The sequence below is a fragment of the Cellulomonas sp. KH9 genome (genome assembly GCF_900114185.1).
Lineage (GTDB): Bacteria > Actinomycetota > Actinomycetes > Actinomycetales > Cellulomonadaceae > Cellulomonas.
Genome location: NZ_FOSE01000003.1, coordinates 574355 through 630996, shown reverse-complemented (window position 1 = coordinate 630996; position 56642 = coordinate 574355). Strand labels below are relative to the sequence as shown.

51 protein-coding genes, 1 tRNA gene and 1 pseudogene (2 of these 53 running past the window's edge) are annotated in these 56642 nt (G+C 74.6%); 20 read left to right on the top strand and 33 right to left on the bottom strand.

Annotated features, from left to right (window positions below):
* The 3 genes in view from BMZ16_RS12645 to mca are tightly spaced (each overlapping or abutting the next) and all read right to left on the bottom strand, a layout consistent with a single transcriptional unit that may run on beyond the window.
* Positions 1-186, bottom strand: the 5' end (the start) of a protein-coding gene (locus BMZ16_RS12645) for a nitrilase-related carbon-nitrogen hydrolase (RefSeq protein WP_089800915.1). The gene continues 660 nt to the left of window position 1, outside the view; only the first 186 of its 846 coding nucleotides appear in the window; the start codon lies at positions 184-186; the stop codon falls past the left edge of the window.
* A complete protein-coding gene (locus BMZ16_RS12640) occupies positions 183-554 on the bottom strand; it encodes a hypothetical protein (RefSeq protein ID WP_089800913.1) in 372 nt (123 codons plus the stop codon). The genes BMZ16_RS12645 and BMZ16_RS12640 overlap by 4 nt, the downstream gene beginning before the upstream one ends.
* The gene (mca, locus tag BMZ16_RS12635; RefSeq protein WP_089800911.1) at positions 551-1438 is read right to left on the bottom strand and encodes a mycothiol conjugate amidase Mca; all 888 of its coding nucleotides are present in this window, start codon (positions 1436-1438) and stop codon (positions 551-553) included. The genes BMZ16_RS12640 and mca overlap by 4 nt, the downstream gene beginning before the upstream one ends.
* A gap of 123 nt (positions 1439-1561) precedes the next feature.
* Between mca and BMZ16_RS12630 the strand changes: the two genes are divergently transcribed.
* Together BMZ16_RS12630 and greA are read left to right on the top strand one after the other, a co-directional pair.
* The gene (locus BMZ16_RS12630; protein ID WP_089800910.1) at positions 1562-1966 is read left to right on the top strand and encodes a DUF4307 domain-containing protein; all 405 of its coding nucleotides are present in this window, start codon (positions 1562-1564) and stop codon (positions 1964-1966) included.
* Positions 1967-2225: 259 nt separating this feature from the next.
* Entirely contained in the window at positions 2226-2711 is a 486-nt protein-coding gene (greA, locus tag BMZ16_RS12625) for a transcription elongation factor GreA (protein WP_089800908.1), read from the top strand.
* A 158-nt stretch (positions 2712-2869) separates the two neighbouring features.
* On the opposite strand, the gene ilvA is transcribed toward greA, so the two are convergent.
* Genes ilvA through BMZ16_RS12610 form a run of 3 tightly spaced genes read right to left on the bottom strand, consistent with a single transcriptional unit; the run spans position 2870 to position 6602 of the window.
* Entirely contained in the window at positions 2870-4081 is a 1212-nt protein-coding gene (ilvA, locus tag BMZ16_RS12620; protein WP_089800906.1) for a threonine ammonia-lyase, read from the bottom strand.
* Complete coding sequence (locus tag BMZ16_RS12615; RefSeq protein WP_369822567.1) at positions 4078-5370, bottom strand: AI-2E family transporter; 1293 nt, start codon at positions 5368-5370, stop codon at positions 4078-4080. Before BMZ16_RS12615 ends, ilvA begins: the two co-directional genes overlap by 4 nt.
* The gene (locus tag BMZ16_RS12610; RefSeq protein WP_089800904.1) at positions 5367-6602 is read right to left on the bottom strand and encodes a cystathionine gamma-synthase; all 1236 of its coding nucleotides are present in this window, start codon (positions 6600-6602) and stop codon (positions 5367-5369) included. Before BMZ16_RS12610 ends, BMZ16_RS12615 begins: the two co-directional genes overlap by 4 nt.
* Positions 6603-6741: 139 nt before the next feature.
* On the opposite strand from BMZ16_RS12610, the gene msrA reads away from it, so the two are divergent.
* From msrA to BMZ16_RS12580, 6 genes are all read left to right on the top strand, one after another.
* Complete coding sequence (gene msrA, locus BMZ16_RS12605; RefSeq protein WP_089800902.1) at positions 6742-7419, top strand: peptide-methionine (S)-S-oxide reductase MsrA; 678 nt, start codon at positions 6742-6744, stop codon at positions 7417-7419.
* A 148-nt stretch (positions 7420-7567) separates the two neighbouring features.
* The gene (locus tag BMZ16_RS12600) at positions 7568-9130 is read left to right on the top strand and encodes an ATP-dependent DNA ligase (protein ID WP_089800900.1); all 1563 of its coding nucleotides are present in this window, start codon (positions 7568-7570) and stop codon (positions 9128-9130) included.
* Positions 9131-9238: 108 nt separating this feature from the next.
* Positions 9239-10315, top strand: a complete 1077-nt coding sequence (locus tag BMZ16_RS12595) for a DUF2776 family protein (RefSeq protein ID WP_218143355.1) — start codon at positions 9239-9241, stop codon at positions 10313-10315.
* A gap of 188 nt (positions 10316-10503) precedes the next feature.
* On the top strand, positions 10504-11247 hold the full coding sequence (locus BMZ16_RS12590) for a CPBP family glutamic-type intramembrane protease (RefSeq protein ID WP_255366633.1): 744 nt from the start codon (positions 10504-10506) through the stop codon (positions 11245-11247).
* A gap of 29 nt (positions 11248-11276) precedes the next feature.
* Positions 11277-12545, top strand: coding sequence for an FAD-binding protein (locus BMZ16_RS12585; protein ID WP_089800897.1), 1269 nt, complete (start codon positions 11277-11279; stop codon positions 12543-12545).
* A gap of 119 nt (positions 12546-12664) precedes the next feature.
* Positions 12665-13378: an aspartate/glutamate racemase family protein gene (locus BMZ16_RS12580; protein ID WP_089800895.1), complete on the top strand. Its 714-nt coding sequence runs from the start codon at positions 12665-12667 to the stop codon at positions 13376-13378.
* Positions 13379-13392: 14 nt separating this feature from the next.
* On the opposite strand, the gene BMZ16_RS12575 is transcribed toward BMZ16_RS12580, so the two are convergent.
* The 5 genes from BMZ16_RS12575 to BMZ16_RS12555 form a co-directional block, all read right to left on the bottom strand.
* Entirely contained in the window at positions 13393-14325 is a 933-nt protein-coding gene (locus tag BMZ16_RS12575) for a transglutaminase-like domain-containing protein (RefSeq protein WP_089800893.1), read from the bottom strand.
* 100 nt (positions 14326-14425) lie between these two features.
* Positions 14426-14830: an FKBP-type peptidyl-prolyl cis-trans isomerase gene (locus tag BMZ16_RS12570; RefSeq protein WP_089800891.1), complete on the bottom strand. Its 405-nt coding sequence runs from the start codon at positions 14828-14830 to the stop codon at positions 14426-14428.
* Between the two features lie 94 nt (positions 14831-14924).
* Entirely contained in the window at positions 14925-15923 is a 999-nt protein-coding gene (locus BMZ16_RS12565; RefSeq protein ID WP_089800889.1) for an acetylxylan esterase, read from the bottom strand.
* 99 nt (positions 15924-16022) lie between these two features.
* Positions 16023-17432 carry a cystathionine beta-synthase gene (locus BMZ16_RS12560; RefSeq protein ID WP_089800887.1) on the bottom strand — a complete coding sequence of 470 codons (1410 nt, stop codon included), beginning with the start codon at positions 17430-17432 and terminating at the stop codon, positions 16023-16025.
* 90 nt (positions 17433-17522) lie between these two features.
* Entirely contained in the window at positions 17523-18356 is an 834-nt protein-coding gene (locus tag BMZ16_RS12555; RefSeq protein ID WP_089800885.1) for a Bax inhibitor-1/YccA family protein, read from the bottom strand.
* Positions 18357-18590: 234 nt separating this feature from the next.
* On the opposite strand from BMZ16_RS12555, the gene BMZ16_RS12550 reads away from it, so the two are divergent.
* Together BMZ16_RS12550 and BMZ16_RS12545 are read left to right on the top strand one after the other, a co-directional pair.
* Positions 18591-19562 carry an ABC transporter ATP-binding protein gene (locus tag BMZ16_RS12550; protein ID WP_089800883.1) on the top strand — a complete coding sequence of 324 codons (972 nt, stop codon included), beginning with the start codon at positions 18591-18593 and terminating at the stop codon, positions 19560-19562.
* A complete protein-coding gene (locus BMZ16_RS12545) occupies positions 19559-20422 on the top strand; it encodes an ABC-2 transporter permease (protein WP_255366614.1) in 864 nt (287 codons plus the stop codon). The genes BMZ16_RS12550 and BMZ16_RS12545 overlap by 4 nt, the downstream gene beginning before the upstream one ends.
* Positions 20423-20503: 81 nt before the next feature.
* On the opposite strand, the gene BMZ16_RS12540 is transcribed toward BMZ16_RS12545, so the two are convergent.
* Positions 20504-23650, bottom strand: a complete 3147-nt coding sequence (locus BMZ16_RS12540; RefSeq protein WP_089800881.1) for an efflux RND transporter permease subunit — start codon at positions 23648-23650, stop codon at positions 20504-20506.
* 206 nt (positions 23651-23856) lie between these two features.
* Here BMZ16_RS12540 and BMZ16_RS12535 point away from each other — a divergent pair, with 206 nt between their 5' ends.
* The 3 genes and pseudogenes from BMZ16_RS12535 to BMZ16_RS19810 form a co-directional block, all read left to right on the top strand.
* Positions 23857-24744, top strand: a complete 888-nt coding sequence (locus tag BMZ16_RS12535) for a siderophore-interacting protein (protein WP_089800878.1) — start codon at positions 23857-23859, stop codon at positions 24742-24744.
* 88 nt (positions 24745-24832) lie between these two features.
* Positions 24833-25273, top strand: coding sequence for a YciI family protein (locus BMZ16_RS12530; RefSeq protein WP_089800876.1), 441 nt, complete (start codon positions 24833-24835; stop codon positions 25271-25273).
* A 125-nt stretch (positions 25274-25398) separates the two neighbouring features.
* A pseudogene (locus BMZ16_RS19810) lies at positions 25399-25557 on the top strand (PLDc N-terminal domain-containing protein); the annotation flags it as partial.
* Positions 25558-25652: 95 nt separating this feature from the next.
* On the opposite strand, the gene BMZ16_RS12520 reads toward BMZ16_RS19810, so the two are convergent.
* The 10 genes from BMZ16_RS12520 to BMZ16_RS12475 all read right to left on the bottom strand — a co-directional run bounded on the left by BMZ16_RS12520 (position 25653) and on the right by BMZ16_RS12475 (position 34392).
* A complete protein-coding gene (locus BMZ16_RS12520) occupies positions 25653-26531 on the bottom strand; it encodes a M23 family metallopeptidase (RefSeq protein WP_089800874.1) in 879 nt (292 codons plus the stop codon).
* Positions 26528-27103, bottom strand: a complete 576-nt coding sequence (locus BMZ16_RS12515; RefSeq protein WP_089800872.1) for an ArsR/SmtB family transcription factor — start codon at positions 27101-27103, stop codon at positions 26528-26530. Before BMZ16_RS12515 ends, BMZ16_RS12520 begins: the two co-directional genes overlap by 4 nt.
* 82 nt (positions 27104-27185) lie before the next feature.
* Positions 27186-27259: transfer RNA gene (locus BMZ16_RS12510), tRNA-Leu, on the bottom strand.
* Between the two features lie 101 nt (positions 27260-27360).
* Positions 27361-28860, bottom strand: a complete 1500-nt coding sequence (locus tag BMZ16_RS12505) for an NAD(P)/FAD-dependent oxidoreductase (RefSeq protein WP_089800870.1) — start codon at positions 28858-28860, stop codon at positions 27361-27363.
* Between the two features lie 94 nt (positions 28861-28954).
* Positions 28955-30364, bottom strand: coding sequence for a hemolysin family protein (locus BMZ16_RS12500; protein ID WP_089800868.1), 1410 nt, complete (start codon positions 30362-30364; stop codon positions 28955-28957).
* Between the two features lie 124 nt (positions 30365-30488).
* The gene (locus BMZ16_RS12495; protein WP_089800866.1) at positions 30489-31697 is read right to left on the bottom strand and encodes a hypothetical protein; all 1209 of its coding nucleotides are present in this window, start codon (positions 31695-31697) and stop codon (positions 30489-30491) included.
* On the bottom strand, positions 31694-32023 hold the full coding sequence (locus BMZ16_RS12490; RefSeq protein ID WP_089800864.1) for a PadR family transcriptional regulator: 330 nt from the start codon (positions 32021-32023) through the stop codon (positions 31694-31696). The genes BMZ16_RS12495 and BMZ16_RS12490 overlap by 4 nt, the downstream gene beginning before the upstream one ends.
* A gap of 215 nt (positions 32024-32238) precedes the next feature.
* Positions 32239-33192 carry a Ppx/GppA phosphatase family protein gene (locus BMZ16_RS12485; protein ID WP_089801138.1) on the bottom strand — a complete coding sequence of 318 codons (954 nt, stop codon included), beginning with the start codon at positions 33190-33192 and terminating at the stop codon, positions 32239-32241.
* Positions 33193-33290: 98 nt separating this feature from the next.
* A complete protein-coding gene (locus BMZ16_RS12480) occupies positions 33291-33812 on the bottom strand; it encodes a DUF501 domain-containing protein (protein ID WP_255366632.1) in 522 nt (173 codons plus the stop codon).
* A 106-nt stretch (positions 33813-33918) separates the two neighbouring features.
* Complete coding sequence (locus tag BMZ16_RS12475; protein WP_177199689.1) at positions 33919-34392, bottom strand: FtsB family cell division protein; 474 nt, start codon at positions 34390-34392, stop codon at positions 33919-33921.
* 407 nt (positions 34393-34799) lie between these two features.
* On the opposite strand from BMZ16_RS12475, the gene BMZ16_RS12470 reads away from it, so the two are divergent.
* Positions 34800-35144, top strand: a complete 345-nt coding sequence (locus tag BMZ16_RS12470) for a PadR family transcriptional regulator (RefSeq protein ID WP_089800860.1) — start codon at positions 34800-34802, stop codon at positions 35142-35144.
* Positions 35141-35725 carry an HAAS signaling domain-containing protein gene (locus BMZ16_RS12465; protein ID WP_089800858.1) on the top strand — a complete coding sequence of 195 codons (585 nt, stop codon included), beginning with the start codon at positions 35141-35143 and terminating at the stop codon, positions 35723-35725. Before BMZ16_RS12470 ends, BMZ16_RS12465 begins: the two co-directional genes overlap by 4 nt.
* Before the next feature lie 67 nt (positions 35726-35792).
* Here BMZ16_RS12465 and eno read toward each other — a convergent pair whose 3' ends face one another.
* Positions 35793-37073 carry a phosphopyruvate hydratase gene (gene eno, locus BMZ16_RS12460; protein ID WP_089800856.1) on the bottom strand — a complete coding sequence of 427 codons (1281 nt, stop codon included), beginning with the start codon at positions 37071-37073 and terminating at the stop codon, positions 35793-35795.
* A 161-nt stretch (positions 37074-37234) separates the two neighbouring features.
* Here eno and BMZ16_RS12450 point away from each other — a divergent pair, with 161 nt between their 5' ends.
* Positions 37235-38164: a putative protein N(5)-glutamine methyltransferase gene (locus BMZ16_RS12450; RefSeq protein ID WP_369822560.1), complete on the top strand. Its 930-nt coding sequence runs from the start codon at positions 37235-37237 to the stop codon at positions 38162-38164.
* A 137-nt stretch (positions 38165-38301) separates the two neighbouring features.
* Here BMZ16_RS12450 and BMZ16_RS12445 read toward each other — a convergent pair whose 3' ends face one another.
* The 6 genes from BMZ16_RS12445 to mfd form a co-directional block, all read right to left on the bottom strand.
* A complete protein-coding gene (locus BMZ16_RS12445) occupies positions 38302-40422 on the bottom strand; it encodes an endo-1,4-beta-xylanase (RefSeq protein ID WP_089800849.1) in 2121 nt (706 codons plus the stop codon).
* 207 nt (positions 40423-40629) lie between these two features.
* The gene (gene pntB, locus BMZ16_RS12440; RefSeq protein ID WP_089801134.1) at positions 40630-42021 is read right to left on the bottom strand and encodes a Re/Si-specific NAD(P)(+) transhydrogenase subunit beta; all 1392 of its coding nucleotides are present in this window, start codon (positions 42019-42021) and stop codon (positions 40630-40632) included.
* A 5-nt stretch (positions 42022-42026) separates the two neighbouring features.
* Entirely contained in the window at positions 42027-43583 is a 1557-nt protein-coding gene (locus BMZ16_RS12435; RefSeq protein ID WP_089800847.1) for a Re/Si-specific NAD(P)(+) transhydrogenase subunit alpha, read from the bottom strand.
* A 276-nt stretch (positions 43584-43859) separates the two neighbouring features.
* Positions 43860-44651 carry a nucleoside triphosphate pyrophosphohydrolase gene (locus BMZ16_RS12430; RefSeq protein ID WP_255366613.1) on the bottom strand — a complete coding sequence of 264 codons (792 nt, stop codon included), beginning with the start codon at positions 44649-44651 and terminating at the stop codon, positions 43860-43862.
* 14 nt (positions 44652-44665) lie between these two features.
* Positions 44666-45232, bottom strand: a complete 567-nt coding sequence (locus tag BMZ16_RS12425) for a SurA N-terminal domain-containing protein (RefSeq protein WP_089800846.1) — start codon at positions 45230-45232, stop codon at positions 44666-44668.
* Positions 45233-45374: 142 nt separating this feature from the next.
* The gene (gene mfd / locus BMZ16_RS12420; protein WP_089800844.1) at positions 45375-49013 is read right to left on the bottom strand and encodes a transcription-repair coupling factor; all 3639 of its coding nucleotides are present in this window, start codon (positions 49011-49013) and stop codon (positions 45375-45377) included.
* 241 nt (positions 49014-49254) lie between these two features.
* Between mfd and BMZ16_RS19310 the strand changes: the two genes are divergently transcribed.
* Positions 49255-49506, top strand: a complete 252-nt coding sequence (locus tag BMZ16_RS19310) for an acyltransferase family protein (protein ID WP_177199687.1) — start codon at positions 49255-49257, stop codon at positions 49504-49506.
* Between the two features lie 320 nt (positions 49507-49826).
* Here BMZ16_RS19310 and BMZ16_RS12410 read toward each other — a convergent pair whose 3' ends face one another.
* The 3 genes from BMZ16_RS12410 to gmd are packed head-to-tail and all read right to left on the bottom strand — an operon-like array spanning position 49827 to position 52556.
* Positions 49827-50276, bottom strand: a complete 450-nt coding sequence (locus tag BMZ16_RS12410) for an FAD synthase family protein (RefSeq protein ID WP_089801128.1) — start codon at positions 50274-50276, stop codon at positions 49827-49829.
* A gap of 14 nt (positions 50277-50290) precedes the next feature.
* The gene (locus BMZ16_RS12405) at positions 50291-51571 is read right to left on the bottom strand and encodes a glycosyltransferase family 4 protein (protein WP_089800842.1); all 1281 of its coding nucleotides are present in this window, start codon (positions 51569-51571) and stop codon (positions 50291-50293) included.
* 1 nt (position 51572) lies between these two features.
* On the bottom strand, positions 51573-52556 hold the full coding sequence (gene gmd, locus BMZ16_RS12400) for a GDP-mannose 4,6-dehydratase (RefSeq protein ID WP_089800840.1): 984 nt from the start codon (positions 52554-52556) through the stop codon (positions 51573-51575).
* A gap of 147 nt (positions 52557-52703) precedes the next feature.
* Between gmd and BMZ16_RS12395 the strand changes: the two genes are divergently transcribed.
* From BMZ16_RS12395 to BMZ16_RS12385, 3 genes are read left to right on the top strand one after another with little or no spacing between them, the layout of a single operon-like run.
* Entirely contained in the window at positions 52704-53672 is a 969-nt protein-coding gene (locus tag BMZ16_RS12395; protein WP_089800839.1) for a GDP-L-fucose synthase family protein, read from the top strand.
* A complete protein-coding gene (locus BMZ16_RS12390) occupies positions 53669-54226 on the top strand; it encodes an LbetaH domain-containing protein (protein ID WP_089800837.1) in 558 nt (185 codons plus the stop codon). Before BMZ16_RS12395 ends, BMZ16_RS12390 begins: the two co-directional genes overlap by 4 nt.
* A 3-nt stretch (positions 54227-54229) precedes the next feature.
* Positions 54230-55366: a glycosyltransferase gene (locus BMZ16_RS12385; protein ID WP_089800835.1), complete on the top strand. Its 1137-nt coding sequence runs from the start codon at positions 54230-54232 to the stop codon at positions 55364-55366.
* Here the strand turns inward: BMZ16_RS12385 and BMZ16_RS12380 are convergent.
* Positions 55321-56642: the 3' portion of a hypothetical protein gene (locus tag BMZ16_RS12380; protein ID WP_089800833.1), read on the bottom strand. Its footprint extends 199 nt past the window's final position; only the last 1322 of its 1521 coding nucleotides appear in the window; its start codon lies off the right edge, out of view; the stop codon is at positions 55321-55323. The two genes, BMZ16_RS12385 and BMZ16_RS12380, sit on opposite strands and share 46 nt — an antisense overlap.

Sequence of the window (56642 nt, the reverse complement as noted above, 5' to 3'; positions counted from 1 at the left end):
CACCCCGCGCGGGTCGTAGGCGGAGGCGTACTCCGGCAGCACCACGACGTCGGCACGCGCTCGCGCCGCCGTGCGCAGCGCGTCCTGCGCGGCCAGCAGGTTCGCGACCCGGTCCGGGCCGACCTGCAGCTGCGCCACGGTCACCCGCACCGCCGGGCGCTGCGGCGGCGCCGGGCGGTCGCTCATCGTCCGGGCGTGGGCACGCCGGGCGCGGCCGGCGGGTCGCCGACGTCACCCGTGGTGCTGCGCCCGGGGGCCGCCGCGTCGGACGTCACCGCGCCGGACGTCGCCGCGTCGGACCGTGCCGCGTCGGACGTCGTCCCGTCGACCGTGCCCTCGCCGGCGGCCTCGCGCAGCCGCTCACGGTGCGTCGCGCGCCGCATGCGCCGCGAGAAGGACACCGCGAGCGCGATGATCGCGACGGCCAGCAGGAAGGTCGCGACGAACCCCGCGAACCCCGGGGACCCCTCCTCGGGGCTCTCGATCGTCGGGCCCGGCAGCCGCTGGGACCAGTGGACCCCGGCGACCAGTGCGGTCGCCACCAGCGTGTTCATCGTGCGTGCTCCGTCCCGCGGATCCCCGCGAACAGGTCGGTCTCGGGCAGGGTCGTCTCGACGCGGGACTGCGCGAGCTCGTACTCCTCGTCCCGCCAGGTCTTCAGCTCGACCTCGCGCGGGACGGCGAAGAACCAGCCCTCGGGGTCGATCTGCGTCGCGTGCGCCCGCAGCGCCGCGTCGCGCCGGTCGAAGTACCCGGCGCACTCGATGCGCGTCGTCACCTCACGCTCGGGCACCTCACGGGCCTGGCGCGAGTCGATCCAGTCGCTGAACGGCGACTCCCCGCCGGCCGCGACGATCGCGTCGTGCACGGCCCGCATCCGCGCGAGCGAGAAGCCGTGGTTGTAGTACAGCTTCAGGGGCTGCCACGGCTCACCGCGGCCGCGGTAGCGCTCCGGGTCGCCGGCGGCCTCGAACGCTTCCACCGCCACGCGGTGGCACATGATGTGGTCGGGGTGCGGGTACCCGCCCGTCGGGTCGTACGTGGTGACCACGTGCGGCCGGAACTCCCGGACCAGCTCGACCAGCGGGGCCGACGCCTCCTCGAGCGGGAGGGTCGCGAACGACCCCTCGGGCAGCGGCGGCAGCGGGTCGCCCTCCGGGAGCCCGGAGTCGACGAACCCCAGCCAGTGCTGACGCACCCCCAGGGCCTCGGCGGCGGCGGCCATCTCCTCGCGGCGCACGGCCCGCATCGCGTCCAGCCCCACGGGGGCCGGGCCGTAGTGCGGGTTGAGCACGTCGCCGCGCTCCCCGCCGGTGCACGTCACGACCAGCACGTCGACGCCCTCGGCGGCGTACCGTGCAGTGGTCGCGGCACCCTTGCTGGACTCGTCGTCCGGGTGCGCGTGCACCGCCATGAGCCGTAGCCGCTCCGAGGTCACCGTGGATCCTTCCGTGGCAGGTCGTGGGACGAGAGACAATGATCCCCCACCCCGCCCGCAGGTACCGCACGGACGTCCACGAGACACCGCTCGGCGGACCGCAACGCACCAGGAGGCACCACCGTGGTCGCACCGGCCCCCCGCCCGCCCGTCGGGCGCTACGGACCGGAACCCACCGACGCCACGCGCCGCCTGCAGCGGGCGGCGCTGGCGGTGCTGGTGGTGGGCGCCATGCTGCTGCTCGGCTGGATCGGCAGCGGCGTCCTGCGGGACCCCGTCCAGTGGCAGGACGTCGGGTACCGCGTGGACGGGCCCGGCTCCACCGAGATCACGTTCGACGTCACCACCGCGCCGGGCGTCGGGGCGACGTGCCGGGTGCAGGCGCTCGCGGCGTCGTACGCGCAGGTCGGGGTGCTCGACGTGGACGTCCCGCCGGCCGAGACGCGCACGCGCCGGGTCACCGTGACCGTGCCGACGGTCGAGCTCGCGGTCACCGGAGTCGTGCAGGGCTGCGAACCCGTCGACTGAGCCCGTGCGCGCGGTCCGACCACGCCCCACCCGGCCCGCGACCTGCGGCGACGTCGCCGCTCACCCGTCCGGCCCACCAGGTCCTGGACGGTGGGTAGACTGTACGTTTACGCCGCCCCCGGTCCGGCGTCGTACGTCAGGTCGACGCGACCGCGGTGGCAGGCTCCCGCCCCACCCCGCGCCGTCCGGACGTCGGCGACGACCGTGGGCACTCGTGCCGCCGGACGGGCGGCCACCCCAGGCAAGGAAGGGAGCGACCGTGACCGACACGACTGCGGCCACGTGGCTGACGCAGGAGGCCTACGACCGCCTCACGGAGGAGCTGACGCACCTCCAGACCGACGGGCGCAAGGAGATCGCGGACCGCATCGCCGCGGCGCGTGACGAGGGCGACCTCAAGGAGAACGGCGGCTACCACGCCGCCCGCGAGGAGCAGGCGAAGCAGGAGGCGCGCATCCGCGAGCTCCAGGCGAAGCTGCGCAACGTGCAGATCGGCACGCCGCCCGACGACGGCGTCGTCGAGCCGGGGATGGTCGTCACGGCGCTCGTCGCCGGCGACGAGATGACGTTCCTGCTCGGCTCCCGCGAGATCGCCGGGACCGCCGACATCGACGTCTTCTCCCCCACCTCGCCCCTCGGTGCCGCGATCCACGGGCACAAGGTGGGCGACGCCACGTCGTACGTGGCACCCAACGGCCGTGAGATCCCGGTCGAGATCACGGCGGCCAGCCCCTTCCAGGGCTGACGCGACCCGCACGACGCGGGGGCACCCGACGGGCGCGAGCACTGCTCGCCGCTCACAGGGCGCCCCCGCGCGGTCGTCCCGGGACCGGTGCGGTCGTCCCGGGGCCGGTGCGGTCGTCCCGGGGCCGGCGCGGTCGTCCCGGGGCCGGCGCGGTCGCCTCAGTCGTCGCCGAGGCGGTAGCCGGCCCGGCGCAGACCGGCCAGCACCGCCGCGCAGTGCTCGGGGCCCTTCGTCTCGATCTGCAGGTCGATCGCCACCTCGCTGAAGCCCAGGTGTCCGCCCGTGCGCAGGTGGCTGACGTGCATGACGTTGCCGCCCAGGCCGGCGACGTCCCGCAGCAGGGCCGCGAGCGCCCCCGGGGTGTCCTCGACCACGACGTGCAGCTGCAGGTACCGCCCCGCCGACGCCAGGCCGTGCCGCACCACGCGCAGCAGCACCAGCGGGTCGATGTTGCCGCCGGACAGGACGCACACCACCGGGCGACCGTCGTCGGTGCCCAGCCCGCGCGGGTCGGCCATCAGGGCCGCGACCGCGGCGGCACCGGACGGCTCGACGACGAGCTTGGCGCGCTCCGCCACCAGCAGCAGCGCGCGTGACAGGTCCTCCTCCGAGACGGTCCGCACGGGGACCCGGTGGGCCGCGAGGAGCTCGAACGGGACCGCGCCGGGAGTCCCCACGGCGATGCCGTCGGCCATGGTCCGCAGCTCCGGCGCCGGGACGGGCCGGCCGGCCGCGAGCGACGCGGGGTACGCGGCGGCGCGCGCCGCCTGGACGCCGACGACCCGCACGTCGGGCCGGTCGGCCAGCGCCGCGGCGATCCCCGCGGCCAGGCCACCGCCACCGACGGGGACCACGATCGTGCCCACGTCGGGGACCTGCTCGAGCACCTCGAGCGCGACGGTGCCCTGGCCCGCGTCGATGTCCGGGTGGTCGAACGGGTGGATGAGCACCGCGCCCGTGCGGTCGGCGTGGGCACGGGCCGCCACGAGCGCCTCGTCGACGGACGTGCCCACCAGCTCGACGTGCGCGCCGTACCCGCGGGTCGCGGCGATCTTGGGCAGGGCGGCGTCCACGGGCATGACGATCACGGCGTCGAGCCCCAGCAGGTCCGCGGCCAGCGCGACGCCCTGCGCGTGGTTGCCGGCGCTCGCGGCGACGACCCCGCGCGCCTTCTCCTCGGGTGTCAGCCGCGCCATGCGCGTGTACGCGCCGCGGATCTTGAACGACCCGGCGCGCTGCAGGTTCTCGCACTTGAGCCACACGTCCGCACCGGCCAGCCGCGACAGCGCACGGCTGCGCTGCACCGGTGTGCGCTCGGCGACGCCGTGCAGCAGCTCCGCCGCCGCGCGGACGTCCGCGGGGCCGATCACGACGTCACGGGCGAGCCGCCCGGGGTCGCGTCGGGGGCGTCACTCTGCTCCTGGCGGTTGGCCTGCGCCTCGGACTCCGCCTCCGCGGCGGCCGCGACGGCGCGGTCGAGGACGGGGTGCCCCTTGGCGCGGATGGGCACGTGGTCCCCCGTGCCGAGCTGGGGGAACTTGTCGTGCCCGTGCAGGTACAGCACGACCGTGTTGAGCACGGCCGCGATGGGCACGGCGAACAGCGCGCCGACGATGCCGGCGACCAGGGAGCCGGTGGTCACCGCCAGCAGCACCGCCACGGGGTGCAGCGACACGGCGTGCCCCATGAGGAACGGCTGCAGGACGTGGCCCTCGAGCTGCTGCACCACCAGCACGATGGCCAGCATGATCAGCGCCGATCCCCAGCCCTGCGTGACGAGCGCGACGAGCACCGCGATGGACCCGGTGACGATGGCGCCCACGAACGGGATGAAGGACCCGAAGAACACGAGGACGGCCAGCGGCACCACGAGCGGCAGCTGCAGGAACGCCGCACCGACCCCGATCCCGATGGCGTCGACGGCGGCGACGAGGATCTGCGTGCGCGTGTACGCCCCGAGCGTCACCCAGCCGCGGCGCCCCGCCTGGTGGACGCGCTCGCGCGACCCGCGCGGCAGCAGACCCACCACCCACGCCCAGATGGTGCGGCCGTCGATGAGGAAGAAGAGGGTGCAGAACAGCGCGATGAGCGCCCCCGCGACGACGTGGCTGACCGTCACACCGACGGACAGCGCACCCGACGCGATCTGCTGCCCGCTGGACGCCACCGCGTCCTGCAGCTGCGACACGTAGTCGTCGAGCTGGGCGGTGCTGAGCTGCAGCGGGCCGTCGCCCAGCCAGTCGACGAGCTGGCTGAACCCCTCGCGCGCCTGCTCGCCGAGCTCGGCGATGCCCTTGACGATCGAGCGGCCCACGACCGTCAGCACGCCGACCACCAGCGCGAGGGTCAGCACCAGCGCGGTGCCGGCGGCGGCGGGCCGCGGCAGGCGGACGTGCCGGTGCAGAGCGCCGACGAGCGGGGACAGCAGCACCGTGAGCAGCAGCGCGATGGCGACGGGGACGACGATGACCTTCAGCACGGAGAGGAGCCACAGCCCGACCGCGATCGCGGCGAGGATGACCAGCGCCCGCCAGGACCAGCCCGCCCAGGCCCGCACGGCGGCCGGCACGGGGTCCGGCCGGGGCGTGACGGCGGCCGGCGTCGGCAGCGCCGGCTCGCCGGCCGGCGTCGTCCCCTCGGACGTCCCCGGGGTGCTCACCGGCCGAGCCCCGCCGCGGCCAGCGCCTGCTCGAGGTCGGCGAGCTGGTCCTCGACGTCCTCGATGCCGACCGACAGGCGCACCAGGTCGTCGGGCACCTCCAGCGCCGTGCCGGCGACCGAGCCGTGCGTCATGCGCCCCGGGTGCTCGATCAGCGACTCGACCCCGCCGAGGGACTCCGCGAGCGTGAAGACCCGGGTGGCGGCGCAGACCGCGACCGCCGAGTCGACCGAGCCGGTGCGGAACGCCACCATGCCGCCGAAGCCCCGCATCTGCCGGGCCGCGACCTCGTGCCCGGGGTGCGACGGCAGCCCGGGCCACAGCACCTCGCGCACACCCGGGTGCTCGACGAGGAACCGGGCGACCGCCTCGGCGTTGGCGACGTGCCGGTCCATGCGGACCGCGAGCGTCTTGAGCCCGCGCAGCGTGAGCCACGCGTCGAACGGCCCGGCGACGGCCCCGGACGCGTTCTGCAGGAACCCGACCGCGTCCCGCAGCTCGGTGGTGCCCGTCGGGCCCTGCATGCCGGCCGGCAGCTGGGCGCCGTCCGCGACCACGACCGCACCCCCGACGACGTCGGAGTGCCCGCCGACGTACTTGGTGGTGGAGTGCACGACGGCGTCCGCCCCCAGCGCGAGGGGCTGCTGCAGGTAGGGCGTCGCGAAGGTGTTGTCGACGACGAGCACCACGCCGTTGGAGCGTGCGTGCGTCGCGATCGCCGCGATGTCGGCGATGCCGAGCAGCGGGTTGGTGGGCGTCTCCACCCAGATGGCCTTGGTGCGGCCCGGCTGGATCGCGGCGAGCACCGCGTCCGGGTCGGACAGGTCGACCGGCGTGTGGTCGACCCCCCACGGGCCGAGGACCCGCGCCACCAGCCGGTACGTGCCGCCGTACGCGTCGTCGGGGACGACCAGGTGGTCGCCCGGGCGCAGGATCGAGCGCAGCAGCGTGTCCTCCGCCGCGAGCCCGGACGCGAACGCGAACGCGGCGGCACCGCCCTCGACGGCCGCGAGCGCCGTCTGCAGCGCGTCACGCGTCGGGTTGCCGGAGCGGGAGTACTCGTACCCGCCGCGCAGGCCACCGACGCCGTCCTGCTTGTACGTCGACACCTGGTGGATCGGCGTGACCACCGCGCCGGTGGCGGGGTCGGGGTCCTGACCTGCGTGGATGGCACGGGTCGAGAAGCCGGAGTCGGTCCAGTCGTGGGGCTGCGCGAGCGGGTCGTGGGTCACGCACCCAGGCTAGGCGGTGGGCGCGCCGCCAGCGTGTGACGGCACGCACCGCGCGACGGTGCGGCCCGGCGGCGGCGCGCGGAACAGGTCCCCCGCCGCCCCTGTTGCACGTGCTGGACCCGACGGGAAGGAGACGGTCATGGCCTCGTTGTTCGAGACGCTGCTGGGCACGTCGCTGCGCACGACCATGGTGGACGCCGAGCACGCGCTCAAGGGCCGGGACGCGTACGCGTACCGGGTGCCGACGACGCACGCCGTGCTGGGCACCCCGCTGCAGGGCCCGTGGCCCGAGGGCACCCGCGTGCTGTACCTGGCGTCGGGCTGCTTCTGGGGCGCGGAGAAGGAGGCCTGGCAGCTGCCGGGCGTCGTCACCACGGCCGTCGGCTACATGGGCGGCTTCACGCCGTACCCGACGTACGAGGAGACGTGCACCGGCCGCACCGGCCACACCGAGACGGTGATGGTCGCGTACGACCCGACCGTGCTGTCCGACGTCGACCTGATGCGGCACTTCTGGGAGGAGCACGACCCCACCCAGGGCTTCCGCCAGGGCAACGACGTGGGCACGCAGTACCGCTCCGCGGTGTTCTTCACGACCCCGGAGCAGGAGGCCGCGGCACGGCAGACGCGCGACGCGTACGCCCCGGTGCTCAAGGCCCGCGGCTACGGCGACGTGACGACGGAGATCCGCTCCGTCGAGGACGCCGGCACGTTCTACTACGCCGAGGACTACCACCAGCAGTACCTGCTGAAGAACCCGGGCGGGTACTGCCCGGTGAACTCGACGGGGGTGGCCTGCCCGGTGCCCTCGGCCTGAGCCGGGGCTGGATCGACCTCTCGCGCACGAAGGCGGGTGGCCGCCCCGCCCCTCCCGGCGAGAGGTCGATCCAGCCGCTGCCCGTCCCCCGCGAGAGGTCGATCCCGCACGTCGGGCGGGTGTCGGTGGCCCGGGCCAGGATGGGCGCATGCTGCTCGACGACGTCGCCGACGCCTCCGCCCGGGTCGCGGCCACGCGGTCGCGGCTGGCCAAGCGGGCGGTCCTGGTGGACGTGCTGCGGCGCGCCGCGGCGGACGGTCCGGACGCGGTGGCGGTCGTGTCGCGGTACCTGGGCGGTGAGCTGCGGCAGCGCAGGACCGGGCTGGGGTGGCGGTCGCTGACGGGCATGCCGGGGCCGGCCGCTGCACCGTCCCTGACGGTCGGGGACGTCGACGCCGCGTTCGCCCACCTGGCCGGGCTCTCGGGGTCGGGCTCGTCGACCGCGCGCCTCGAGGCGGCGCGTGCGCTCTTCGCGGCCGCGACCGAGCGCGAGCAGCACCTGCTGCGCGGGCTGGTCAGCGGTGAGCTGCGGCAGGGTGCCCTCGACGCGCTGCTGCTCGACGCGGTCGCCGAGGCCGCGGGCGTGCCGGCCGACGTGGTGCGGCGCGCCGCGATGCTCGCCGGCGAGACGGAGGCCGTCGCCGTCGCGGCCCTGGCCGCCTCCTCCCCCGACGCCGCCCGCACCGCGCTGGACGCGTTCACGCTCACCGTGGGCAGGCCGGTCCGCCCGATGCTGGCCCAGTCCGCCCCCGACGTCCCGACGGCCGTCACCCAGCTCGTCGGCACCGGTGACGCCCCGGCCGCGCCGGTGGTCGTCGACACCAAGCTCGACGGCATCCGCATCCAGGTGCACCGCGACGGCGACGACGTGCGCGTGTACACCCGCAGCCTGGACGACGTGACGGCGCGCGTCCCCGAGATCGTCGCCGCCGTCCGGGCGCTGCCCGCGCAGCGCCTCGTCCTCGACGGCGAGGCCCTCACCCTCGACGCCGTCGGCCGACCCCGCCCGTTCCAGGAGACCGCGTCGCGCAGCGCCACGCGCGACGCCGACCTCGCCGCCTCCGCGACGCTCACCCCGTTCTTCTTCGACGTCCTGCACGTCGCCGGGCACGACCTGCTCGACGCACCGCTGCGCGAGCGGCTCGCCGTGCTGGACCGGGTGGCCGCACCGCACGTCGTCGAGCGCGTCGTCACGTCCGACCCCGCCGTCGCCGCCGAGCACTTCCGCAGCGTCGTCGCCGCGGGGCAGGAGGGCGTCGTCGTGAAGGCGGTCGACGCGCCGTACGAGGCGGGACGCCGCGGCGCCGCGTGGGTCAAGGTCAAGCCGCGGCACACGCTCGACCTGGTCGTGCTCGCCGTGGAGCGGGGGTCGGGACGCCGCGCGGGCACGCTGTCGAACATCCACCTGGGCGCGCGGGACCCGGCAGGCGGGTTCGTCATGCTCGGCAAGACGTTCAAGGGCATGACGGACGAGATGCTGGCGTGGCAGACACGGCGGTTCCGCGAGCTCGAGGTCGCCGATGACGGGTGGACGGTGACGCTGCGCCCGGAGCAGGTCGTCGAGATCGCGTTCGACGGGCTGCAGCGCTCGACCCGCTACCCGGGTGGGCTGGCGCTGCGGTTCGCGCGGGTGCTGCGGTACCGCGACGACAAACCCGCCGCCGAGGCGGACACCATCGACGCCGTCCGGTCGCTCGCCGCGCCGGCCTGAGGGCCGTCGCCCGTCCCCTCGCCCGTGACCCGCGTGCCCGCTCCGGCCCGCCTGCACCTCGCGGTCCCGCCCGACGCGCCGAGACGGGCGCGACTCCCTACCCTGGCGATGACGGATCTGCCCAAGGGGGAGCGCATGAACCGGTCGATCAGCATCCTGTTCCGCGCGATCCCGCTCGTCATGGGGCTGGTCTGCCTCGCGTTCGGGCTCGACATCCTGTCCGGCAGCGACAACGCCGGGCACTTCGTCGCCGGCCACGTGAACATCGCCCTCACGGCGATCTGCATCGCGCTGTTCACGACGGCCGCGACGATCATCCGGCAGCTCATCCACCGCTACGGCGAGGTGTGGGAGGTCGCGCTGCCCGTGCTCGGGTACGTCGTCGCGATCGGCACGATGATCTGGGGCGTGACGGTGTTCACGCGCGGGGACGAGCCGAAGCTGGTCGTCGCGGGTCACGTCATGCTCGGCATCGGGTTCATCGCCGCCTGCGTCAGCACCGTGGCGACCGCGTCGACGAAGTTCGTCCTGATCCAGCAGGCCGCGGCCCGCGCACCGGGCAGCGGACCGCCGGACGGCGCGTACTCGCGTGCCGCGGGTGCGGTCCTGGTCGCCGTCCCGGCGGTGCTCGCGGTGGTGGGCCTGGCGGTCTCCGCGACCCTGTACGCGCGCGGCGGCACCCCGCAGCTGGTGGCCGCGCACGTCCTGACGGGGCTGTCGCTGATCTGCGCCGCGCTCGTCGCGCTGGTCGCCAGCATCGTGCGGCAGGTGCGCAACGAGTTCGGCGACGCCGAGCGGTACCGGTGGAGCTGGTGGGTCGTGGCCATGGGGACGATCAACATCGGCCTGGGGATCGGCGTGCTCCTCGCGTCGGACGACCCCAACCGGCTCGCACCCGGCATCGTGCTCATCGGCCTGGGGCTGGTGTGCTTCAGCATCCTGTCCAAGGTGCTGCTGCTCGCGCTGGTGTGGCGTCAGGTCTTCGCGCTGGCCAACCGCATCCCGCTGATCCCGGTGGGGACCGCGCTCGCCTGCCTGTTCACCGCCGCGTTCCTCTTCGAGGGCACCGAGCGGCAGGCGGGGCTCTTCGTGCCCGCCCACGTCATGGTCGGCCTGGGCGCCGTGTGCTTCACGCTGTTCTCGATCGTGTCGATCCTCGAGGCGGGCACCTCGAAGTCGTCCTGAGGGGCGACGCGCCCGCACGACTCGCAGGCCCGTGGGCTGCGCGGACGCACGCCGTGAGGCAGGGTGTGCGGGTGGACGAGACTGCGGGGACCCTGCCGGCGGCGGCCGACGACGCACCCCCGCGGGCCCTGTCGCACCCCGCGTGGCGGTACGTCGCCGCCGTCCTCGTGTGCGGGTCGGCCGTGCTGATGTTCGCGATCCACGTCCGCCCGCTGGCGTACCTGCCGCTCGTCGTCGGGATCGCCCTGGGCTGGGCCGTCGACCGCGTCCTGGGACGGGACCTGCTGATCATCGGCGCCGGCATGGGCATCGTCAGCACGATCCCGCTGGGTGCGGACCTGTCCGACGCCAGCATGCTGCGCTTCACGCTCGCCCTCGGGCTGGCGGTCGTGATCCCGTACGTCCTGTCCCGGCACGTCCTGGGCGACGACGTCATCCGGTTCCCGTGGCGCACCGGACGGCGGTGGACCCGCACGCAGTGGGCGTACCTCATCGGCGTGCAGACCGCCGGGTACCTGCTGCTGCCCTTCTACTTCCTGTCGTCCGGTGCGTACCGCAACTGGCCGACGGTGATCGAGGGGCAGGAGATCGCGCGCCTGTTCGTCGGCGTCAACGCCGTGGGCACCTGGGACGAGCTGTTCTTCATCTGCACCGTCTTCGCCCTGCTGCGCCGGCACTTCCCGCTGTGGGCGGCGAACGTGCTGCAGGCCACGGTGTTCGTGTCGTTCCTGTGGGAGCTGGGCTACCGCGAGTGGGGCCCGCTGCTGACGATCCCGTTCGCGCTGATCCAGGGCTTCACGTTCTCCCTGACCAAGTCCCTGACGTACGTGCTGGTCGTGCACCTGCTCTTCGACGCCGTGGTCTTCATGGTGCTGGTGCACGCCCACACCCCCGAGCTGTTCGACATCTTCATCACCGCACCCGGGCGCTGACGCCCGCACGCCCGCACGAGAGGACCCCCATGACGGACGCCCTGACCACCTGGGCCGGCAGCCACACGTTCCGCGGCGGGCCCGTGGTGCGCCCGACGAGCGTCGAGGAGGTCGCCGAGGTCGTCGCCGCCGCCCGGCACGTGCGGGCCCTGGGCTCGCGGCACTCGTTCCACGACCTGGCGGACTCCCCCGGCACGCTCGTCGTGCTGGACCGCCTCGAGGTCCCGACGGTGGTCGACCCCGACGCGGGCACCGTGACCGTCGGCGCCGGCGTGCGCTACGGCGAGCTCGCGATCGACCTGCACGCGGCCGGCTGGGCCCTGCACACCATGGCGTCCCTGCCGCACATCGCGGTCGCGGGCACGGTCGCCACCGCGACCCACGGCTCGGGCGTCACCGCGCCCAACCTCTCGGCCGCCGTCCGGGGGCTGGAGATCGTCGGCGCGGGCGGCGAGGTCCGCACGCTCGGACCGGACGACCCCGAGCTCGCCGGGTCGGTGGTCGCCCTCGGCGGCCTGGGCGTCGTGACGCGCGTGACGCTCGCGATCCAGCCCACGTACGACGTCGCGCAGGAGGTGTGGCTCGACCTGCCGTGGGCCGGCGCCCTGGACCGCTTCGACGACCTCATGGCGTCGGCCTACTCCGTGAGCCTGTTCACCGACTGGACCGGGGACGACGTCGCCCAGGTCTGGCTCAAGCACCGCGTCGACGCGGACGGCTGGACCCTGCCGGAGGCGGGGGACGTCCTCACGGGCGCGCGTCCCGCCCCGGGACCCGTGCACCCCGTGCCGGGCCCGGACCCCGTGGCGTGCACGCAGCAGGAGGGTGTGCCCGGGCCGTGGCACGAGCGGCTCCCCCACTTCCGGCTCGACTTCACGCCGTCCGCGGGCGAGGAGCTGCAGTCCGAGTGGCTCGTGCCCCGCGAGCACGCGGTCGCGGCGATCGAGGCCCTGCGCGGCATCGGCCACCTGACGTCCCCGCTGCTGCTGATCAGCGAGATCCGCACGGTCGCCGGCGACGACCTGTGGCTGTCCACCGCCCACGGCGGCGACCGCGTCGCGCTGCACTTCACGTGGCAGCCGCGGCGGACCGAGGTGGAGGCCGTGCTGCCGGTGATCGAGGAGGCGCTCGCGCCGTTCGGTGCCCGCCCGCACTGGGGCAAGCTGTTCGCCGACGAGCAGCGCACGCTGCGCGAGCTGTACCCGCGGTGGGACGACCAGGTCGCCCTCCTGCTGCGGCGTGACCCCGAGGGCGTCTTCGCGAACGACTTCCTCACGCGGTACGGGCTGCGCGGCTGACGGACCGGCACGGTCCGCGGGGCCCGGTCCGCGGCCGGTCCGCCGGCGCCGCACCGGCCGGGGCTGGACGCCTCCCGTGGTGCGGGGGTTCCATGGGGTGCACCCCTCGGGAGGTCCACGTGCGCACCCTCGGCGTCATCGGCGGCATGAGCTGGTACTCGACCGCGGAGTACTACCGGATCGTCAACGCGGTGGTGCAGGAGCGGCTGGGCGGCCACCACAGCGCGCACGTGCTGCTGGAGTCGCTGGACTTCGCGCAGGTGCGCGAGCTGCAGCTCGCCGACGACTGGGACGGCGCCGGTGCGCTGCTCGCGGGCGCGGGTCGACGCCTCCAGGACGCCGGTGCGGACGCCGTGCTCATCGCGACCAACCTCATGCACAAGGTGGCTCCCGCCGTGGAGGCCGCCCTCGACGTGCCGCTGCTGCACATCGCCGACGCGGTGGCCGAGGTCGCCCGCGCCGCGGGGCACAGCACCCTGGGCGTCCTGGGGACGCGCTGGGTGATGGCCGAGCCGTTCTACGCCGACCGGCTGGCACGGCACGGCATCGCAGCCGTCGTGCCGGAGGCCCCCGCGCAGGAGGAGGTCGATCGGATCATCTTCGACGAGCTCACGCAGGGCAGCGCGCCGGAGTGCTCCCGCGCACGGCTGCGGGAGGTCGTCGCCGACCTGAGCGCGGCCGGCGCCGACGCGGTGGTCCTGGCGTGCACCGAGCTGGAGCTCGCGCTCCCGCCCGACGACAGCCGCGTGCCGCTCATCGCGTCGGCCCGCGTGCACGCGGAGGCGGCGGCGGCCTACGCCCTGGGCGGGGTGCGCGTCCCTACCGGCGGCTGACGGCGGCTGACGGCTCAGACGTCCCACACGGTCGTCCGGGAAGCGAGGTCCGTCCAGCCCTCGCGGCCGAGCGGCGAGAGCGTCCGGACCCGCGGCCCGGGCCGCAGGCGAGGGTCGCCCGCGTACCGGTCGACGAGCTCGTCCTCGGCCGCGACGTCGCCCGCGTCGGCGCGCAGCAGCAGGTCCGCGATCTCGTCGGCGAGGACGTCGGCGTCGTCGCTCGTCGTGCCGTCGAGCTCCGCGCCCCACACGTCCCACAGCAGCAGCTCGTCACGGCGCCGGTGGGCGACCTCGAGCAGGACGTACCCGCGCACGAAGTCCCGGCCGGCCAGCTCGGGCACCCCCGCCACGCCGTACCGCGTCAGGTCCAGGCCGTCGCGCCGGTGCGCGGCCCACAGCTCCGCGGCGGTCGGGAACGGGCTGTCGAGCCCCGTGGGCATGTCGAACGGGTCGAACGGGTCGCCCGCCGGCGGCGCCGCGCCGAACGCGGCGTCCAGCTCCGGGTCGCTGCGCACCCAGCGCTCACCGTCCCAGCGCTCGACGACGACGTGGTCCACGCCGTCGCCCGGGAAGAAGTACCGGGCGAACCCGATCCGGGACCGCGCGGGGACGCCGTGCTCCCGCAGCAGGCCGACGCCCAGCAGCGTGTGGTCACGGCAGCACCCCGCGACGCGGTCGGCGTGCGGACGGCCGGGCAGCGGGGCGGACGAGGCCTCGAGGCCCGCCGCGAGGATCCGGTCGAGCCAGCGCAGGTCGATCGTCGGCAGGCGCGCGGGGTCGAGCGTCGCCGTCTCGGCGCGGTAGTGCGCGATGAGGCCCGTCGCGGCGGCGTGCACGTCGGCCGGCGCGGTGCCCAGGCCCTGCAGCACGGCCGCGTACGGGCCGGGGTCGGAGTACGGCGAGTGGGCCGCCCACTCCTGGGGGTCACGGCTGCGTGCGACGCTCACGGGTCCTGCCTCCCGGGCGTCGCGCCGTGCGGTCCGCGCGACCGCACCACCGGCGCCCGCGAGGGTCGACCGGTGGTGCGGCGCGGACTCATCGGGTGGGTCAGCTGACGCCGACGATGTCCACCACGAACACGAGCGTGTCGCCGCCCTTGATGCCGGCCTGCGGCACGCCGCGGTCGCCGTACGCCAGGTGCGACGGGATCGACAGCAGGACCCGCGAACCGACCTGCTGGCCGACCAGGCCCTCGTCCCAGCCGGCGATGACGGCGCCGACGCCGATGGGGAAGCTGATCGACGAGCCCCGGTCGAACGAGTTGTCGAAGACGCCTCCCTGCCAGGACTGCCCGAGGTAGTGCACCTCGATGTCCTGGCCCGCCTCGACGAGCGCGCCGTCGCCGCGGCTCAGCACCACGACCTCGAGCTCCTCGGACGGCGCCGCGTCCGGGAACGTGAGCGTGGGCTTCGTGCCGGGTGCGCCCGAGACCTCGGGCAGCGCTGCGGCCATGGCGATTCTCCTTCGGTGGATGACAGTGCCGGACCATCCTGCACCGTCGGGCGCGCCGCCGCCGACCGGGGCGGCGACGCGCACGACGACCGGGTCAGCGCCCGAGCGTCGCCGCGAGCCAGCGCAGCTGCGCCTCGACCTGGAAGGCGCCGCCGCCCTCGTGCCCGTTGAACTCGTACACCTCGATGTCCCGCTCCGGACGCGACGCGGCGAGCGCGCCGTAGTGGTTGTACGCCGCGTACACGGTCGACGGCGGGCAGATCGGGTCGCGCAGCGCGACCGAGAACAGCGTCGGGGCGGTCGCGCGGCGGGCCAGGTGCACGCCGTCGAGGTACGACAGCGTCCGCATCGCCGCGTCCTTGTGCTCCCGGTGCACCGACAGGTACGTGACGACCTCGTGGTACGGGTCCGAGTCGATGAGCGAGATCGCGCGCGGGATGTGGCACATGAACGGGACGTCCGGCATGACGCCGGCGAGGTCGTCGACGAGGCCCGCGACGGCCAGCGTCATCCCGCCGCCCTGGCTGCCGCCGGTGACGACGACCCGCGCCGGGTCGACGCCGGGCAGCGCGCGCACGGCCTCGACCGCACGCACGCCGTCGGTGTACACCCGGCGGTAGTAGTGCTCGGCGGGGTCGAGGATGCCGCGCGTCATGAACCCGGGGGTGTGCGGGCCCGAGCCGACGGGGTCGGGGGTGCCGCCACCGCTCCCCCACCGGGAGCCCTGGCCGCGGGTGTCCATGAGCAGGTGCACGTACCCGGCGGCGGCCCACGCGAGCCGCTCCACCGGCCGGCCGCGCCCGCCGCCGTACCCGATGAACTCCACGACCGCCGGCAGCGACGACCCGTCGCTGGCCGACCCCGCCGGGCGGGTGACCCACGCCTTGACGGGGTGCCCGCCGAACCCCGCGAACGTCACGTCCTCGACGTCGAGCAGCCGCATCCCGGCGTCGTACGGCTCGCGACGCAGGTCGAGGTCGAACCCGCGGGTCTCGTCGAGGGTCTTCGCCCAGAACGCGTCGAGGTCGGCGGGCTCGTCGAGGTCCGGCAGGTACCGCTCGAGCTCGGGCAGGGGAAGGTCGTACAGCGCCATCGCGGAAGGTCCTTCGCAGGTCAGGCCCATCAGGTCGCGCCGATGCTAACCCGGTGCCGCCCGGGACCTGCGGACCGCGGTCCGCGGTCCGCACCCCCGTCACCCGGTCGCCAGGAACCCCAGCAGGTCGTGGCGCGTGAGGACGCCCACGGGCCGCCCGTCGTCGACGACCATGAGGGCGTCGGCCTTCTCGAGCGCCGCACGGGCGGACCCCACCGGCTCCCCCGAGCCGATGAGCGGCAGCGCGGGGGCCATGTGCTTGTCGACCCGGTCGGCCAGCGACGCGGCACCCGAGAACACCGCGTCGAGCAGCTCGCGCTCGCTGACGGACCCCGCGACCTCGCCGATCATGACGGGCGGCTCGGCGCCGACCACCGGCATCTGCGAGACGCCGTACTCGCGCAGGATCTCGATCGCGTCGCGCACGGTCTCGTTGGGGTGCGTGTGCACCAGCGCGGGCATGTCGCCGTCCTTGCTGCGCAGCACGTCCGCGATGGTCGCGCCCTCGCCACCGGCGAGGAACCCGTACGACCGCATCCACGAGTCGTTGAAGATCTTCGACAGGTAGCCGCGGCCGCCGTCCGGGAGGATCACGACATAGACGGCCCGCGCGGCCGCCTCCGGGTCCGCGTCCTGCAGGGCACGCGCGTGCCGCAGCGTCGCCTCGACGGCCATGCCGCACGACCCGCCGACCAGCAGGCCCTCCTCGCGTGCGAGGCGCCGCGTCATGGCGAACGAGTCCGCGTCGGACACCGCGATGATCTCGTCGGGGACCGTCGGGTCGTAGGCCGTCGGCCAGAAGTCCTCGCCGACGCCCTCCACGAGGTACGGGCGGCCGTCGCCGCCGGAGTACACCGAGCCGGCCGGGTCGGCGCCGACGACCACGACGCGCCCGCCGTCCGCCGCCGGGCGGTCCGCCGAGACGTCGTGCAGGTACCGGCCGGTGCCGGTGATGGTGCCGCCGGTGCCCACGCCCGTCACGAGGTGCGTGATGCGCCCCTCCGTGTCGGCCCAGATCTCCGGGCCCGTGCTCGCGTAGTGGCTGGCCGGCCCGTTCGCGTTCGCGTACTGGTTGGGCTTCCACGCCCCGGGCGTCTCGCGCGTGATGCGGTCGGACACCGAGTAGTACGAGTCCGGGTGGTCCGGCGGCACGGCGGTGGGCGTCACGACCACCTCGGCGCCGTAGGCGCGCAGCACGTCGCGCTTGTCCTGGCTGACCTTGTCCGGGCACACGAAGACGCAGCGGTAGCCCTTGCGCTGCGCGACGAGCGCGAGCCCGACGCCGGTGTTCCCCGACGTCGGCTCGACGATCGTCCCGCCCGGCTGCAGCTCCCCCGAGGCCTCGGCCGCCTCGATCATGCGCAGCGCGATCCGGTCCTTCACCGACCCGCCGGGGTTGAGGTACTCGACCTTGGCCAGGATCGTGGCGCTCAGGCCGGCGGTCACGGACGTCAGCCGGACCAGCGGGGTGCCGCCGACGAGCTCGGAGATGTGCTGGGCGTACTTCACGCGGTCGATCCTCTCATCGGGCTGCGCAGGAGGGACGACGACGCCCCGCCGGCCGGTGGGCCGACGGGGCGTCGCGGTGAGCGGTGGGGGTCAGTTGTCCCCGCGCAGGATCGCCAGCAGGCGCAGCAGCTCGAGGTACAGCCACACCAGCGTGACGATGAGGCCGAACGCGGCCGACCACGCGAACTTGGCCGGGGCACCCTGCTCGACGCCGCGCTTGATGGAGTCGAAGTCCATGATCAGGCTCGCGGCGGCCAGCCCGACGGCGACGAGGCCGACGATGATCCCGAGCAGGCCGGAGCGCAGCGGACCGTACGTGCCGCCGCCGACGCCGAACACCATGAGCACGATGTTGAGCAGCGAGTACACGAGGTACCCGCCCATGCCGATGAGCACGGCACGCTGGAACTTCGGGGTGACGCGGACCTTGCCGGAGCGGAAGAGCACCAGCGCGACGGCGAACACCGACAGGGTCGCCATGACGGCCTGCCCGACGATGCCGTCGTAGAACGACTCGTACATCGCGCTGATCCCGCCGAGGAACATGCCCTGCGCGACCGTGTACAGCGTGATGAGCACCGGGCTCGGGCTCTTCTTGAACGCGTTGACCAGGCCCAGGACCAGACCGACGACGGCGCCCACGATCCACAGGCCCGGCGCGAGCGTCCACGTCGCCGCGGCGACGACGACGAGCAGCGCGAGCAGCCCACCGGTCTTGACGATGACGTCGTCGTAGGTGAGGCGCCCCGTGTCGCGCGGGGTGGCCGGCGGGGCGTCGTACATCTGCTCGAGGGTGGCGGCGTCAGCGGCCTGCGCACCCGCCGTGCCCCACGCGGGGCCCTGCGCGACGGTCTGCTGCCCGCCGCGGCGCTGCTGGCGCGGGTCACCGAAGACGGCACTGTTGTTGAAGACGGGGTTGCTCATGCGGGGGACTCCTGGTCGTGGCCGGCCGGGGATGGTTCTCTCGACGAGGTGTTCAACGTAACGGGTGCCCCGGACGTTCCCCCATCGGTGACGCCCCGGAGCCGTGCACCGCGCGGTCTCGTCCTCGCGGATGAGACGCCCGGTCCAGGATCCGTCGCGGGAGGGTGCCGCGCGCACCCCGCCCGGCCGTACCGTCGACGACGTGAGCACAGCGACACGACACCTGGGGACCTGATGATCGAGGCGCACGGACTGACCAAGCGGTACGGCAGCAAGACGGCGGTCGACGGCATCGACTTCACGGTGCACCCCGGCCGCGTGACCGGCTTCCTCGGGCCCAACGGCGCGGGCAAGTCGACGACGATGCGCATGATCGTCGGTCTCGACCACCCGACGGCCGGCACGGTGACCGTGCAGGGCCGCCCGTACGCCCGCCTGCGCTCGCCGCTGACCGAGGTGGGCGCGCTGCTCGAGGCGAAGGCGGTGCACCCCGGGCGCTCGGCGCGCGGGCACCTGCGGGCGCTCGCGGCGACGCACGGGATCGGCGACAAGCGGGTCGACCAGGTCATCGAGATGGCCGGCCTGGGACCCGTGGCCAGGAAGCGCGTCAAGGGGTTCTCGCTCGGCATGGGGCAGCGCCTCGGCATCGCCGCCGCGCTGCTGGGCGACCCGCACACGCTGATCCTCGACGAGCCGGTCAACGGCCTGGACCCCGAGGGCGTGGCGTGGGTGCGCGGCCTGGCCAAGCACCTCGCGGCGGAGGGCCGCACCGTCTTCCTGTCCTCGCACCTCATGAGCGAGGTCGCGGTGACGGCGGACGACCTGCTGGTCATCGGGCGCGGCCGGATCGTCGCCCAGGGCCCGGTGGCCGACGTCGTCGCCCGCGCGACCAGCACCACGGTGCGCGTCCGCAGCCCGCAGGCGACCGAGCTCGCGGCGGCACTGTCCGGCCCGACCGCCACGGTCGAGGCCATCGAGCCGGGGCTCCTGGAGGTCCACGGCCCGAGCGCTGCGGAGATCGGCGAGCTCGCGGCGGCCTCGCGGTTCGTGCTGCACGAGCTCACGTCCGTCAGCGGCTCGCTCGAGCAGGCGTACCTGTCGCTGACCGCCGACGCCGTCGAGTACCACTCCGCCACCGAGGGCACCGACCCCTCGCCCGCAGCCGCCGGTGCCGCCGGCACGACCAGCCCGGAGGCGCAGCGATGAGCACCGCGACCACCCCCCGCATCGAGCACGCCCACCACGCCGCACCCGCGCCCGCCGTGCGGCTGACGCCGTGGCACGTGCTGCGCTCCGAGTGGATCAAGATCTGGACCCTGCGCTCGACGCTGTGGACCATCGGCCTGACGATCGTGGTCCTCGTCCTGCTGGCGTGGGCGATGGCGGCGTCCGCCGGGGTCGCCCCCGGCCAGTTCGCGGGCGGCGAGGGCAGCGCGTCCATGGTCTACATGGTGCTGGCGCCCGGGCAGATCTTCGGCTCGCTGGTGCTCGTCGTGCTGGCCGCCCTCAGCATCACCGGGGAGTACGGCACCGGTCAGGTGCGGTCCACGTTCGCCGCCGTGCCGTCGCGCCTGCCCGTGCTGTGGGCCAAGGGCCTGGTCGTCGCGGTCGTGACCTTCGCGACCGCTGCCGTCGGCACGGCGCTGTCGCTGCTGCTGGCCGGCGCGATCGAGCCCGCCATGCAGCCCGACTGGTCGGACCCGGAGATGCTGCGCATCGTCGTCGGGACGCCGCTCTACATCGCGACGGTCGCCCTGCTCGGGTTCGCCCTGGGTGCGCTGATGCGCAACACGGCCGCGACCATCGCGACCGTCATCGGCTTCGTCCTCGTGGTCGAGAGCGTCCTCAACCTCATCTCGTGGAAGCCGTTGGAGTACGTGCGGCCGTTCCTGCCCTCGTCGGCCGGTGCCCGTGTGGCCACGCCCGAGGAGTTCCTGGACATGACGAACCAGCTGGCGACGCAGGCCGTCGACCTGTCCCCCTGGGGCGGGTACGCGGTGCTGGTCGGCTGGGTCGTCGTGATCCTCGGCGCCGGCGCCCTGCGCCTGCGCACGCGCGACGTCTGAGACGTCGCCACGACCGACGCGGCCCACCGCCGTCCTGGAGGGGGACGGTGGTGGGCCGCGTTTCGTCGTTCCCGGCGCGGATCAGACCGCGGCCGTGCCCTCCGCCGCGGCGCCGGACCGTGCCGAGCGCCGCCCCGCACGGCGCAGCCGGGCCCGCTCGACCAGCGTGTACAGGACGGGCACCAGCACGAGCGTGAGCAGCGTGGACGTGAACAGCCCGCCGATCACCACGATCGCCAGCGGCTGCGAGATGAACACCCCGCCGCCGGTCAGGCCGAAGGCCATGGGCACCAGCGCGAAGATCGTCGCGGCCGCCGTCATGAGGATCGGCCGCAGGCGCTTGCGCGACCCCTCCGTCACCGCGTCGTCGAGGTCCCGCCCCCGGTCGCGGTACTGGTTGACCAGGTCCACCAGCACGATCGCGTTGGTCACGACGACGCCGATGAGCATGAGCACGCCGATCAGGGCGGGCACGCCCAGCGGGGTGCCGGTCAGCAGCAGGCCCAGCAGCGCGCCGGTGGCCGCGAACGGCACCGACACCATGAGGATCAGCGGCTGCAGCAGCGAGCGGAACGTCGCCACCATGACCACGTACACGATGACGAGCGCGACGAGCAGCGCGAGCCCGAGGTCCGCGAACGCGTCCTCCTGGTCCGCCGCGACGCCGCCGATCTCGACGCTCGCACCGGCAGGCACGTCGACGTCCTCGAGCGCCGCGCGCATCCGCTCCGTGAGGCCACCGAGGTCCTGGTCGGCCGGGGTCGCCGAGATCGTCGCCGCACGCTTGCCGTCGATGCGGGTCGTCGAGACGGGCACCTCCACCTGCTCGACGCTCGCCACGGACGTCAGCGGGACCAGGCCCGTCGCCGTCGGCAGCACGAGCTGCTCGACCTCCGCCACGCTCGCCGGTGCGGGCACCGTGACCACGGTGACGTCGACCGGGCCCGTACCGAGGTCCACCGTCCCCACGGGCTGCGGGCTCATCAGCCCGGCGACCGTGCCGACGACCGCCGTCTCGGTGAGGCCGGCGGCCGCGGCCGCCTCGCGGTCGACCGTGACGCGCACGGTCGGCTGGTCGGCGGCGAGGTCGTTCGTGACGTCCGTGGTGCCCTCGACGCCGGCGACGACGTCACGCACCTGCGCCGCGAGCGACGCGAGCTCGTCCGGGTCGTCCGCCTGCACGACGACGTCCACGGTCGAGGAGCCGAACGCGGCGTCCGCACCCGCCACGACGACGTCCCCGTGCCCCGCGGCGCCGGAGAGGTCGGCGACGGCCGCGCGCACGTCGTCGGCCACCGCGGTGTTGTCGGAGTCCGTGGTGAGCGTCAGCGCGAACGACGCCCGCGGCGCACCCCCGCCGCCGAAGACCGCCTCGATGCCGCCGGCGGAGCCGACCGTGGTCTGCACGGTCTGGACGCCCTCGACACCGAGCAGGACCTCCTCGATCTCCTGCGCGGCCGCGTCCTGCGCCTCGAGCGAGGTCGCGGGCGGGAACGTCTCGGTGACCGTGAGGGTGTTCTGGCCCGCGTCGCCCAGGAAGTTGGTCTCCAGGCGGGTGGCCAGGCCGATCGTCCCCGCGAAGACGACGACGGCGGCGAGCAGCGTGACGACCGGGTGCGCGACGGCACCGCGCAGCGTGGCCAGGTACGACCGCTGCATCCAGGACCGGCGCTCCTTGGCCTCGGCGGCGACGCGCCGGGCCTCCGCGTCGTCCCCGGCGGCCGAGGCGTCGGCCTTGACGAACCAGTACGCCAGGACGGGCACGATCGTCAGCGAGACCAGCAGGGAGGCGACCAGGGCGATCGCGGTGGTGAAGGCGAACGGCCGGAACAGCTCGCCGACCATGCCGCCGACCAGGCCGATGGGCACGAACACCGCGGCGGTGGCGATGGTCGAGGCGGTGATCGCGCCGGCGACCTCGCGCACGGCCGTCGTGATCGCGTCGCGCTTGCCCTCGCCGTAGGACAGGTGCCGCTTGATGTTCTCGATGACGACGATCGAGTCGTCGACGACGCGCCCGATGGCGATGGTCATCGCGCCGAGCGTGAGGATGTTGAGCGAGTACCCGGCGACCTGCAGGCCGATGAACGTCACCAGCAGCGACAGCGGGATCGAGATGGCCGAGACGAGTGTCGAGCGGATCGAGCCCAGGAACAGCAGGATGACGACGACCGCGAACAGCAGGCCGAGGCCACCCTCGGTGGCCAGCCCCTCGATGGACTCCTCGATGAACGGCGCCTGGTCGAACACCACGGCGATGTCGACGTCGCCGCCGAGCTGCTCCCGCAGCCCGTCGACCGCCTCCTGGGCGCCGTGCGACACGTCGACGGTGTTGCCGGCCGGCGTCTTGGTCAGGGAGACGGCCAGCGCGGGCTGCCCGTCGAGGCGCGACAGGCTCGACGCCGGCACCGGCGCGAGGACGACCTCGGCGACGTCACCGAGCGCGACGGCCTGCCCGGAGGCGGAGCCCAGCAGGGGCAGCGCACGCAGGTCGTCGACCGAGGAGACGGGCGAGCCCGCCTGGACCGAGAGGGTGAGGTCGCCGTCGTCGACCGTGCCCGTGGGCAGCACGACCCCGTTGTCCTGCAGGATCGTCTGCACCGCCGCGGGCGACAGGCCGGCCGCGGTGAGCGCCTGCAGGTCCAGCGTGACCGTCACGGCCTGCTCGGCGACGCCCGTGACGGTGACCTCCCGCACGCCGTCGACCTGCTCGAGGCGCGGCACCACGACGTCCTCGACGACCCGGGCCAGCGCGGCCTGCGGGTCCTCCCCCTCGCGCACGTCGTCCGGGGTGCCGGCGACCGCGAGCTGCACGACCGGCAGGTCGTCGATCGAGCCGGTCACGACCATCGGGTCGACGCCCTCGGGCAGTGCCGAGCGGATCCGGTCGACCGCCTGCTGGATGTCCTGGGCCCGCGCGTCGACGTCGACGCCGTAGGTCAGCTCGACGGTCGTCGTCGAGACCGACGTGGCGGACGTCGACGTCACGGACTCGACGTCCGCGACCCCGGAGACGGCCTGCTCGATGGGCTCGGTGAGCTGCTGCTCGACGAGCTCCGGCGAGGACCCCGGGTCGACCGCGACGACGACCGCCGTCGGGATCTGCAGCGACGGGATGAGCTCCTGCTTGAGGGAGCCGAGGCTGAACCAGCCGAAGACCGCGATCGCGATCGTCACGAGCGCGACGACGGAGCGGTTGGCCAGCGAGAGCCGGGCGAGGCGGGACACGGGTTCCTCCGAGGGGGCCGGGCGAGCGGTCGTGAGAGGGGCGGGGGGTGACCGCGGCGAGCGCGACAGGGCGACAGTACGTGCGGGTGCGAGGGCCGGCACCTGCCGACCCAACGGTTGCCCGGGGCATGAGGTTTCCCGCGCCGGACGTGGGCCCGGTCACACCCGGACGCCGTCGGGACGCAGCACGAGGTTAGGCTCACCTGATGAGCGCTACCCGACCGACCGTCCTGCCGCTCGTGGCGCCGCGCCGTCCGGCCCCCGTCCTGGCCCGGGTCGTGCGCACGCAGCGCCTCACGCCGCACCTCGCGCGCGTCGTGCTCGGCGGCCCGGACCTGCGGCCGCTCGCCGACCCCGTGTGCGCCGACTCCTACGTCAAGCTCGGGTTCCTCCCCGACGGCGCCCTCGACGGGTGCCCGCTGGACGACGACGACGGCCGCGTCGACGTCGCGGCGCTGCGCGCCTCCCTGCCGGAGGGCGTCCAGGTGCGGCAGCGCGCGTACACGGTCCGCGCGTGGGACCCCGGAGCCCGTGAGCTGACCCTCGACCTCGTCGTGCACGGCGACGAGGGCCTCGCCGGGCCGTGGGCGGTCGCCGCGTCGCCCGGCGACCGCGTGCTGGTGCACGGGCCCGGTGGCGCGTGGGACCCGCGCCCCGACGTCGACGTGCACCTGCTGGTCGGGGACGCCAGCGCCCTGCCCGCCGTCGCGGTCGGTCTGGAACGCCTGCCGCGCGACGCCGTCGGCGCCGCGTTCGTCGAGGTGCACGGCCCCGAGGACGAGATCGCGCTCGACGCCCCCGCGGGCGTCACGGTCACCTGGCTGCACCACGGCGACGCCCCCGCGGGGTCGACGCTCCCCGAGGCGCTCCGCGCCTGGCCGACCCCCGCCGGGCGCATCGGCGCCTTCGTCCACGGGGAGGCCGGGGCCGTCAAGGAGCTGCGGGCGCACCTGCGGACCCACGGGGTCGCGCGCGCCGACCTGTCCATCTCCGGCTACTGGCGCCTCGGCGCCGACGACGAGAGCTGGCGCGCGAGCAAGAAGGCGTGGAACGCGCAGATCGAGGCCGCGGAGGCGGCCGCCGGGCTGGACTGAGAGGGTCGACGGGGAACGTCGAGAACCTGCTCGCCCACCCGTCATCCAGGTACCGCGCCACCCCGGCGCCCCGAGGACGGAGACCACCATGCCCCGGTACCTGCTGATCGTCGACTTCCGGTCCGGCCCCGACCCCGCACCCATGGAGGAGTGGGACGACGCGGACGTGCAGGCGCACCTCGACCACTACGCCCGGCTGAACGACGAGCTGCGGGCGAGCGGCGAGCTCGTCGGCGGCATCGCCCTCAAGGGCCCCGACGTCGCACGGGTGGTGCGGTCCGACGGACGGTCCGGCACCACCGTGACCGAGGGCCCGTTCGCCGAGTTCTCGGAGTGGTTGGCCGGGTTCCAGGTGGTCGACGTGGTCGACGACGCGCGCGCGGTCGAGATCGCCGCACGCGTGTCCGCCGTCCCGGGCCGTGGCGGGGTGCCCTGCGAGCAGCCGGTGCAGGTCAGGCGGGTCGTCGACGGCGCCATCGCGGACGCCGCCACGATGCGCGACTGGCTCGGCACGGCCGACCGTCGCTGAAGCGGCCGCCCGGGCGCGAGCCGGCCCGGGCGGCGCACACCCCAACGGGTGAGTCCCGACGGAATCGGCACGAGGCTCCCCGCCCCCCGCCGGCGTTCCGGTGCCCACGACGCGAGGGGGACCTGGTGCTGCGCTTCCTGCCGGTGATCGTCGAGATCGCCCTGCTGGTGCTCTGCCTGATCGACTGCATCCAGTCCGACTCCGACCGGGTGCGGAACCTGTCGAAGGGCTGGTGGCTCGTCCTCATCGTCGTGCTGCCCCTCGCGGGCGGCATCGCGTGGCTCACGGTGGGCCGCCCGCAGACGCCGCGCACGCACGTCCCCTGGCCCAGCACGCAGACCGCGGGCTTCCCGGAGGACGAGCCGCCCGGGACCGTGACCTACGCCTCGAACACCTGCCCCGCCGCGGGCACGCCTGGTGTCACCTCGGTCCGGACGGTCGTCGCACGGGAGGTGTCGCGCACGTCGTCGAGGATCCGCGCGTCCCGCCAGCGGAAGGGGATCCCGGCCGCGCGCAGCGGCTGCGGGCGGTCCATGAGCTGCACGTGCAGGTGGGGCTCGGAGGTGTTCCCCGAGTTGCCGACCTCCCCCAGCACGTCGCCGGCGGCGACCCGCCTGCCGGGAGCGACCCGGGCGCTGCCGCGGCGCAGGTGCGCGACCAGCGAGAACACCCCGGCACCGTGGTCGACGACGACGTGGTTGCCGACCACGGCGCCCGGTCCCCCGAGGTCGCGCAGCGTCTCGACGGTCATGAGGTAGGCGAGCGCGGGCCACGACGTGCGGGCCCGGTGGTCACGGCGGCCGTCGACGACGCGCACGACCGTGCCGTCGGCCACCGCGTGGACCGGGAGCCCGAACGACGGGAACGTCTCGGGTCGCGCGAACCCGCCGGTCCACGGCACCACCGGCGGCGTGCCGGGCGGGCTCGGGAGCAGCACGTCGACCGCGTACGCCTGCCCGTACGCCCGCACGCCGTGGCTCGGCACCTGGTCCGCCGGGCTGTTGAGGGCGGTCCAGCGGCCGCGCACGGGTGAGGCGACCTCGACCGGGTCGTGCGCGACCCGGGGCGGCCGCACGAACGCCATCCCGGCGAGCAGCAGCGACACCGCGACCGACACCACGCGCGGCGGGTCGATGACGAACCCCGCCGCGAGCCACGCGGCGATCCCCCACAACCACAGCGGCATCAGCCCCGCCACGCCGCGTCGCACACGGTCGCGGCGACGCTCCGGGGCACGGACGGTCGTGGTGGTGGTCATCGCATACCTCCCAGGACGGTGGTGAGCAGCGGCACGAGCCGCTCGGCGGGCACGACGTGCTCGCCGCCCGCCGCGGTGCGGAGCCAGCCGGCCGCCTGGAGCTGGCGCAGGTGGTGGTACACCTGCCCGGTCGAGCCGACGTCGACCGCCGCCGCCAGGTCACGGGCGGTCCGGGTGCCGTCGAGCACGGCCCGCAGCAGGGCGAGGCGCACGGGGTGCCCGAGTGCCGCCAGGACCGGTGCGACGTCCGCCCAGTCGGCGGCGAGCACGTCGTCGGTGGTCAGGGCGTACTGCCACCGGGCCGTCTCGCCGGCGGGGGTCGTGACGTCGCCGACGACCATGACGGCGCCGCTCGAGCCCGGACCGCCGGCACGCCGGGTGAGGCCGTCGAGCGCCCAGAACGTGTCGGGGTCGGCGCCGCCGGGGGCCGGGGCGTCGGAGGCCGCGGCGGCGGAGGCCGCGGCGTCGGGGAGGGCGGCGTCGGGGTTCGCTGCGGCGGCGGTGGCCGCGCGCTCGAGCGCCGCCACGCGGTCCTCGAGGGCGCGGAGCTGCGCGGCGGTCTCGTCGTCCATGCGCCCACCGTACCGGAATTCTGGAATTCCGTAACCCCGTGCGGACCGCGGGCCGACGTGGGCGCCCGCGCCGGATGGGGGGTGCCCCCGCCGGGGTTCGAACCCGGACTGGACCGGGTTTAAGCCGGTTGCCTCTGCCGGTTGGGCTACGGGGGCGCGTGCGTCATCCTGCCAGCCGCACACGGGCGGGTGCGCGCGGCACCGGACGCACGACGACCCCCCGACCGGTCAGGTCGAGGGGTCGTCGGGAGCGGGTCTCAGGCCGGGCGGGCGTCCCTCTCCGCCGGGGAGTCCTTCTCGGCCTTCTGCGGCGGCAGGGCGGGGGCCTCGGCCACGGGCGCGGCCGGCGCGTCCTTGGGCGCGGCGGGCACGGACGCGGCGCGGAACTCCGCGCGCGGGTCGTGCAGCGAGCCCAGGGCGACGACCTCACGGCGCAGCAGCAGGGAACCGGTCCAGCCCACCGCGATGCGCAGCTTGCGGTTGAAGGTCGGCATGGCGAACACGTGGTACGTCCGGTGCAGGACCCACGCGAGGAACCCGCGCACCTTGATCCTGCCGAACATCTGGGCGACGCCCTTGTACATGCCGAGCGACGCCACGGCACCGACGTTGCGGTGCTTGTACTCGGTGGGCTGCGCCGAGCGCAGCACCAGGGCGAGGTTGTCGCCGATGTGGTTGCCCTCGCGCAGCGCGTGCTGGGCGTTCGGCGGGCAGAACTTGCCGGGGTTGTACAGGTCGGGCACCGCGGCGCAGTCGCCCGCGGCCCAGGCGTCGGCGACGACCGTCCCGTCCTCCGCGGTGACCTGCAGGTACGCGTTGCAGATGACGCGGCCCAGCTTGTCGAGCGGCAGGTCCGACTGCTGCAGGACGGGGTTGGCCTTGACGCCCGCGGTCCACACGATCGTCTCGGCGTCGAACTCCACCTTGTTGGACAGCACCACGTGCCCGTCCACGCACGACGACAGGAACGTCGACAGGAAGATCTCGATGTCGCGCTTGCGCAGCTGCTCGAGCGTGTAACCGCCCAGCTCCTCGCTGACCTCGGGCAGGATGCGCGGGCTGCCCTCGACGAGCACGAACCGCAGCTCCTCCTGCTCGATCTGCTTGTACTTCCGCACGGCGTACCGGGCCATGTCCTCGACCTCGCCGAGCGCCTCGATGCCGGCGAACCCGCCGCCGACGAAGACGAACGTCAGCATCCTGCGACGCAGCTCCGGGTCCCAGGTGGACGCCGCGACGTCGATGCGGCCCAGCACGTGGTTGCGCAGCGCGATGGCCTCCTCGACGTTCTTGAAGCCGATGCCCTGCTCCGCCAGGCCGGGGATGGGCAGCGTCCGCGCGACGGACCCGAGGCCGACGACGAGGTGGTCGTACGTCACCCAGTACGGCTCACCCTCGACCGGCGTGATCTCCACCCGGCGGGCGGCGTGCTCGATCTGCGTGACGTGACCCTGCAGGACGTCGACGCCCTTGAGCGCACGCCGGTGCGGCGCGACGACGTTGCGGGGGTCGATCGACCCGGCGGCGGCCTCCGGCAGGAAGGGCGCGTACGTCATGTACGGGCGCGGGTCGACGACGACGATGGCCGCCTCGCGCTTGCCGAGCCGGCGGCGCAGCCGCCGCGCGGAGTACAGGCCGACGGTGCCGCCGCCCAGCACCAGGACGCGGGGCACCTTGCGGGGCTTGCCGGCGGGGGCCGGCATGAGCGCACCCGCGGGGCGGGCAGCGTCGACGGGGGCGGTGGACGACTGAGGCATACCTCATACGGTAGACGTGCGCACCCTCGGGAACGCCCTCGGCAGCCGGTGACGCCGCGCACACCCCGCGCGGCGGCCCGCCCCCCGGGTCGCGTCAGGGGCCGGCCGGTGGCCCCGGCGCGTCGTCCTCGGCGGGGACCGGCACCCGCTCGACGCGCACGCCGGTGATCCGACGGCGGTCGACCCGGCGCACGCGCAGCACGGTCCGCGTGCCCGTGTCGTCGTCGTCCGGGCCGGGGTCCACGTCGACCGCGTCCCCGGGCTGCGCGATGCGGCCCAGCCGCGCCAGGACGTAGCCGGCGACCGTCTCGTACGGCCCCTCCGGCAGCACGACGCCCGTGCGGTCCGCGAAGTCCTCGAGCGAGAGCCCGGCGTCGACGTCGGTGGCGCCGGCGACCCGCACGGGGACCGGGTCGTACTCGTCGACGATGTCCCCCACCAGCTCCTCGAGGAGGTCCTCGAGGGTGACGATGCCGTCGGTGCCGCCGTACTCGTCGACCACGACGGCGATGTGCGCGCCCGTGCGCCGCATGGTCGACAGCGTCGGGAGCACGGCGTTGGTGCCGGGCAGCGACACGATCGGGCGGGTGACGTCCCCGACCGTGGTGGTCGCGACCTCGACGATCGCCTCGACCACGCCGGCGCGGCCGTGCGTGTCCGGGTCGAGGTCCGCCTCGCGCACGGCGCGCGCCACCGGCGCCAGCAGGTCCCGCACGTGCACGAACCCGACGATGTCGTCGAAGTCCTCACCGGTGACGGGGTAGCGCGAGTACGGCAGCGTCCCGACGGTCCGGGCGGCCTGCGCGATCGGGGCGTCGGCCGCGAGGAACGTGACGTCGGCGCGCGGCCGCATCACCTCGACCAGCGAGCGGTCGCCCGCGTCGAAGACGTCGTCGATGAGGCGACGTTCGTCCTCGGGGAGGTCCGGGTGGGTGCGGACCAGGTCCCGCAGCTCCTCGTCGCTCATCTGGTCGCTCGTCGCGGCCGGGTCGAAGCCCAGCAGGCGCACCACACCGTTGGTGGACTTCGACAGCAGCCAGATCACCGGGGTCATCAGCGCCGCGAACCGGTCCAGCGGCGGCCCCACCCACAGGGAGACCCGCGCCGCCTGCTGCATGGCGATCCGCTTGGGCACGAGCTCGCCCAGCACCAGCGACAGGTACGCGATGACCAGCGTGAGGACGACCAGCGCCACCCCCTCGGCGGTGCCGCGCGCCAGGCCCAGGGACACGAAGACGGGCGCGAGCGACGACGCGAGCGTGGACGCACCGAACGCCGCCGAGAAGAACCCGGCGACGGTGACGCCGATCTGCACGGCCGCGAGGAACCGGTTGGGGTTGCGCGCCACGGCGGCGACCCGGGCCCCGCGCGCGCCCTGCTTCTCGAGCTGCCCGAGCTGCGACTCGCGCAGCGACACCAGCGCCAGCTCGGTCCCGGCGAAGACGCCGCCGATGACGATGAACAGCAGGACGAGGCCGACGTCGGCCCAGGTGTCGGCGGTCACGGGAGTCGGGTCTCAGGTGTCACGAGGCGGTCCAGGGACGAGCGGCGGGGACGTGGCCAGCGTAGGGCCACGTCCCCGCCGCGCTCATCCGGGGCACCCGTCACGGCGCACCCCGGACGGGCGCTCAGGGCGTGCCGGGGGTCGCCCTGGTCGCGGTGACGGTGGTCGGGGAGGTCACCGCCGCGTCGTCCGCCGTCCCGTCGGCGGGCTCATCCGCGTCGTCCGTCGTCCCGTCGGCAGGCTCGCCCGCGCCGTCCGTGGCGTCCTCGGGCAGGGCGAGCGTCGGCGCCTTGGCGAACGGGTACGGCGGGGTGAGCGCCTGCGCGCCGGGCCGCACCCGCCACTCCCCCGTCTCCGCGTCGTTCTCGAAGGCGGACTCCGGCCAGCCCCGCAGCGGGTACACGTTCCACCGCGTCCGCCCGTCCTGCGTCGCCGCGGGGGCGAAGAACCACGGCTCGTCGCTGTCCGGACGCGACCACGCGCTCTGGCCGTCGTCGTAGGTCGTGCGGACCTGCCGGCCCCGGTCGTCGTAGATCTGCACGTCGGTCAGCGGGTTGCCCGCGGCGTCGTACACGAAGAGGTTGCTCACGGCCATGCCGCCCACGACGACGCCGTCGAGCGGGACGCGCTCCACCTGCGTCGGCGCGGCGACGGCGTCCATGTGGTGGTAGGCCCACACCTGGTCCCGCAGCCAGCCGTCGTGGCCCTGCAGCGCGGCGACGACCGGGACCAGCGCGACCGCGGCCAGGACCGAGACCACCTGCATCCGCTCACCCGCCCGGCGCGAGGCGAACCACTGGCCGCGCCCGATCTGCGCGCTGACGACCAGGAGGCCGCCGAGCAGCAGCCAGGCGGCGGGGTGGCTCGGCAGCCACGCCGACTCCGAGGCGAGCACCTGCACGACGACCTGGTAGACGACCCAGGCGCGCAGCACCCACCACACCGGACGCAGGTCCGTGGCGAGCTCCTCGACCGGGGGCCACCACGCCTCGCGGCGCAGGCGGGCGAGGACCCGGGAGGCGGCCGCCCGCACGCGGCGGTCCGGTGCGCGCAGCAGACGCCCCAGGCGGCCCGCGGGGCCGGGCACCGGCTCGGCGGGGGCCAGGCCGGCGGCCGAGCGCAGCTCGGCCGCGTAGGTGGCCGGGGTCCCGAACTCGTCGACCAGCGACGCCCGGTGCGTGCGCCGGTCGTCGGCCAGCGCGTCGGTGAGGTTGGCCTCGAGCCCGTCGGTCAGGTCGTCGACCTGCTCCCGGTCGAGGTCGGCGAGGGCCTCGCGGACCTGCGCGGCGTACGTCCTGACGTCTTGCGCGATCGCGTCGTCCACGATGCTCATGCCACCTCCTCCGTCCCGAGCAGGCGCTGCATCGTGCCTGCGAACTCGTACCAGTCCTTGCGCTGCGCGGTGAGCAGCGCCCGCCCCTGCGCGTTGATGCCGTAGTACTTGCGGTGCGGCCCCTCGTCGCTCGGCACGACGTACGACGTCAGCGCCCCGGACGAGTACAGGCGCCGCAGCGTCCCGTAGACGGAGGCGTCACCGACCTCCTCGATGCCCGCGGCGCGCAGCCGCCGCACGACGTCGTACCCGTAACCGTCCTCGTCCGCCACGACGGAGAGCACGGCCAGGTCCAGCACCCCCTTGAGCAGCTGGGTGGTGTCCATGCGGCCTCCTGCGGTCGGGTGGCCCGCCACGCCGGCCCCCGGGTTCCCCCGAGGGCCGGCGTGCGGCACGTGGTGCAGACGCCCCTCCAGCGCCCGCAGCATGCACACTACTGCGCAGTCCGCACTACTGTCTACGACACGACACAGGGCGTGCCGACTTCACCCGTCGGGGCGTCGCACGCCCCCACCCGTCCGCCGCCGGACGGCCCCCGCGGTCAGCGCTCGGCGATGCTCCAGGCGATCCCGTCGAGGATGTCGTGCTCGGAGGTGACGACCTGCGTCAGCTCCCCGCCGGCGGCGGCGACGTCGGCACGCACCCGCCGCACCACCTCGCGCCACACGAGCGCACCGGCGCCGATGACGTCGACGCGACCCGGGTGCAGGTACGGCAGCGCCGCGCGCTGCTCCCGGGTACGGGCCAGCATGTCCTCGCACGCCACGAGCACGTCGTCGACGCGGAGGACGGCACCGTCGATCCGGTCCCGGTCATAGCGGTCCAGGCCCAGCGCGTGCGCGGTGAGCGTCGTCACCGACCCGGCCAGGCCGACGAGGGTCACCGTGCGGCCCAGCGGCACCACGGCCGCGGCGGCGTCGAGCGCCGCCCGCACGTCGGCGTCGGCCGCCGCCGTCTGCGCCGCGGTCGGCGGGTCGTCGTGCAGGTGCCGCTCGGTCAGGCGGACCGAGCCGACGTCCATGGACACCGCGGCCTCGGGTGCGCCGGTCCCCAGCACCAGCTCGGTCGAGCCACCGCCCAGGTCCACCACCAGGAAGGGCCCGTCGAACCGGCTCGCCAGCACGCCGGTCGCGCCCCGGAACGACAGCCGCGCCTCCTCGTCGCCGGCGACGACCTCGGGGTCCACACCCAGCGCGTCCCGCACGCCCGCGACGAACTCGTCCCGGTTGCGCGCGTCCCGCGTCGCGGACGTCGCGACGAACCGCACCGCCTCGACACCCAGCTCCTCGCACGTCGCGCGGTACCGGCGGGCGGCCGCGAGCGTGCGCTCCAGCGCCTCGGGCGCCAGCAGGCCCGTGCGGTCGACGCCCTGGCCCAGCCGCACCACCTCGTTGCTGCGCTCCAGGTCGACCAGCGTCCCCGCCGCCGGGTCGACGTCGGCGACGAGCAGACGGATGGAGTTGGTCCCGCAGTCGATGGCAGCCACGCGTGTCACCGGCACATCGTGCCACCGCCGACCGACACGTCGGGCCGTGGGACGACCCGCGGACGCCCCAGGGGTCGACCAGCGGACGGCACGCCGGGGTCAGCGGGTCAGCAGGTGCAGCGGTCGGGACGCCAGCGCTCGGCGACCATCTCCAGCGCCAGGTCGCCCACCGGGTTGACGCCGGGTCCCGCGGCCAGCGCGTGCGCGACCAGCACGTGCAGGCACTTGACGCGGTGCGGCATGCCGCCGGCGGAGACGCCCGCGATCTCCGGCACGTGCCCGAGCGCCTCGCGGTCCGCGAGGTACGCCTCGTGGGCGCGCCGGTGCCCCTCCGCGAGCTCCTCGTCCTCGGCCAGCCGCGCCGTCAGCTCCTTCATGACGCCCGTCGCCTCGACGGCGCTGACGGCGGCCACCGCCTGCGGCGACGTCAGGTAGTACGTCGTCGGGAACGGCGTGCCGTCGTCGAGCCGCGGGGCCGTGCGGACCACCAGCGGACGCCCGCACACGCACCGCGCCGCCACGCCGACGACGCCGCGCGGCGGGCGGCCGAGCTGCTCGCGCAGCACCTCGACGTCGCGCGGGCTCACCGCGTCCGCACCGGGGGCGACGGGGGTCGGCGCGTCGGGCAGCGCGGAGGGTCCGGGGACGTCGCGGTGCGCGGTGGGGTCGGGTCGTGCGGGCACGTCGGTCCGTTCGGTCGGCGGGGCGGTCCGTCCATTGTCCCCCACCGGGACGTCAGCCCGTGGGGACCGTGGGCTCCACCGCGGGCAGGGCGGGGTCGGTGGCCGGGTCGGTGGCCGGGTCGTCGGCGGGGACCGCCGGGTCGGCCGGCGGCTCACCGTCGACGTCCAGGGCGCCGGCGACCTGCACGGACTCCCAGACCGTCGCGTACCAGGGCTGCGTCGAGCCGTCGACGGGCGAGGTCGCCGGGCCGTCGGGCGCGACCGGGGTGTCGGGCACGACCTGCGGGTCGACGACGCGGAACGCGGTCTCCCCCGGCATGACGAACGACAGCCGCTCGCGCGCCTGGGCGATGACGTAGGCGTCGTCGTCCCACCGGCGCAGCTCGGCCTCGAGGTCCTCGTTCTCCGCCCGCGCGGCGTCCCGGTCCTGACGCAGCTGCTCGACCTCGGCCCGCGACTGCAGGTACGAGCCCAGCGTGGGGTACACCAGCACGAACGCCACGAGCAGCACGAGCGAGAACACCATCGCCCGGACCGTGAACAACCGGGGTACGGGCAGCCGGGCAGCCTCGGACGGCGTCCCGCGCGGCGGGGTGCCCCCACGACCCGACGTGGGCCGGGACGTGGCGCGCTGGGCACCCGGACGGGACGGCGCCACCTTGGGCACCGCACCGGACCGCGGCGCCGCGGCGCGCACACCGCGCGGCGACGTCGACGACCCGCCAGGCTTGCCTGCCCGCGTACGCGGCGCCCGCGGCACGGCCCCCGACGGCGCCTCGTCACGCCCCGGGCGCCGGCCGGCGCCGGGCGCGGGAGGGCGACGGGGTGAGGACATGGGGACGATTGTGCCTGCCCCGGGCTCGATCGGCCGGACGTGGGAGTGGTGCGCCGCGCTCTCGACGGTTCCTTGCGACGCAAGGTAGCGTGCCTCGCATGCAACCGACGCCGGACGACGTCCGCACCCAGCTGCGGCGCGGGACGCTGGAGTTCTGCGTGCTCGCGCACCTCGCCCGCGGCCCCGCGTACGGGCAGGACATCGCACGCGCCCTGGGCGCCGACCACGTGCTGTTCGCCTCCGAGGGCACGCTCTACCCCCTGCTGACACGCCTGCGCGGCCGCGGGTGGGTGGACACCACGTGGCAGGAGTCCCCCACCGGACCGCCCCGGCGGTACCACCGCCTCACCGACACCGGCCGCGCGGCCCTCGACGCCTTCGTCGAGGTCTGGCGCCCCTACCGCACCGCCGTCGACCGCCTCCTGGAAGGACCACCCGCATGACCACCGTCACGTCGCCGCTCGTCGCCGCGTACCTCGCCGACCTCGAGCGCCGCCTCGCGGGTGCCCCCGCCGCCGACCGCCTCGACGTGCTCGACGCGGTCCGCGAGCACCTCGACGCGGTGTTCGCCGACCTCGGGCACGCACCGGGCGACGACGCCGTGCGGCGCGTGCTCGCCGATCTCGGGAGCCCTGACGATGTCGCGGGCGCCCTCGCCCTCGACGCACCGCCCGCAGGCGGCGACCCCTCACCGCGCACGCCGGGCGTCGTGTGGGTGCTGCTCGTGCTCGCGGGCCTGCCGGCCGGCCTCCTCGTGGGGCTGCTCCTGCTGCCGCTCGCGCTGGTGCACCCGGTCGTGCTGCTGGGCGGGCTCGCCGCGCTCGTCGGCGCCACCCTGCGGGTCGGCTACCGCGCCCACGGCCGCCGCGCGCCTCAGCCACGCCGGCCGTGGCGGCTCGCGTTCGCCGTGGTCCTGCCCGCCGCCGTGATCGCCGGGACGTGGGCCCTCGCGTCGGCGGCGTTCCTCACCGTCGAGTCGGAGGCGGTCCCGAGCGTGTCCGTGACCTCGGTCGCCACGCCCTGAGGCCTCCCCACGCACGACGACGCCCGGCCCACCGTGAGGCGGACCGGGCGTCGTCGTCAGGCGAGGATCAGGCCTGGAAGCGCGGGAAGGCGCTCGCACCGGCGTAGATGCCGGCGTCGTCGAGCTCCTCCTCGATGCGCAGGAGCTGGTTGTACTTGTTGATGCGCTCGCCACGGGCGGGGGCACCGGTCTTGATCTGGCCGGCGTTCGTCGCGACCGACAGGTCGGCGATCGTCGTGTCCTCGGTCTCGCCGGAGCGGTGCGAGGTCATCGTCGTGAAGCCGTTGCGCTGCGCGAGCGAGACCGCGTCGAGCGTCTCGGTCAGCGAGCCGATCTGGTTGAGCTTGACCAGCAGCGAGTTCGCCGCCTTGAGCTTGATGCCCTTGGCCAGACGCTCCGGGTTGGTGACGAACAGGTCGTCGCCGACGATCTGGACCTTGTCACCGACGCGCTCCATGAGGGCGACCCAGCCCTCCCAGTCGTCCTCGGCCAGCGGGTCCTCGATGGACACGAGCGGGTAGTCGGCGACGAGCGCCTCGTAGTACTCGATCATCGCGGCGGCCTGCAGCTTCTGGCCCTCGAACGCGTACTTGTCGTCGGAGAAGAACTCCGTCGACGCCACGTCGAGCGCGAGCGCGACGTCGCGGCCGGGGACGAAGCCGGCCTTCTCGATCGCGGTGATGATGAGGTCGAGCGCGGCACGGTTGCTCGGCAGGTTGGGGGCGAAGCCGCCCTCGTCGCCGAGACCCGTGGACAGGCCGTTGCTCTTCAGCACGGACTTCAGCGAGTGGTACACCTCGGTGCCGGTGCGCAGCGCCTCACGGAACGTGGGGGCGCCGATCGGGGCGACCATGAACTCCTGGATGTCGACGTTGGAGTCGGCGTGCGACCCACCGTTGAGGATGTTCATCATCGGCACGGGCAGGACGTGCGCGTTCGGGCCGCCGACGTAGCGGAACAGCGGCAGGTCGGCCGAGTCGGCCGCGGCCTTGGCGACCGCGAGCGAGACGCCGAGGATCGCGTTGGCGCCGAGCTTGCCCTTGTTGGGCGTGCCGTCCAGCTCGATCAGCGCGGCGTCGACGAGACGCTGCTCCGAGGCCTCGAAGCCGATGAGCTCCGGTGCGATGTCGTCGATCACGGCGTTGACCGCGCCCTGGACGCCCTTGCCGCCGTAGCGGGGGTCGTCGCTGTCACGACGCTCGACGGCCTCGAACGCTCCGGTGGACGCGCCCGAGGGGACGGCCGCGCGGGCGATCGTGCCGTCGTCGAGAGCGACCTCGACCTCGACAGTGGGGTTGCCGCGCGAGTCAAGAATCTCGCGGGCGCCGACGGCCTCAATGCTGGCCATGGCTGCTCCTTCGACAGACGGTGGGTTTGCCTCCCCAGCCTAGTGCCGCCGGTGACCACGTGCCGGGGGACCTTCGGCTGCTGGACACGTCCCCCTGACCAGGCAGGATGCGGCGCCCCGTGCACCCTGCCGCCGGGGCGCGGGACGTGCGACCATGCGGCGTGACCTCCGGACCCTCCGCCGCGGGACCTGCAGGACCCGACGCCAGGAGGCCCGCGGACCCCCCGGCGGCGCTCGTCGCGCGGCTGCGCGCGGCGGGCTGCGTGTTCGCGGAGGACGAGGCCGCGCTGCTCGTCGCCGCGGCGGCGGAGCGCCGGCGGACCGGCGGCCGGGGTGCGGCCGGCGAGGCGCCCGACGGGTCGCCCGGCGGCGCGGGGGGCCCGGGCGACGACGCGGAGGGCCCGGGTGACGACCCCGTGCTCGCCGCGCTCGTGGCACGCCGCGTCGGCGGCGAGCCGCTGGAGACGGTGCTCGGCTGGGTCGCGTTCGCGGGCCTGCGGCTGCTGGTCGGGCCGGGCGTGTTCGTGCCGCGGCGCCGCACGGAGCTGCTGGCGCGCACGGCGGCAGGACTGGCCCGGGCGGCCGGACCGGCGCCGGTCGTCGTCGAGGCGTGCTGCGGCGTCGCACCCGTCGCCGCGGTCGTCGCCCGGGACGTGCCCGGCGCGGACGTGCACGCGGCCGACCTGGACCCCGTGGCCGTCACGTGGGCTGCCCGCAACCTCGCCGGTGTGGGCCGCGCCTGGGCGGGCGACCTGCTCGACCCGCTGCCCGCGGACCTGCGCGGCCGGGTCGACGTGCTCGTGGCGAACGCCCCCTACGTCCCGCACGACGCGATCGCGACCATGCCGCCCGAGGCGCGCGAGCACGAGCCGCGCGTCGCCCTGGACGGCGGACCGGACGGCGTCGACGTGCAGCGCCGCCTGCTCGCCGCCGCGGGCGCGTGGCTGCGCCCGGGCGGTCACGTCCTGGTCGAGACGAGCCTGCGCCAGACGGACCTCACCCGCGCCGCGTGCCCGCGAGGCTGGGCGACCGAGGTGCTGCACGACGACGACGTCGACGGGACGGTCGTCGTCGCCCACCACCCCGGCTGACGCCCCGCGCGCTCCCCCGGGGCGTCCACGGAGCGGGACGGGGTCGACGCGAGACCGGGCTCAGACCGCTGATCGGCCCCGGTCAGCGACCTCCGCCCGGCCCCGCGAGCAGACCGTCCCCGCCGGTGGACGCGCCCCTACGCGACCGCGCACGGGACGCCGTCGAGCGCGAACGACGTCGGCCGCGGGTTGCTGCCCGGGTGCGAGCCGTTGAAGCCGATCTCGACCGACCCGCCCGGTGCGAGCGACCCGTTCCACGCGGCGTTGGTCGCCGTGACGCGGGCACCGGACTGCGTCCAGGACGCCGACCAGCCCTGCGTCACCCGCTGCCCACCGTCGAGGCTGAACGTCAGCGCCCACCCCGACAGCGCCGAGGTCCCGGTGTTGGTGACGCGGACACCCGCGGTGAAGCCGGTGTTCCAGTCGTTCGTCGTGTACACGACGCGGCAGCCGCGCGTGACGCCGGGCGTCGGCGTCACCGTCGGCGTGACGCCCGGCGTCGGCGTGACGCCCGGCGTCGGCGTGACCGTCGGCGTGACGCCCGGCGTCGGCGTGACCGTCGGCGTGACGCCCGGCGTCGGCGTGACCGTCGGCGTGACGCCCGGCGTCGACGTGACCGTCGGCGTGACGCCCGGCGTCTGCGTGACCGTCGGCGTGGGCGTCGTCCCGATGCGCGACGGGTCGACGATCCCCCAGTACGCGGGCTTGGCCTGCAGCGCACCGTCGAAGAGCAGCGGCGCCGCACCGGACCGCAGCCACGTCCGCGAGTCCTCCAGGCCCCACACGGTGATCGACTCCAGCGACGACGCGTGCCGCTCGAGCATGTCGAGCACGTCGCGGTAGTAGTAGCCCTGCTCGAGCAGCCGGTCGGCCGGCGGCGTGGTCCACTGCTCGCCCTCGTGGCGGTAGGTCGACACGTCGAGCTCGGTGACGGCCTGCGTGACGTCGAGGGCCTCGAACGCCTCGATGGTGTCCTCGATCATCGGGACGGAGCGGCCCACCTCGACGTGCAGCTGGTGCCCGACGCCGTCGACCGGCACGCCCTGCGCGAGCAGGTCGGTGACGAGCCGCAGGTAGGGCGCGCGCTTGTCCGGGTACTCGGAGTTGTAGTCGTTGATGAACAGCTGCACCTCGGGGCCGAACGCGTCGCGCGCGTACCGGAAGGCGTCCGCGATGTACGACGGGCCGAGGACGCGGTACCACTCGCTGCGGCGCAGACCGTCGGGCTGGTTCTCGTCGATGACCTCGTTGACCACGTCGAACGCGAAGACCGGGTTGCCCGGCGTGCCGTACTCGCCGTACGTCTCGCGGTAGTGGTCGGCGACGGCCTCGATGTGCGTGCGCAGGCGCTCGCGCAGCAGCGCCTGGTCGGCCGAGGACGTCGTCAGCGCGGCACCGTCGCGCTGGAAGAACCAGGCGGGCGTCTGCTGGTGCCACAGGAGCGTGTGGCCGTAGACGCGCATGTCGTGCTCGAGCGCCCAGTCGACGAGGCCGTCGGCCGCCGCGAACGTGAAGGTGCCCTCGGTCGGCTGGATCGCGTCGGGCTTCATCTGGTTGCCGGGGGTGATCTGCTCGGCGTGGTGCGCGAGGAGGTCGCCGCGGCCGCCGAGCAGGTCCTGCGGCTCCACCGCGATGCCGAACGGCACGGACACCGCGTCCGCGACGGGGGTCAGCGACAGGTCGGGGGTGTAGCGCACGCCGGACACCAGCACGTCGTCGACCATGACGTCGGCGGGCGAGGACACGGACTCGACGTAGAGCGACGCGGTGTCGAACAGGCCGGGGGTGTACGTCGCCGTGACCTGCCGCCACTGGCTGCTCACGCCCTCGACGGTGGTGACCGTCTCGTACGACGGCTGCCCGTCGAGGTCCCGCTGCACGGAGACCCGCAGGTCGGCGGTTCCCGCGCCGTCGGGCAGCCGCAGCCACAGGCCGATCGTGTAGGTGGTGCCGGGCTCGAACACGTCCGTCACCGGGATCAGCGCACCGTCCCACGGGTCGACGCGGTCCTGCACCAGCAGGCTCCCGGTGCCGCGGGCACCGGTCGCGGTGGTGCTCACGCTCGCGGCGCCGCGCGCCTGCCAGCCGTCGAGGCCGGACTCGAAGTCGCTCGTCAGCACCACGCCCGGCGACAGGGCACGGGCGGGCGTCGCGAGCGACGCCAGGGACCCGGCGGCGACCAGGGCGACGGCGACCAGGGCCGCCGCGGCGGCGACGAGCGGTCGGAGGGCCGACGGGACGGGACGGGCGGACGGCATGGTGGGCTCCTCGCGCTGGGGTGGATCGTCACAGCACGACCCCGCGCGAGGTTAGGTCCGCCCATCCGCGGCAGGCAGCCCACGAACCGTTTCAGCACCGGTCCGTCTCAGCGCCGGTCGGCCCGGTACGGCACGACGGCACCGGCGGGATCCCGCCGGTGCCGTCGTCGGCGTCGGCCGACCGTCCCGGTCAGGCCACCGTCCTGGTCATCCCACCGTCAGGGGCGCGACGATCTGCTCCACCTGGTCCTTCGCGTCGCCGAACAGCATCGCGGTGTTCTCGCGGAAGAACAGCGGGTTCTGCACGCCGGCGTACCCGGTGGCCATCGACCGCTTGAACACGATGACCTGCTTGGCCTTCCACACCTCGAGCACGGGCATGCCCGCGATCGGGGACGACGGGTCGTCCAGCGCGGAGGGGTTCACGGTGTCGTTGGCGCCGATGACCAGCACGACGTCGGTGTCCGCGAAGTCGTCGTTGATCTCGTCCATCTCCAGGACGATGTCGTACGGCACCTTCGCCTCGGCCAGCAGCACGTTCATGTGGCCGGGCAGGCGGCCGGCCACCGGGTGCACGGCGAACCGCACGTCGACGCCCTGGCCGCGCAGCTTCGCGACGAGGTCGGCCACCGGGTACTGCGCCTTGGCGACGGCCATGCCGTAGCCGGGGGCGATGACGACGCGCTGCGCGTCGCGCAGCATGTCGGCCACCTCGACCGCCGTCACCTCACGGTGCTCGCCGTAGTCCGTGTCGCCCGCGGCGACCTTCCCGCCCTCGGCCCCGAACCCGCCGAGGATCACGGAGACGAACGACCGGTTCATGGCCTTGCACATGATGAACGAGAGGATCGCGCCGGAGGACCCGACGAGCGCGCCGACGATGATGAGCAGGTCGTTGCTCAGCATGAAGCCGGCGGCCGCCGCCGCCCACCCGGAGTACGAGTTGAGCATCGACACGACGACCGGCATGTCGCCGCCGCCGATCGACGCCACCAGGTGCCACCCGAGCGCGAGCGCGACCACCGTCATCAGCGCGAGCGGCAGCAGCGAGTGGTCCGCCAGGAACCAGGCCATGAGCCCGCCCGACGCGACCAGCGCCCCGAGGTTCAGCCAGTTGCGGCCCGGCAGCATCATCGGCGCGCTCTTGATCCGCGCCGACAGCTTGAGGAACGCGACGATCGACCCGGTGAACGTGACGGCACCGATGAGCACGCCGAGGAACACCTCGACCAGGTGGACGGCGTCCGGCGCCTCGGTGAGGAACGAGTTGAAGCCGACGAGCACCGCGGCGAGGCCGACGAACGAGTGCAGCACCGCGATCATCTCGGGCATCTGCGTCATCTCGACGCTGCGGGCGCGCCAGATGCCGATGCCGGCACCGAGCGCGAGCGCCATGGCGATGAGGAACAGCGTCACAGCGACGGGCCGCTGGGAGACGTCGGCCGCGAGCGCGACCGTGGCGAGCAGCGCGAGCACCATGCCCGCGATGCCGTAGAGGTTGCCGCGGCGCGCGGTCTCCTGCTTGCTGAGCCCCGCGAGGGACAGCACGAAGAGGATCGCCGCGATCAGGTAGACGGCCTGGGCCAGTGACGTGAGCACGCCCGTCACGCCTCCTTCCGGAACATGTGGATCATGCGGAACGCGACGAGGAACCCGCCGAAGATGTTGATCGCGGCGACCGTGGCGGCCACGAACGCCAGGGTGCTGACCACCCAGCTCGAGTGCCCGATCTGCAGCAGCGCGCCGACCAGGATGATGCCGCTGATGGCGTTGGTGGTCGCCATGAGCGGGGTGTGCAGCGAGTGGCTGACGTTCGAGATGACGTAGTAGCCCACGACCACCGCGAGCGCGAAGACGGTCGCGTGCCCGAGGAAGGAGGCGGGCGCGGCCGTCAGCGCGAGGACCGTGAGGACGGCACCCAGCCCGGCGAGCACGGCGTTGCGGCGCCCGCGGCGCTGCGCGGCGGCGACGGCGGCGGCCTTCCTCGCGGCGGCCTCCTCCGGCGTCTCGACGGGTGCGGGCGCGACGGCGGCGGGTGCCGCGGAGACGGCCACGGGCGGCGGGGGCCACGTGACGTCACCGTCCGTGGTGACGGTCATGCCGCGCTGCACCGGGTCGTCGAGGTCGAGCACGAGCTCGCCGTCCTTGCCCGGCGTGAGCAGGGCCAGCAGGTGCACGACGTTGGTGCCGAAGAGCTGGGACGTGTGCTGCGGCATGCGGCTGGGCAGGTCGGTGTACCCGAGCACGATCACGCCGTTGTCCGACACGACGCGCTCGCCGGGGACCGTCAGCTCGCAGTTGCCGCCGCCGGAGGCGGCCAGGTCGACGATCACCGAGCCCGGCCGCATCGCGGCGACCATCTCCTTGGTGATGGTCCGCGGCGCCTGCCCCCGCACGAGCGCGGTGGTGACGACGACGTTGGCCCACGCGGTCTGCTCGGCGTACATCTGCGCGGTCAGGCGCTCCTGCTCGGCCGTGAGCTCGCGCGCGTAGCCGTCGGTCGAGACCTCCTGGCTGGCGCCCTCGGCCTGCACGAACGTCGCACCCATGGACTCGATCTGCTCGCCCACCTCGGGGCGGACGTCGAAGGCCCGCACCTGCGCGCCCAGGCTGCTGGCCGTGCCCAGGGCGGCGAGTCCCGCGACCCCCGCACCGATGACGAAGACGTTGGCCGGCGGGGTCTTGCCGGCAGCGGTCACCTGCCCGGTGAACATGCCGCCGAACTCCTCGGCCGCCTCGATCACCGCGCGGTAGCCGGCGACGTTCGACAGCGTCGACAGGACGTCGAGCGCCTGCGCGCGGGAGATGCGCGGCACGGCGTCGAGGGCCAGCGCCGTGATCCCGGACGCGGCGAGCCGCTCGGCGAGGCCCGGGTCGGCGAACGGCGCCATCGTCGCGACGAGCGTGCTGCCACGACGCATCGTGGCGACGTCCGACGGCAGGTGCACCGCGGTGACGACGTCGGCGGACATGACGTCCGCGCGCTCGGTCACGGTGGCACCGGCCTGGCGGTACGCGTCGTCGGTGAACGTCGCCGCCGCACCGGCGTCGTGCTCGACGAGCACGTCGTAGCCCAGGGCGCGGAGCTTCGCGACGGTCGCGGGCGTGGCGGCCACGAGCCTCTCGCCCGGGCGCTGCTCGCGCGGGACGCCGATCCTCATGCGTGCTCTCCTTCGACGGTGACGGTGAGCGGGCGGGCCCGCTCGCAGGCACATCCTCCCGGCGCACGGCCGGTGATGTGTCGGACCTTGGACCCGGCGAGCGCGTTCCACGATGTCTTTCACGTGCCCGCGCGGCGTCCACCCCATGGTCGTCCCAGCCCTCGAGACGCACCCGCCGAGCCCTGCCGGCTCGTCCGCCCCGGGTGGCGGGCCGCACCGACCCCGCATGCACGGGTGACGACCGGGTCCACGCGGCGGCGGGACCCGATCGACCGCTCACGGGCGGGGCGCGGGCGGTTCGGTGCGCCGGACGGTGGCCTCCCAGCGCGCCGTCGCGCCGCGCAGCGCCGCCTCCGCGTCGACGCCGGCCGCGTGCGCGGCGGCCACCAGCGCGAGCAGCGTGTCGCCCAGGGCCTCGGGCGAGGACGGTGCGGGCGGCGTCCCCTCCCGACCCGACGGTGCGGGCGGGGACGGCACCGGGACCTGGTCCAGCAGGCCGGCGCGGTCGGCCCGCGTGACCAGCTTCTGGGCACGGGCGAGCGCACCGAGGCTCGCCGGGACACCGTCGAGCGCGGACGTGCGGGCCGGCTTCTCGGCGCGCTTGAGCAGCTCCCAGCGGGCGTCGACGGTCCGCGCGTCGGGCGGCTCGTCGCCGGTGCCGGCGGCGAAGACGTGGGGGTTGCGACGGACGAGCTTGGCGACCAGCGCGTCGGCGACGTCCGCCACGTCGAACGGGTCGTGGGGGTCGTCGGACGCGACGCGGGCGTGCACGAGGACCTGCAGCAGCAGGTCGGCCAGCTCCTCGCGCATCCCCGCACGGTCGGCCGCCTCGACGGCCTCGACGAGCTCGTGCGCCTCCTCGACCACGTACGGCAGCAGCGACCCGTGCGTCTGCTCCGCGTACCAGGGGCAGCCGCCGGCCGAGCGCAGCCGGTCCATGGTCGCGACGGCACGCGTCAGCGCCGCGGCGGCGCGCCCAGCGTCGGGCGTGGTGCCCGGCACCGTCCCGGGCACCACCGCAGGAGCCTGCGTCGGGTCCTGCGTCGGGTCCTGTGCCGGGTCGGGCACGGCGGTGCCGCGGGTCAGGGGGTCGGCGCGGGCTCGCCCGCGGGGGGCACGGAGCCCGGGTCCACGGCCACGGCGACGTCGTCCGTGACGATCCACGGCGGCGTCGTCGGCGGGGCGACGCCGAGGTCGGTCGTGAACTCCCCGAACCGGGGGTTCACGACGATGTCCGCGTCGAGGACCCGCGCCTGGTACTCGGCGACGGCGGCGGCCGGGTCGGGGGCGTCCTGCAGCGCCGCCACGGCCAGGGAGTAGCGGGCGATGGCCACGGCACCCGGGCCGAACTCCATCCGCGCGGCCTCCTGCTCACCGACGGCACGCTCCGCCACGGTGCGCAGCAGGTCGAGCGCCTGCTGGTCGCTCACGCCGTCACCCTGCTCGGCGGCGAGCTCGGTCGCGAACGGCTCGGTGATGAGGACGCCCAGGACGTCCTGCGGCCCCGCACCCTGGAAGATCGGGGTGAGCTCCTCGAACGTCGTCGCGAGCTCGGCCGTCGTGATCGCACGACCGTCGACCACGGCCGCGTCGCCCGGGTGCGTCGAGCACCCGGCGAGCAGCCCGCCCGTCACGACCGCAGCCGCCACCAGGACGCGCCCTCGCGTCCGTCGTCCCACCGCCACCAGGGCCTCCCGCTCACGTTCCGTAGGGGTCGCGAGCCATCGTAGGCCCTGGTGGTGTGCGCCCCGTCACCAGCACCGGCGCGCACGCCACCGGGACGCACCCGCGTCAGCGGGCCGCCGTGCCCGCGGCGGCGGCTGCCGAGACGTCCCCGCGGACCACCGCGTCGATGAACTGCCGCGCCCACGTGAGCACCTCGCGCCCGTGCAGCGGCTTGCCGCCGATGCGCGCGGTGGTGGGGAACGGCACCAGCACCGTGCGCACCGCCGGCTTGAGCACCGACCCCGGGTACAGCCGCTTGAGCCGCAGCTGCGCGGACTCCGGCAGCTCGACCGGCGCGAACCGCACGAACCGGCCCTGGGCGGTGACGTCCGCGATGCCCGCGGCGCGCACGTGCAGCCGGAACTGCGCGACCTCGAAGAGGTTGTCGACGGCCTCGGGCACCGGGCCGTACCGGTCGACGAGCTCGGCGTGCACCTCGCGCAGCGTCGCCTCGTCGGTCGCCGCGGCGATCTTGCGGTACGCCTCCAGACGCAGCCGCTCGTGCGCGATGTAGTCGTGCGGCACGTGCGCGTCGACGGGCAGCTCGATGGTGACGTCGGGCAGCTCCTCGGCGGCCTCGCCGCGGAACGACGCGACGGCCTCGCCCACCATCCGCACGTACAGGTCGAACCCGACGCCCTCGATGTGCCCGGACTGCTCGCCGCCCAGCAGGTTGCCGGCGCCGCGGATCTCGAGGTCCTTCATGGCCACGGCCATGCCGGCGCCGAGGTCGGTGTGCGCGGCGATGGTCTGCAGGCGGTCGTGCGCGGTCTCGGTGAGCGGCACCTCGGGCGGGTACAGGAAGTACGCGTACGCCCGCTCGCGCCCGCGCCCCACGCGCCCGCGCAGCTGGTGCAGCTGGGACAGCCCCAGGCGGTCGGCCCGCTCGAGGATGAGGGTGTTGGCGTTGGAGATGTCCAGGCCGGTCTCGACGATGGTCGTGCAGACCAGGACGTCGAACTTCTTCTCCCAGAAGTCGACGATGACCTCCTCGAGCCGGTGCTCGCCCATCTTGCCGTGCGCCACCGCGATGCGGGCCTCGGGGACCAGCTCGTTGAGGCGCGCCGCGGTCCGCTCGATCGACTCCACCTTGTTGTGGACGTAGAAGACCTGACCCTCGCGCAGCAACTCACGGCGGATCGCGGCCGAGATCTGCTTCTCCTCGTACGGCCCGACGAACGTCAGCACCGGGTGGCGCTCCTCCGGCGGCGTGGCCAGCGTCGACATCTCGCGGATACCCGTCACGGCCATCTCGAGCGTGCGCGGGATCGGGGTCGCGCTCATCGCGAGCACGTCCACGTTGGTGCGCAGCGCCTTGAGCGTCTCCTTGTGCTCGACGCCGAAGCGCTGCTCCTCGTCGATGATGACCAGGCCCAGGTCCTTGAACCGCACGCTGCCGGTGATGAGCCGGTGCGTACCGATGACGACGTCCACCGACCCGTCGGCCAGCCCGTCGATCACCTCCGTCGACTCCTTGGCGGACTGGAACCGCGACAGCGCCTTCACGTTCACCGGGTACGGCGCGTACCGCTCGGTGAACGTGTCCAGGTGCTGCTGCACCAGCAGCGTCGTCGGCACCAGCACCGCGACCTGCTTGCCGTCCTGCACGGCCTTGAACGCCGCGCGCACGGCGATCTCCGTCTTGCCGTAGCCGACGTCGCCGCAGACCAGCCGGTCCATGGGGACCGTCTTCTCCATGTCGGCCTTGACCTCGTCGATCGTGGCGAGCTGGTCAGGGGTCTCGACGTACGCGAACGCGTCCTCGAGCTCGCGCTGCCAGGGCGTGTCGGGGCCGAAGGCGTGGCCGGGCGTCGCCATGCGCGCCGAGTACAGCCGGATCAGCTCGGCCGCGATCTCCTTGACGGCCTTGCGCGCGCGGCCCTTGGTCTTCTGCCAGTCCGAGCCGCCCATGCGGTTGAGCGTCGGGGCCTCGCCGCCGACGTACTTGGTGACCTGGTCCAGCTGGTCGGTGGGCACGTACAGCCGGTCCCCCGGCTGGCCGCGCTTGCTCGACGCGTACTCGACCACCAGGTACTCGCGCGTCGCGGCCGACGCGCCGGACCCGATGGTGCGCTGCACCAACTCGACGAACCTGCCCACACCGTGCTGCTCGTGCACCACGAAGTCGCCGGGGCGCAGCTGCAGCGGGTCGACCACGTTGCGCCGCCGGCTGGGCATGCGGCGCATGTCGCGCGTGCTGGACCCGGCGCGACCGGTGAGGTCCGCCTCGCTGAAGACCGCCAGGTGCAGCCCCTCGTGCACGAACCCGGGGCCGACGGGCGCGGGCGTGACCAGCACGACCCCGCCCTCGGGCTCGTCCGGGACCGTGGCGACCAGGCGCGCCGGGACGTCGGCCGCCCGGAGCTGCTCGACCATGCGCTGCGCCGGGCCGTGGCCGTCGGTCGCGAGCACCAGCCGCCAGCCGTCGTGCTGCAGCCGGCGCACGTCGTCGACGGCCCGCGCGACCTCACCGCGGTACCGCTCGACCTCGCGCGCCCCGACGACGAGCGTGCGGACGTCGCTCTCCGCGCCCGGCCCGTCCGACGGCCCGCCGTCCCCGGTCACCGCGTCCGCGTCGAGCGTGAAGCCCGACAGCGTCCACCAGCCCAGCGCGCGCACCGCGGCCAGCCCGCGCACCTCGGCGAACGACGCGAACGACGCCGCCGACAGGTCCAGCGGGGTCGCGGCGCCCGCCGCGGCGGACGTCCAGGCCGCCTCCAGGAACTCCCGGGTGGTGGCCACGAGGTCGTGCGCCCGGCGCCGCACGCGCTCCGGGTCGACGACGACCAGCAACGACTCCTGGGGCACCAGCTCCAGCACCGGGACCATCCGGTCGACGAGCACCGGCGCGAGGGACTCCATGCCCTCGACGGCGATGCCCTCGGCCAGCTTGTCGAGCATGTCCAGCGCCCCGGGCAGCTGCTCACGCAGCGACGCCGCCCGCGCACGCACCGCGTCGGTCAGCAGGATCTCCCGGCACGGCGGCGCCCACAGCCCGTGGTCCGCCACCTCGAGGCTGCGCTGGTCGGCGACGGAGAACCAGCGGATCTCCTCGACGTCCTCGCCCCACAGCTCGATGCGCAGGGGGTGGTCCTCGGTGGGCGGGAACACGTCGAGGATGCCGCCGCGGACGGCGAACTCCCCCCGCCGCTCGACCATGTCGACGCGCGTGTACGCCGCGTCGACGAGCCGCTGCGCGAGGTCGTCGAGGTCGACCGTGTCACCGGTGTGCACCTCGACGGGCGCCAGCTCGCCCAGCCCCTCGACGACGGGCTGCAGCATCGCCCGGACCGGCATGACGAGCACCCGCACCGGGCCGGACGGGCCGGGCTCGGGGTCCGGGTGCGCCAGGCGGCGGAAGACGGCGAGCCGACGGGCCACCGTGTCCGAGCGCGGGCTCAGCCGCTCGTGCGGCAGCGTCTCCCAGCTCGGCAGCACGGCGACGTCGTCGTCCGGCAGGTAGCAGCGCAGGGCACCGGCGAGCTCGTCGGCGTCCCGCCCCGTCGCGGTGACGACGACCAGCGGCCGACCGGCGCCCACGGCGTCACGCGCCGTCGGGTGCGCGCCCGCGAGCGCCGCGAGCAGCGGCGGGCGGATGCCCGCGGGACCGACGACGTCGAGCTCGCCCCGGGCGCGCACGGACGCGACCGCCTCCGCGGCGGCGGGGTCGGCGAGGAGGGCGGGCAGGAGGCCGGTGAGGTCCATGACGGTCCTTCGTGCAGGGGTCGTACGACGGCAGGCAGCACTTCAGCCCCGGATCCACGGGGGACCGGGGTACCCCACGAGTCTACGGACGTCGGCACGGCGGGCAGGGCGAGCACCCGTCGCACCGACCACCCGGGCCGCCCGCGGGCTTTCACCCGGGGAGCCTGTGGGCGCGACGGCGACCGGCTGTCAGTCTGGAACGGCCGATGTGCCCGTTTCGTCCCGGATCGAGGTGGCACGCATGCGGTTCGAGGGTGTGCAGGCCCTGCGGTTCGTCGCGGCGCTCCTCGTCCTGGTCACCCACGCGTCGTTCTACGCCTCGGAGCGCCTCGACCCGTCCGTGGGCACCTGGTGGTTCGGCGCCGTCGGCGTGGACGCCTTCTTCGTCATCTCGGGCTTCGTCATGGTCGTGAGCACCCCGGGGCTGTCGCGCGACGGCGACGGCGCCCTGCGGTTCGGCTACCGCCGCGTGATCCGGATCGCACCCATGTGATGCTGTTCTCCCTGCTCTTCACGCTCGGCCTGGCGCGGACGGGGCGCCGCGCCGGCGCCGGGCCGGTGCGTGGCCGGTGGCAGCCGGTGGCACAGCCCCGCGGGACGCCACCGGGCACGCCCGCCGACAGGTGATCCGCTGCAGGTGTCATGGTCCCCCCGGTCCGACACGCGTGCGACTGCCATCGACGCTAACGCGATCGGCGGGCGCTTTGGATCCTTCTGCCCGGTTTCACCCGTCCCGGGGCGGGTGAGACGTCGGGGGACACAGGCAGCAGCCGACCACCGCCCGGCGGGCGGTGGTCGGCCGGGGCACTCGGGTCAGGAGACCCCGGTCGCGCGGGCGCGGGAGGTCGGCGCCTCGAGCTGGGCGAGCGCCGCGCGCAGGATCGTGCTCGACGTGTGGACCGTGTACGGGAAGTACACGACCTCGACGCCCACCTCGGCGAACCGACGCTCCAGCTCGTCACCCTTGGGGGTGCCACGCCAGTCGTCACCCTTGAAGAACACGTCGAACCGCAGCTCGCGCCAGGTGTCGAGCTTGTCGAGGAGCACCTCGTGGTGCACCCGGTCGACGTACGAGATGTGCGCGACGATCTCCGCGCGCTCCGCCAGCGGCACGACGGGACGCCGGCCCTTGGTGATCTCGAGGACCTCGTCGGCGACCACGCCGGCGATGAGGTGGTCGCAGTGCGCCCTCGCGTGCCGCAGCACGTTGAGGTGCCCCACGTGGAAGAGGTCGAACGCCCCGGCCGCGTAGCCGATCCGCATGAGCCGCTCCTTCGTCACACCACGACCGCGGTCGTGGCGGGTCGGGTCCGTACGGTGCCGAGCAGGTCGAGGTACCGCCGGGCGGCGGCCTCCTCGCCGTAGACGTCCTCGCCGTGCCGGCGCGCGGCGGCGGCGAGGCGGTCGCGCAGCGCGCGGTCGGCCCGCAGCTCGAGGACCGCGTCGAGCAGCCGGCCCGGGTCCCCCGGCGGGACGACGAGGGCGGCCCCGGCGGCGCTGAGCGTGCGCCCGGAGATGCCCTCGGCCTCGACCCCCGCGAGCACCGGACGGTGCGCGGCGGTGTAGCTCGTCAGCTTGCTGGGCAGGCACATCTCGCGCACACCCGGGCGCTCGTGCAGCAGCAGCACGTCGGCCGCCGCGAGGACGAGGGGGTAGTGCACGTCGTCGACGGGGTCCACCACACGCACCGCCGCGACCCCACGGGCACGGGCGACCAGGTCGTCACGGCTGTTGCCCGCGCCGACGAGGACGATCTCGACCCCCACGACCCCGCGGTCGGCCGCGACGCGCGCGGCGTCCACGACGTGCTCGAGCCCCTGCTTCATGCCCATGTTGCCGGTGTGGACGACGCGGAACACGGCCGGGTCCCACCCGAGGGCCGCGCACGCCTCGTCGCGGGTCGCCGACGACGGGCGCACGTGCGTGAAGTTGCCGACGTCGAGCACACGCTCCGCCGGGACGCCCGCCTCGGCGAGCGACTCGCGGAACTGCGGCGTGATCACCCCGACGGTCGTGCAGCGTCGCAGCAGGCCGACCTCGCCGGCGCCGATGAGGCCCGCGGCGAGGCCGCCGGCGGCACCGGACTCACGCGCGCCCCGCCCGGTGAGGTCCTGGACGACGGCGGCGACGGGGCGCCCGCGCGCACCGAGCACGGCCGCGGCCAGCCCCGACAGCGACGGCGTCACGGCGACGACCGCGCCCGCACGGCTGCGCCGGACCAGCGGCAGCGCGCGCCGCAGGAACGACGACTCCATGCGCGCCCGACCGGCGAGGTCGACGCGCGCGGGCACGTGGTGGCGCACGCGGTGCAGCCGCACGTCCCCGTCCCGCTCGCGCCAGGAGCTCCCCTCGAGGTACCGCGGGTCGTCCACCCGCCAGGCGGGGTAGTGCGGCACGCCCGTGACGACCTCGACGCGCACGCCGGCGGCCGCCCACGCGCGCGCCATGGCCGTGGTGTACGGCGCGATCCCGGTCGTCTCCGGGGCGTAGTTGATCCCGACGAGGCAGACGTCCGCCGCGGTGTCGGTCCCGGCCGCGGCCCCCGGGTCCGGTGCCACGTCAGTCGCCCGTCAGCCGACGAACCTCGGCCTCGGTCATGATCCGCGCGAGCTCGGGCGTGTGGACCTCGGCGGCCCACCCGAGCTCGGTGGCCGCCTTGGAGGCGTCGCCGATGAGGGCGTCGACCTCGGTGGGGCGCAGGTAGCGCGGGTCGAACTCCACGTGCTCCTGCCAGTCGAGCCCCACGTGCTCGAAGCAGAAGCCGAGGAAGTCGCGCACCGTGTACGGCGCACCGGTGGCGAGCACGTAGTCGGACGGCTCGTCGGCCTGCAGCATCCGCCACATGCCCTCGACGTACTCCTTGGCGTAGCCCCAGTCGCGGACGGCGTCGAGGTTGCCGAGGTAGAGACGGTCCTGCTTGCCGGCGGCGATCCGCGCGGCCGCGACCGAGATCTTGCGGGTCACGAACGTCTCGCCACGGCGCGGCGACTCGTGGTTGAAGAGGATCCCGTTGACGGCGAACATCCCGTACGCCTCACGGTAGTTGCGCGTCATCCAGTACGCGTAGACCTTGGCCGCGCCGTACGGCGAGCGGGGCCAGAACGGCGTCGTCTCGCTCTGCGGCGGGGGCGTCGCCCCGAACATCTCCGAGCTCGACGCCTGGTAGTACCGGGTCTGCAGCCCGGTCGACCGGATCGCCTCGAGCAGGCGCGTGGCGCCCATGCCCGTGGTCTGGCCGGTGAACTCGGGCTCGTCGAAGCTGACGCGCACGTGCGACTGCGCCGCGAGGTTGTAGACCTCGTCCGGGCCGATCCGCTCCAGGAGGGTCGACAGGCGCGACCCGTCCGTGAGGTCCGCGTAGTGCAGGAAGAGGCGGGCGCCGGGGTCGTGCGGGTCCTCGTAGAGGTGGTCGATCCGCTCGGTGTTGAAGGTCGACGCACGGCGCACGAGCCCGTGCACCTCGTAGCCCTTCTCGAGCAGCAGCTCGGCGAGATACGACCCGTCCTGCCCCGTGATCCCCGTGATGAGCGCCTTCTTGGACATCCGTACCCCTCCCGACGAACTAGCAGCGGCGCACACGTTAGCGTTAAATGTCGCGTTTGAGACGGTGCAGCGTGCTTTATCACCCTCTCGGCCCCTTTCACCCGATCCGCCGTTCCCGTGCGGCCCGTCCGTCCGTAGGGTGACGCCATGTCCGACTCGTCCCACGTGCCCCCGCTCGACCCGGCCTCCCGCGTGTACGTCGCGGGCCACCGAGGGCTCGCCGGCTCCGCCGTCTGGCGCGAGCTCGAGCGCCGGGGCTTCACCGACCTCGTCGGGGTGCCGTCCGCCCGCCTGGACCTGCGCGACCGGCCCGCGGTCGACCGGTTCTTCGACGAGGTGCGCCCGGCGGTCGTCATCGACGCCGCGGCCCGCGTCGGGGGGATCCTGGCCAACGCCACACAGCCCGCGGACTTCCTGTCGGACAACGTGCGGATCCAGGTGAACCTGCTGGACGCGGCCGTGCGCACGGGGGTCCAGCGCTTCCTGTTCCTGGGGTCCACCTGCATCTACCCCCGGCTGGCGCCGCAGCCCATCACCGAGGACGCGCTGCTCACGGGACCGCTGGAGGAGACCAACGACGCGTACGCGATCGCGAAGATCACGGGCGTGCTGCACGTGCAGGCGATCCGCCGGCAGTTCGGCCTGCCGTACGTCTCGGCGATGCCGACGAACCTCTACGGCCCGGGCGACAACTTCTCCCCCACCGGCTCGCACGTGCTGCCGGCGCTGCTGCGCCGGTTCCACGAGGCGGTCCGCGACGCCGTCCCCGAGGTGGTGTGCTGGGGCACCGGCGAGCCGCGCCGCGAGTTCCTGCACAGCGACGACTTCGCGTCGGCCGCGGTCTTCCTGCTCGAGCACTACGACGACCCGGCCCCGATCAACGTCGGCGTCGGGGAGGACCTGACGATCCGCGAGCTGGCCGAGACGGTCGCCGACGTGGTCGGGTTCCGCGGGTCCATCGTCTGGGACACCAGCAAGCCGGACGGCACACCGCGCAAGCTGCTGTCGGTCGACCGTCTCACCGGCCTGGGCTGGAAGGCCTCGATCCCCCTGCGCGAGGGCATCGAGCAGACGTACCGGTGGTTCCTCGAGCACGAGGGCGAGGTGCGCTCGTGACCGCGGGCGCCGCGCTGACGCGGCGCAGCCTGGCCGGGTTCACGGGCCGGGGCTACGACCGCGGCCGCCCGGTGGCGGTGCAGATCGCCTGGTTCGCCGTCAGCGGCCTGGTCGTCACGCGGTGGTGGTGCCCCGGCCGGGTGCGGGTCGCGCTGCTGCGGGCCTTCGGCGCGCGGATCGGGACGGGCACGAACATCCGCCACGGGGTCCGCGTCCACTGGCCCTGGAAGCTCACGGTCGGCGACCACAGCTGGATCGGCGAGGGCGCGCACCTGCTGAACCTCGAGCCCGTCGTCATCGGCTCCGACGTGTGCGTCTCGCAGGACGTGCTGCTGTGCACCGGCAGCCACGACCGCCGCTCGCCCACCTTCGAGTTCGACAACGCCCCCGTGGTCGTCGAGGACGGGGCCTGGGTCGCCGTGCGCGCCACCGTGCTGCGGGGCGTGACGATCGGGGCCGACGCCGTCGTCGGGGCGGCCGCCCTGGTCACGCGCGACGTCCCCGCGGGCGCCGTCGTGCTCGCGCCGCAGCCGCTCCCGCACGGCGGGGTGTGAGCCGTGCGCGTCCTCTCGGTGGTCACCCTCTTCACCCCCGACGGCGCCTACGGCGGGCCCACGCGGGTCGCGCTGAACCAGGCGGCCGCGCTGCGGGCGGCCGGTCACGACGTGCGGCTCGCCGGCGGGGCGCTCGGCTACGACCCGCTGCCGGACCGGGTCGACGACGTCGAGGTGGACCTGTTCCCCGTGCGGCGGCTGCTGCCCGGGACCGGCTTCGCGGGTCTGACCAGCCCCGGTCTGCGCCGCTGGGCGCGCAGGCTGCTGCCCGGGGTGGACGTCGTGCACGTCCACCTGGCGCGCGACCTGGTCACGCTGCCCGTGGCCCTCGACGCCCGGCGCGCGGGCGTCCCGTACGTCCTGCAGACGCACGGCATGATCGACCCCAGCGACCACCCGCTGGCCCGTCCGCTGGACGCGCTGGCCACACGCCGTGTCCTGCGGGACGCGGCGGCGGTGACGCACCTGACGACCGACGAGGCGGAGCGCCTCACGGCGGTCGCCGGCCCCGGTCTGCGCCTCGCCGAGCTGGTGAACGGCGTACCGGTGCAGCCGGCGCGGCCGACGCCCGACGGGCGGGAGGTGCTGTACCTGGCGCGCCTGGCCCCCCGCAAGCGACCCGCCCTGTTCGTGTCCGCCGCCCAGCGCCTGGCCGTCGCCCACCCCGACGTCCGCTTCACCCTGGTGGGCCCGGACGAGGGCGAGGGTGACGCCGTACGGGCGCTGCTCGCACGCGACGACGCGGACGGGCGCATCACGTGGGAGGGACCCCTGCCGCTCGACCGGACGGCGGCACGCGTAGCCCGGGCAGCGGTCTCGGTCCTGCCGAGCGTCGACGAGCCCTTCCCCATGTCCGTCATCGAGGCGATGTCGGCAGGGGTGCCCGTGGTCGTCACCGACACCTGCGGGCTCGCCGGCCGCATCCGGCGCGCGGGCGCGGGCGAGGTCGCGGGGCCCGACGAGCAGTCCCTGGTGGACGCCGTCGACCGGCTGCTGCGCGACGCCGGCGCCGCGCACGCCGCCGGCGAGGCCGGCCGCCGGCTGACCCGCGAGGAGCTGTCGATCGACGCCGTGCGGGACCGGCTGGAGTCCGTCTACGCCGACGCCGCAGCACGCGGTGCGGCGCGGGCCCGGACGTAGAGCACGCAGGCCACCGCGACGACGAACGTGCCCGTCGCCTGCAGCAGCGAGCCCCGCAGCAGGATCATCATGTAGATCGGGAAGACCCCGCCGACGACGGCCCACAGCTGCCCGCCACCGAGCAGCGCGGCCGACACCCGGTCGTCGAGCCGGCCGAGCAGGGCGCCCAGCAGCACGAACCCGACGATCAGGGCCACGACCCCGCCGTTGACCAGCAGCTCGGCCCACAGCGGTGCGGACAGGTTCTCGAACGAGTACCCGCGGTACTGCGCCAGCAGCACGCCGGTGTCGATCGGCTTGTCCGGCCACAGGGGCCGGGGCACCCAGAACAGCAGGACGCCCGTGGCCTGGCGCAGCGGCTGGGCCAGGCCGCTGTCCGCGTAGAGCAGCGCGTTGCCGATCTGCCAGAACGCGTCGTAGTCCGGGTTGGCGAGGTACTCCCCGAAGAACCCGTTCCGGCTGGTGTTGACGGCGTCCGAGCGGAACGCGTCGGCGACGGGGAACACGAACAGCAGCCCCACGACGACCGCCGCCATGAGCACCCGGCCCCGTGCCACGGTGGCCGCGGCACCCGCCATCACGGCCAGCGCGAAGACGACGGTCCCGAAGTCGTACCGCGCGGCGCTGATCGGGTTGACGACCGTCAGCAGCACCACCACCGCCAGGGCCAGGAGCGGGGCGTACCGCGTCGAGCGTGCACCCAGGGCCCGGGTCGCCCAGATCCGCAGGTAGACGCCCGCGGCGACGAGCAGCGGGTAGGAGCCGGCGGCGGACACGATCGAGCGCACGGCCACGTCCGGCATCCGCTCGCTGCGGATGTCGTACGCCGTGTAGCGACTCATGAAGAGGGTCGAGAACCCGACGCGGGTCACGAAGTAGGCGGCGGCGAGCACGCCCACGACCGTGAGCACCACGGCCCGGCGCGGGACGACGTCGAGCACCGGGCGGTCGGCGTCCCGACCACCCGGGGCCGCGCCGACGTCGGCCGCGTTCCCGCCGGCGGCCGCGCCGTCGGCCCGCCCGCGCAGCGCCGCACCCCAGGACGACCCGTGGCGTGCCACGGCCCGCCCGATCTCGTAGCAGGCCAGGCCGACCAGGACGACGGCGGCGATCCGCGCGTCGTCGACGGGATCGAGGCCCGGCGTGGTGGTCGACGGCTGGTCGGCGCGCATCTGCGCGGTCGGGGCCAGCCCCATGAAGATGTAGGCGAACAGCCAGAAGACGAAGTCGAAGAGCGCCGGGCGGCCGACGGCGATGCGGTGCGCCAGCCGAAGCC

What these genes read in the sequence shown, in the direction of transcription:
- BMZ16_RS12640 (WP_089800913.1), bottom strand. Translation starts at nt 554, where the DNA reads ATGAACACGCTGGTGGCGACCGCACTGGTCGCCGGGGTCCACTGGTCC.
- msrA (WP_089800902.1), top strand. Translation starts at nt 6,742, where the DNA reads ATGGCCTCGTTGTTCGAGACGCTGCTGGGCACGTCGCTGCGCACGACC.
- BMZ16_RS12600 (WP_089800900.1), top strand. Translation starts at nt 7,568, where the DNA reads ATGCTGCTCGACGACGTCGCCGACGCCTCCGCCCGGGTCGCGGCCACG.
- BMZ16_RS12595 (WP_218143355.1), top strand. Translation starts at nt 9,239, where the DNA reads ATGACGGATCTGCCCAAGGGGGAGCGCATGAACCGGTCGATCAGCATC.
- BMZ16_RS12590 (WP_255366633.1), top strand. Translation starts at nt 10,504, where the DNA reads ATGTTCGCGATCCACGTCCGCCCGCTGGCGTACCTGCCGCTCGTCGTC.
- BMZ16_RS12585 (WP_089800897.1), top strand. Translation starts at nt 11,277, where the DNA reads ATGACGGACGCCCTGACCACCTGGGCCGGCAGCCACACGTTCCGCGGC.
- BMZ16_RS12570 (WP_089800891.1), bottom strand. Translation starts at nt 14,830, where the DNA reads ATGGCCGCAGCGCTGCCCGAGGTCTCGGGCGCACCCGGCACGAAGCCC.
- BMZ16_RS12565 (WP_089800889.1), bottom strand. Translation starts at nt 15,923, where the DNA reads ATGGCGCTGTACGACCTTCCCCTGCCCGAGCTCGAGCGGTACCTGCCG.
- BMZ16_RS12555 (WP_089800885.1), bottom strand. Translation starts at nt 18,356, where the DNA reads ATGAGCAACCCCGTCTTCAACAACAGTGCCGTCTTCGGTGACCCGCGC.
- BMZ16_RS12550 (WP_089800883.1), top strand. Translation starts at nt 18,591, where the DNA reads ATGATCGAGGCGCACGGACTGACCAAGCGGTACGGCAGCAAGACGGCG.
- BMZ16_RS12545 (WP_255366614.1), top strand. Translation starts at nt 19,559, where the DNA reads ATGAGCACCGCGACCACCCCCCGCATCGAGCACGCCCACCACGCCGCA.
- BMZ16_RS12535 (WP_089800878.1), top strand. Translation starts at nt 23,857, where the DNA reads ATGAGCGCTACCCGACCGACCGTCCTGCCGCTCGTGGCGCCGCGCCGT.
- BMZ16_RS12530 (WP_089800876.1), top strand. Translation starts at nt 24,833, where the DNA reads ATGCCCCGGTACCTGCTGATCGTCGACTTCCGGTCCGGCCCCGACCCC.
- BMZ16_RS12520 (WP_089800874.1), bottom strand. Translation starts at nt 26,531, where the DNA reads ATGACCACCACCACGACCGTCCGTGCCCCGGAGCGTCGCCGCGACCGT.
- BMZ16_RS12515 (WP_089800872.1), bottom strand. Translation starts at nt 27,103, where the DNA reads ATGGACGACGAGACCGCCGCGCAGCTCCGCGCCCTCGAGGACCGCGTG.
- BMZ16_RS12505 (WP_089800870.1), bottom strand. Translation starts at nt 28,860, where the DNA reads ATGCCTCAGTCGTCCACCGCCCCCGTCGACGCTGCCCGCCCCGCGGGT.
- BMZ16_RS12495 (WP_089800866.1), bottom strand. Translation starts at nt 31,697, where the DNA reads ATGAGCATCGTGGACGACGCGATCGCGCAAGACGTCAGGACGTACGCC.
- BMZ16_RS12490 (WP_089800864.1), bottom strand. Translation starts at nt 32,023, where the DNA reads ATGGACACCACCCAGCTGCTCAAGGGGGTGCTGGACCTGGCCGTGCTC.
- BMZ16_RS12475 (WP_177199689.1), bottom strand. Translation starts at nt 34,392, where the DNA reads ATGGTGTTCTCGCTCGTGCTGCTCGTGGCGTTCGTGCTGGTGTACCCC.
- BMZ16_RS12470 (WP_089800860.1), top strand. Translation starts at nt 34,800, where the DNA reads ATGCAACCGACGCCGGACGACGTCCGCACCCAGCTGCGGCGCGGGACG.
- BMZ16_RS12465 (WP_089800858.1), top strand. Translation starts at nt 35,141, where the DNA reads ATGACCACCGTCACGTCGCCGCTCGTCGCCGCGTACCTCGCCGACCTC.
- eno (WP_089800856.1), bottom strand. Translation starts at nt 37,073, where the DNA reads ATGGCCAGCATTGAGGCCGTCGGCGCCCGCGAGATTCTTGACTCGCGC.
- BMZ16_RS12445 (WP_089800849.1), bottom strand. Translation starts at nt 40,422, where the DNA reads ATGCCGTCCGCCCGTCCCGTCCCGTCGGCCCTCCGACCGCTCGTCGCC.
- BMZ16_RS12435 (WP_089800847.1), bottom strand. Translation starts at nt 43,583, where the DNA reads ATGAGGATCGGCGTCCCGCGCGAGCAGCGCCCGGGCGAGAGGCTCGTG.
- mfd (WP_089800844.1), bottom strand. Translation starts at nt 49,013, where the DNA reads ATGGACCTCACCGGCCTCCTGCCCGCCCTCCTCGCCGACCCCGCCGCC.
- BMZ16_RS19310 (WP_177199687.1), top strand. Translation starts at nt 49,255, where the DNA reads ATGCGGTTCGAGGGTGTGCAGGCCCTGCGGTTCGTCGCGGCGCTCCTC.
- BMZ16_RS12410 (WP_089801128.1), bottom strand. Translation starts at nt 50,276, where the DNA reads ATGCGGATCGGCTACGCGGCCGGGGCGTTCGACCTCTTCCACGTGGGG.
- gmd (WP_089800840.1), bottom strand. Translation starts at nt 52,556, where the DNA reads ATGTCCAAGAAGGCGCTCATCACGGGGATCACGGGGCAGGACGGGTCG.
- BMZ16_RS12395 (WP_089800839.1), top strand. Translation starts at nt 52,704, where the DNA reads ATGTCCGACTCGTCCCACGTGCCCCCGCTCGACCCGGCCTCCCGCGTG.